The following is a 56,285-nucleotide window of genomic DNA, read 5'->3' as shown; positions in this document are numbered from 1 at the left end:
GCCGCCGGTGACCAGCGTGGCGCCCTCGTTCTTGCCGATGTCGATGTAGGAGAGGATCTTCTCGAGCTGCTCCTTCGATGCCTGGGCACCGATCATGGTCTCGGTATCCAGCGGGTCGCCCTGGCGGATCGACTTGGTGCGGATGGAGCCGAGCTCGAGGAACTCGTCGAAGATCGGCTGCTCGAGGAGCGCGCGCGACGGGCAGGTGCAGACCTCGCCCTGGTTGAGCGCGAACATGGTGAAGCCCTCGAGCGCCTTGTCCTGATAGTCGTCGTTGGCGGCCATGACGTCCTTGAAGAAGACGTTCGGGCTCTTGCCGCCGAGCTCCAGGGTGGCGGGGATCAGGTTGTCCGCGGCGTAGCTCGCGATCAGCTTGCCCGTGGTGGTCTCGCCGGTGAAGGCGATCTTGCGGATCCGCTTCGACGATGCCAGCGGCTTACCGGCCTCCAGGCCGAAGCCGTTGACGATGTTCACCACGCCCGGGGGCAGCAGGTCGCCGATCAGCGAGAACAGGTACATCACCGAGACCGGGGTCTGTTCGGCCGGCTTGAGCACGATCGCGTTGCCCGCGGCCAGTGCCGGGGCGAGCTTCCACACGGCCATCAGGATCGGGAAGTTCCAGGGGATGATCTGGCCGACGACGCCGAGCGGCTCGTGGAAGTGGTACGCGACGGTGTTCTCGTCGATCTCGGAGATGCTGCCCTCCTGGGCGCGCAGCACCGAGGCGAAGTAGCGGAAGTGGTCGATCGCGAGCGGGATGTCGGCGTTGAGGGTCTCGCGGACCGGCTTGCCGTTCTCCCACGACTCGGCGACCGCGATGGCCTCGAGGTTCGCCTCCATCCGGTCGGCGATCTTGTTGAGGATGTTCGCGCGGGCGGTCGCCGAGGTCTTCCCCCAGGCCGGGGCCGCGGCATGCGCGGCGTCGAGCGCGAGCTCGATGTCCTCGGCGGTCGAGCGGGCGACCTCGCAGAACACCTGGCCGGTGACGGGCGACGGGTTCTCGAAGTACTGGCCCTTCACCGGCGCGACCCACTCGCCACCGATCAGGTTGTCGTAGCGCGACTGGTAGTTCATGAGCGAGCCAGCAGCTCCGGGACGTGCGTAAACGGTCATGGCGTGCCTCCAGGTGAGTGGCGTGATGTCAGTCACAATCCACCGTACGCAGTGACCGTTGCAACACCGTTGCAGCCGTTCCGGCGGAGACCTGCACCGCGGTCCTGCCGGGCGTCAGGCCAGGTCGAGCGCGATCGCCGCGAGTCGGCCGTCGGCCTCGGCACGTTCCCGGACGTCGCCGTGCGCGCGCAGGACGCGCCACCCCTGCTCGTCGTCGCGCGCGTCGGGCAGGTCCAGCCAGCGTCGCAGCAGCCCCAGGTCGCGGCTCGCGAGCACCGCCGACCTTAGGTTCCCGGCGAGCTCGGCGCGCAGCCGCGCGACGCCCGGCGCCGCCGAATTCGGGAGCAGCGGCCCCCGGTACACGGCGAGCGCGTCGGTGATCCGGCCTGCGCGCAGCGCGCTCGCGGCGTCGTCCGCATCGGAGGCGAGCGGCCGCAGCAACCGGTACGGCCGCGAGCCCAGGAACTCCGCGCCGATGGTCTTGCGCAGTCGCGACACCTCCGCGCGCACGGTGACGACGTCCAGGTCGCGCTCGTCCAGCAGTAGCGCCAGGTGGTCGGCGGTCAGGCCCTCGGGATGGCGCGCGAGCAGTGCGAGGATGTCCGCGTGCCGGCCGGTGAGCGGTACCTCGCGGCCGTCGCGTTCGAGGACCGGCCGGGGGCCCAACAGTCGCAGGCGCGTCCGCGCGGGCTCGGTGGCGGGGACGGGCCCCGTCAGGCGGAGCACCGCGAGCTGCCCCTCCACGGCGAGAGCGGCGGCGCGCACCAGGGCCATGGCCTGCGGCGTCGCGACCTCAGGGCCGCCCGTCACGTCGAGGACGCCGATCGCGGCGCGGGTCACCGGATCGTGGATCGGTACGGCCGTGCAGTTCCACCGGTGTGCGACGCGCGCGAAGTGCTCTGAGCCCGCGATCTGGACCTCCGTGTCCAGCGCCAGGGCGGTCCCGGGGGCGTTGGTGCCCGCGGACGCCTCGCTCCAGTCCGCGCCCGGCGCGAAGTTCATCGCGGCGGCGCGCCGCACGGCGGCACCGTCGCCCTCGACCCACAGCAGCGTGCCGTCGCGGTCGGCCACCGCCACCATCGCGCCCGCGGAACCGTCGAGCAGGAGCTTGCGGACCACCGGCATCACGCCGGAGAGCGGGTTGCGGGCGCGGAGCGCGTCGAGCGCCCCGGGCCCGACGGTGCCTCCCCGTCCGGGTTCACGCCGCGCGCGCGGCTGCGCTGCCAGCTCTCCGCGATCAGGCGCCGCAGCGGGGATGTGCGCAGCACCGTCTCGTCGACCGCACCGTCGACGAACTCGCTGTGCAGCCGCGCGGCCGCACCAGCGGACGCGACGGCGGGGGACCCGGCAACCATCGTGCCCTCGACGATAACCCGGGAAGGCGGGTCACCAGCCCGGATCGCCCACGATCTGCACGCTCACGTACGTCGGCCGGTCCGGGCTCAGCAGCACCGTCTGCCGGCCGAACCGGGTCTTCAGCAGGTCCGGCACGGTGACCAGGTAGCGCGGCACGCTGCCGGCGTACACGTCGACCCGCAGGCGGTGCCCCTCGTCGAGCAGCGCGTCGGTGGCGACCACGTCGATGTCGAGCTCGATCGTCTCGCCCGGCACCACCTTCTGCTTCGCCGACCAGGTGAGCGGGTGATGGGCGCCGAGCAGCTCGCCGTCGACGTCGTACGCGCAGCGCGTGTCGTCCAGTGCCCGGTTCGACGCCATGAGGGCGCCGCCCGAGAGCACCGTCGACGTGCCGTCGGGAGCGACGTCGTTGACGGTCACGGTCCAGATGGCCTCGTCGCCCTCGCACCGCGTCACCAGGTGCACGTTGATCGCGCCGCTGAGCTGGACCGGCACCCCCGTGGGTGGGGAGGTGAACGAGATCGCCCCGCGTTCCTGCACGCCCGCGTGCGCGAGCGCGGGCACGGACTTCGTCAGGCCGGCCAGCACCTGCGTCAGGTCGGGCGAGGCGAGGCCGCGCAGGTCGATCCGCGTCGACGCCGACTCCCGGCGGCGCGCCGGGAAGGAGCCAGGGCACCGTCGTACTTGGTGTGCGCGGCCGTGCCCGACGGTGCCGGGGTCGCGTAGAGACGCATCGTGCGTGCGCCGGGGCGGGGGAAGCACTCGCCGGCGGACCAGCCGCCGCCCTGCTGCTTGATGGTGACGGGACCGTACCGTTCGACGCCGTTCTCGATGCCCTTGAGCCAGCGGTCGTACCAGGCCCGCTCGAGGACGTCGATGCGCGGCGGCGCCTGCGTGCCGCCGAAGCCGGCGCCCATGTCGAAGTGGAAGCCGTCGGTGACCACCATCTGCTTCTGTCCGGCGGGCAGGTTCAAGTGCGAGAACATCCGGGGCGTGCTGCGGCCGAACAGGTCGTGCCAGCCGCCGAACAGGAACGTGGGCGCGGTGATCGACTCGATCTTCGGATTGCGCTCGGTGAAGTACGGGTTGTCGTTCACCCGCGGGTCGCGGCCGGTGAGGACGCCGGACACGACCGAGGAGATCTCGGTGGCCGGCGAGGAGATCCGGCTGTGCAGCCACCGGAAGACGTTGCCGTTCACCGTGTCGCGCAGCAGGGTGCGCGGGTTGTAGAGCCACTTGAGGGCGTTCACGGCGCCGAGCCACAGCGGGATGAACACCGAGGGCAGGCCGCCGGTGATGTAGATGTCGCGGACGATGTCCTCGCTGCCCTCGATCGCGAACACCGCGCCGAGGCCCTCCGGCGCGTGCCCCGCGGCCTGCAGCGAGTTGATCGCCGAGTACGACCAGCCGCCCATGCCGAGATTGCCGTCGCACCAGGGCTGCTCGCGTGCCCAGGCCAGCACTTCGACCGAATCCTGTTGCTCGCGCGGCCCGAGGATCTGCCAGACGCCGTGCGAGGTGCCGGTGCCGCGGACGTCCACGATCACCTGGACGTAGCCGCTGCGCACCAGCCGGCGGTTGATGCCGAAGCCCTGCAGCAGGCCGCCCGAGAAGTCGACGGTGCCGCCCGTGAGCGCCTTCGAGGCGTTCGTCAGCGCCGGCCCGACGAAGGCGGCGTGCGTGGTCTCGTCGATGGCGTCGACGACCATCCGGTTGTACGGGTTGAGGTTGAGGATCGCGGGGTAGGGGCGCTCGACGGGCACCCCGTCGAGCTCGGCGGGCCGCACGACGGTGGCGCGCAGGACCACCCCGTCGGACATGCGGATGTCGACGTTGCGGTCGATGTGGACCCGCGGGTAGGTGAGCCGGCCGTCGACGGCCTCGCGCCAGGCGAGCGCGTCGGCGCCGCCGGTGGGATCGCCGAGGGGGAGGGCGTGGTCGACGCGGGGGTGGTGCGTGCCGCCCGCCGGGGCGGGCAGAGGAGCGCGGCGATCCCACAGGGGAAAGCGGACGCCGGACAGTCGTGCGTTCGCTCTACCGGATCGGCTGGTCACCATTGCAACCCTTTCCTTCAACCGTCAACCTAGAGCACGGGTGACCAATCTCACAAACCGCGTCCGCTGTTGTTGCGGATCTGATGCAGAACAGTTGCATAGTCGGCGGCACCGGATCACGCTGAATTCAGCACCCCGAACACGACCGGGGCGCCGGATAAGCTCGACCCGCACTCGTTACGAGCAATCGAATCCCCTCGGAGGTTTCCCCATGTCGCTGACCACCACGCTCCTCGATCCCGCGCGCCAGCCGGCCGTCGTCGCCGACTTCGCGTCGGTGGTGGAAGCCGAGGTCAAGGACAAGAGCGGCGTCTCGGGCACCGTCATCAAGGGCGCGTACGCGGCCGTGAAGAAGGTCTCGCCGTCGGTCATCGAGTCGGCGCTGACCAAGCTGCTGCCGGACTTCGCCGCCGCGCTCGACCCGTTCTGGACCGAGTTCTCGGCCCAGGGCCCCGGCGACTTCGGCCAGTTCCTCGCGGCCCGCGGCGACGCGGTCGGTGACGCGCTGCTGGCGGTGACCGATCGTCGCGCCGAGTCGACCAGCCAGCCGACGCTGCGCAAGGCGTACCAGGGCCTGCGCGGCAAGGCCAAGGAGAACGTCGTGGCAGCGCTTCCCGCGTCGGCGCGGCCGTCCAGAAGAACGCGGCCTGATCATGGGACGCGTGCAGCTCAACGGGTCGGACCAGCTGACCACGGCGGTGGCGCACGCTTACAGCGCCACGGTCTCCACGGGGAGCACGCTGCACGTCGCGGGCGTCGCGCCGCTCGACGCGGGCGGCACCACCGAGGCGCCGGGCGACGTCCGGGGCAGGTCCGGGCGGCGGTCGCGAACTTGCGGGTGATCCTGGGCGAGCGCGGCGCGCAGCTGTCCGACGTCGCTCGGCTCACCGTGTTCGTCGCCGAGCACCTCCAGGTCGATCTGCAGGTGGCGGCCGACACGCTGGCCGAGATCTTCGTCGACCTGCCGCCGCTGTCGCTGGTGGGAGTCTCCCGATTGCGCTACGACGATCAGGTGGTCGAGCTCGAGGCGGTCGCGGCGCTGTAACCCGGTGTGGTCGCGAGCGCGGAAGTCGCGGGGTTTACCGTGGGTGTGTGAGTAACCCTGCAGCAGATTCCGCGGCGACCGTGATCACCGGTGGTAGTTGGCCTCGCATCCTCACCTGGCGTTCGGAGGACGGGAACCTCCTCGAGTCGGTGCGGGTACAGGTCACGGGTGACCGGATCCGGGCTTACGGCCGCATCATCGCGGCGCCGTCGGCCGAGGAGCCGGCCTTCAACGCCTCGTACGACCTGATGACCGACGATGAGGGCGTCACCAGGCGCCTCTCGGTGCACGCCCTCACCGCGGCCGGCGAGTCGCAGGTGACCATCGCCCGGGACGGCGAGAACCACTGGCTCGTGCAGGGCGCGCAGGGCTCCGAGCGGGGCTTCTTCTCGGGCGCACTGAGCGTGGACGTGCTGAAGTCGGCGTTCTTCAACGCGCTCACCATCCGCCGGTTCGACCTGCAGAGCCACTCGGAGGACGTCGACGTCCCGGTCGTGTACGTCGACCTGCCGAGCCTGTCGGTCAAGGAGACGGTGATCAATTACGGCGCGGCGTCCGACGGCATCACGGTGATCTCGCCGGTCTCCAGCTCGAAGGTCTCCGTCGACGCCGACGGCTTCGTCATCGACTACCCGGGCCTCTCGACGCGCGTCGGCTGAACCCGACCGATCAGCCCAGCGCGGCGACCACGCCCCCGGCGTGACCCGCCTCGCGCAGCGCCCGCTGCCATCCCGCTCCGTCCAGCACGGGGATGAACGGGGTGCGGCGGGCGTTGTCGTACCTGGTGCGGGCCGCGTGGCCCTGCTCGGTGATCCGCCCGACGGTGCCGTGCTCGGCCAGTTCCGCGCGCGCGGCGACCAGCTCGGCGATGGTGTCGTCCAGCGCGTCGAGCAACGCCGCCGCGTTCGCCTCGCACATCGCGTTCACCAGCGACGGTGCCGTCCCCGCGACGCGGGTGACGTCCCGGAAGCTGCTCGCTGCGAGGGATCGGGCGAGCCGCTCCGCCGCGGGGTCCAGCTCGGCCGTGACCGCCACGGCCTCGGCCACCACGTGCACCGAGTGCGAGATCCGCGCGACTGCCGCGTCGTGCTCGGCCGCGCCGGCGGGAACGATCACCGCGCCGCAGTCCAGCCCGACCGAGGCGGCGAGCCGCCACGCCTCGGCGGGGGTGTCGTCGTCGGCCGTGACGACCCAGGTGGCACCGTCGAACAGCGCGGCGTCGGTGGCTTCCCACCCCGAGAAGGCGGTTCCCGCCATCGGGTGCCCGCCCGCGTACCGCCCCGTCAGGCCGGCTGCGGCGACGCGCCGCGCGACGTCGCCCTTGACGCTCACGGCGTCCGTCAGCCAGGCGTTCGGGGCGTGCTCGGCGACGGCCGCCAGCACGCCGTCGAGCGCGGGGACCGGGACGGCCACGACGATCACGTGCCCGCCCGCGTCCGCCCGGCGCAGCGTGGCGCCGAGGTCCGCGGAGGCGTCGAAGCCCGCGGCGGAGGCGTCGTCGGCCGCGGCGGCCGAGCGGTTCCAGCCGTAGGCCGGGCGGCCGGCACGGCCGAGCGCCCGCAGGATCGAACCGCCGATCAGGCCGAGGCCGAGGACACACACGGGGACGTCGGAATGGGGGGCACGCTGCACGGACACGCTGACAGCGTTCCACAACCGGGTGGCGATGCCGCAGTAGACGTGTCGCGAACACGCGATTGCGGTTACGGTTTCTCCCATGGCCGCACAGACGTCCCCCGAGCGCTACGACGACACCGACGGCTACGCCGTCGCGGTCATCCGGGAGGACACCTCCTGGACCGTGCACCTGCTGGACCCCGGCGCCCTCGGGAGCGTCGCGAAGGCGGAGCAGGAGCTCAAGGCCCTGCGCGCCGCCGGCGCGGTGTTCGGGCTGCTCAACGTGGACGACGAGTACTTCGTCATCGTGCGCCCCGGCCCGTCCGGCACGCGGCTGCTGCTGTCCGACGCCACCGCCGCCGTGTTCGACGAGCTCGCCGAGCAGGCCCTCGACCGCCTCAACGTGGACGTCCCCGACATCGACCCCGAGGAGATCGAGGAGACCGACCCGTGGCCCGAGGGCGACCTCGGTATCCTCGGCGACCTCGGCCTCGGCGAGCAGGAGCTCGGCGTGCTGCTGGCCGATCCGGACCTGTACCCCGACGAGCAACTGCAGGTGATCGCGGAGCGGCTGCAGTTCGATTCCGAGCTGGGCGCGATCCTCGACTCGCTGGGCTGATGCACCTCGATGCCGAACGCGCGGCTATGGGCTTCGCCCTCGAGGCCGCGGCCCTCGCCGGCCCGGACGACGTGCCCGTCGGCGCTGCGGTGATCGGTCCCGACGGTGCCGTGCTCGCGCTCGCCGGGAACCGTCGGGAACAGCTGGGCGACCCGACCGCGCACGCCGAGATCCTCGCGATCCGCGAGGCCGCGACCCGGTTCGGCGACGGCTGGCGCCTCGGCGGCTGCACCCTGGCCGTCACGCTGGAGCCGTGCGCGATGTGCGCGGGCGCGTTGGTCTCGGCCCGGATCGCGCACCTGGTGTTCGGCGCCTACGAGCCGAAGACGGGCGCCGTGGGGTCGGTGTGGGACGTCGTGCGCGACCCGCGGGTCACGCACCGGGTGACGGTTCGCGCCGGCGTCCGGGAGGCCGAGTGCGCAGCCCTGCTGCACGACTTCTTCGCCCCGCACCGCATCTGACCTGCCGATTTAACGCCTGCGTCGTCTTCCGGTAAAGTTTCGCGACGGTGGCGTGTCCGAGCGGCCGAAGGTGCAGCACTCGAAATGCTGTGTGCGGTAACCCCGTACCGAGGGTTCAAATCCCTCCGCCACCGCCACGGTTCGAGCCGGGATGTCGATCACGACGTCCCGGCTCGGTTCATTCCGGGGCTCGGCGCCCTACCCGCTCACACGTCGGCCTGAGCGGCGCCCGCGCCGGAAGCTCCCAGGTCGCGCGAACGCCGCGCCGCTGGGGACGACGTTTGTGCGCGCACCCGGCGCGCCTGCCCCCGCAGGTACCACTCGCAGCAGCCGAGCGCGATCAGCCAGCTGGACCAGGCGACGATGCCCGGGCCCCACGCGTCCATCGTCGCCGCCGGTACGCCCGCGGCGTCGAGCGAGATGAACAGCACCGGCGCCAGGATCCGGTTGATGATCACGGAGTACATGAGCGCGGCGCTGCGCAGCATCCAGCGGCGGTGCGCGGTCACGTCGCGGCGCAGGATCGCGCGGACGCCGAGCGTGGTGAACAGCAGCAGCAGCGAGCCCAGTGTCACGTTCGAGGCGGCGTTCACCGGCCCGAACGGCGTGACGGTCCCGATGGCGATCGTCGCGAGCCCGATCGGCACCGCGCAGGCGACGTAGATGCGGCCGGCGACGCGGTGGTAGCGCGACAGCCACCGGCGGCCCAATTGGACCAGGCCCGCCGCCATGGCGACCGCCCCGAGCATGATGTGCCCGACCAGCAGCGCGTAGTACCAGGACGGCTGGCCGTCGAGCGGGACCCGGCTGCCGCCCGTCAGGTACGGCGGCAGCGAATATGCGAGGAACACCAGGACGACGAGCGCACCCACCAGCAGCTTCTTCATGCCGGTGAACGCTAGGTGTGCGGCGCGGCGGGCCGGATCACCCGCGAGGGTGATCCGGACTCACCGGCGCGGGGTAATCAGTGCGTCAGGAAGAAGCCGATGGCCTTGTCGCCGCTGTCGCAGCGCGCCAGCATGCCCGGTGACTTCGGGAAGGTGCAGTCCCAGCCCTCGACGGTGACGGGCTGCGCCATGGCGATCTTGGGCCCGAACGCCTCGGCGATCTTCATCGCCTCGGCGCAGTCCACTTCGGTCTCTCCGAGGGTGTGGACGTACAGGGCCCCGTCGGGCCCACGGGTCTGCCCGCACATCTCGGCCCGGTTCTCGGCCTTCGCGGCGGTCGTGGTGCCCGACGATGCCGCCGGCGCGCCGGTTTCGGTGGGGGAACCACCGCCGCAGGCGGTGAGGAGCAGCCCGCACGCTGTGGCGGCTGCGACGGTTGTGACGGACGTTGCGACGTGCTGGAATGCGATCACGAACCCGATCCTACCGGCCGGGCCGGTGATCGAACTCACAAAACTGCCGGTCAGCGACTTTATTGCACACCGAAACCATCGGTACACTCGACACCGAACCGCATCCGCGCAGCCCGTCGCGCCCCGACGACTCGGAGTACTCCATGGCACTGTTCCTGTATCGGTTGGGCAAGTTCGCCTATCTCAACCGCTTCAAAGTCATCGCCGTGTGGCTGCTGCTGCTCGTCGGGATGGGCGCGGGCGCGGCCTTCCTCAGCAAGCCCACCGTCGACAACTTCTCGCTCCCCGGTATGCCGTCCGAGAAGGCGACGAACATCATCTCCGAGCAATTCGGCGGCGAGAGCTCGGACCCGTTCACCACCGCGTCGGCGACGATCGTCTTCCATGCGAAGCAGGGCACGCTGACGGATCCGCTGAACTCCGCGGGCATCGATCGCACCATCGCCGACCTCAAGGGGCTCAAGGACGGCGACGAGTCGATCGTCAAGGACCCGGAACTGCTGCACAACCCGACGGGCGAGCTCGACCCGAACACCCTGACCGCGGAGCAGAAGGCCCGCATGGAGGCCGTCGCAGCGCAGGGCAAGGAGATCGCGTCCACCAAGTCCACGCAGGCGCAGAAGGACGCCGACGCCAAGGTCACGTCCGCGGTGAGCCCGGACGGCAAGACGGCGAAGATCACCGTCGACTTCACCAAGAAGGTCACGGACCTGCCGGACAGTCTCGCGGAGGACATCAAGAAGGCCCGCGAGGCGGGCGAGGCCTCGTCGAGCGGCACCCTGCAGGTGGAGGCCGACGGTTCCGCGGCGCGCGGCGCCGAGGACATGGGCATGACCAGCGAGCTGATCGGCATGGCCGTCGCCGCGGTCGTCCTGATCATCACGTTCGCCTCGCTCGTGGCGTGGGGGCTGCCGCTGCTCAACGCGATCATCGCGGTGCCGGTCGCGCTCGCCGGCGTCATGATCGCGACCCACTTCATCGAACTCGGCACCTTCCCGACGGTGCTGACCTCGATGATCGGCCTGGCCGTCACGATCGACTACGCGCTGTTCATCGTGTCGCGGTACCGGCACGAACTCCGGCGCCTCGGCGCCACCACGAAGGAACAGCGGGCGGAGGCCGCGGGCATCGCCGTCGGCACGGCCGGCACCGCGGTGATCTTCGCCGGGCTCACGGTGATCATCGCCCTCGCCGCGCTCGCCTTCATCGGCATGGACTTCCTCGGCCAGATGGGCGTCGCCGCCGCGTGGGGCGTCGCGATCGCCGTCATCGTGGCGCTGACGCTGCTCCCGGCCGTGCTGGGCCTGTTCGGCTCCAAGGTCTTCGCCGGCCGGGTCAAGGGCCTGCATCCGCAGGACACGGACCAGGGCGAGGGCCGCGTCGCCAACGGCCTGCGCTGGGCGCACGTGATCCGCAAGGTCCCCGTGGTCACCCTCATCGCGGGGGTCGCGGTGCTCGGCATCCTCGCGATCCCGATGAAGGACATGCAGACCGCGCTTCCCGGCTCCGGGATGAGCGAGAAGAGCACGTCGGAGCGCCAGGCCTACGACCTGATCGCCGACGGCTGGGGCAAGGGTACGAACGGCACCCTGCTGGTGGCGCTCGACGGCACGCGGGCGAACCCCGATCAGCGGCTCAAGGCGTACGGGCAGATCGTCGAGAAGATCAACAGCGACCCGACCATGTCCGGCCTCGTCGCGAACGCGCAGATCGCCGGCCTCGCACCGGACAACCGTGCTGCGCAGGTCATTGTCACACCGAAGGCCGGGCCGAACGACCAGGACACCAAGGACCTGGTCGAGAAGCTTCGCGCCCTTCCCAACGGGGACTCCGGGACGCTCCGCGCGCTGGGCGTCGACCTCGGCGTGGCTGGCAACACCGCCATCGAGATGGACATCTCCGACGAGCTGAACAACAACGCGCTGCCGAAGTACCTGGCCATCGTCGTCGGGCTGGCGTTCCTCCTGTTGCTGATCGCGTTCCGCTCGATCCTCGTGCCGCTCACCGCGGCCCTCGGGTTCCTCCTGTCGGTGGTCGCGACGTTCGGCGTGACCTCCGCGATCTTCACCGACGGTGCCCTCGGGCTCATCGACAACACGCAGCCCCTGGTCTCGTTCCTGCCGATCTTCATGATCGGCATCGTGTTCGGCCTGGCGATGGACTACCAGGTGTTCCTGGTGTCCCGGATGCGCGAGGAGTTCGTGCACACCGGCGATGCCACGCAGTCGGTGGTCACCGGCGTGCAGTACGGCGCCCGCGTGGTGACCGCGGCCGCGATCATCATGATCTCGGTGTTCGCCTCGTTCATGCTCAACGAGCAGGTGTTCATCAAGGAGATCGGCTTCGGCCTCGCCGCGGCGGTGCTGTTCGACGCGTTCGTCGTCCGCATGGTCGTGATCCCGTCGATCATGATGCTGCTCGGCAAGTGGGCCTGGTGGCTGCCGAAGTGGCTCGACAAGATCCTCCCGAACGTCGACATCGAGGGCGAGGCCCTTGTGCATCAGCTGGGCCGCGGTGGCGACGCGACGGCCGACACCGTCGCCTTCCCCGCGCCGGCGACCACCGAGATCCCCGTCCCCACGGAACAGCTCGTCGCCGCTGGCCCCACGGACGTGCACCCCGCGGCGCCGCCCGCGTGCACGTCAACGGCGCGAACGGCGCGGTCAACGGCGTCGACCGCCCGGCCGAGGCGCCGACGGGGCCCGTGCCCTGGTGCCGCTGGGGAAGGGCACCGTCGACGCCCCGGAGCCGGAGGCGGCGACGGCGCCGGACACCGGCGAGTACCCCGTGGCCAAGCCGGGCGTCCCGACGCCGGCGCAGACGACGACGGGGCCGATCCGCGAGCAGGCGCGGCCCGCGCAGCGCGACGAGATCGCCGAGCTGCGCGAGCAGAACCGCGCGATCGCGGCCGAACTCTCGGCGCTCCGTTCGGACTACCGCTCGATGGCCGGCCGAACGCGGCTGCAGAGCGAGCACGTGCAGGACCCGACGCGGTTCGAGATCGACGGTCGCCTCGACGGGCCCGACGGTCCGCTGGGCCGCGCCGGCCGGCTGCTCACGCCGCACGGCGAGATCCTGACGCCCGCGTTCATCCCCGTCGGCACGAAGGCCACCGTGAAGACGGTGCTCCCCGGTGCCGTCGCCGACCTCGGCGCGCAGGCCGTGCTCGCCAACGCCTACCACCTGTACCTGCAGCCCGGCCCGGAGATCGTGGAGCAGGCCGGCGGCCTGGGCGCGTTCATGAACTGGGACGGCCCCACGTTCACCGATTCCGGTGGCTTCCAGGTGATGTCGCTGGGCTCGGGGTTCAAGAAGGTCATCGACATGACCGGCGAGGGCGGCGGCGAGCAGCCGCTGGGCGACGACGCGATCGCCGAGGGCAAGGATCGTCTGTCCCGCGTGGACGACGACGGCGTGACCTTCCTCAGTCACCTCGACGGCACGGAGCACCGGTTCACGCCGGAGCGGTCGATGCAGATCCAGCACCAGCTGGGCGCCGACGTGATCTTCGCCTTCGACGAGCTGACCACCCTGCACAACACCCGCGACTACCAGGTCACCTCGCTGGAGCGCACCCGGCTGTGGGCGCGGCGCTGCCTGTCCGAGCACAACTGGCTCACGGCGCAGCGGCGCGACGCGATCTCGCTGTGGGGCGTGGTGCAGGGCGCGCAGTACGAGGACCTGCGGCGCAAGGCCGCCCGCGACCTGCGGGCGCTGAGCGAGGAGGACCGGATGTCCGGCGGGCTCGGCTTCGGCGGCTACGGCATCGGCGGCGCGCTGGAGAAGGCGAACCTCTCGACCATCGTGCGGTGGGTGAACCAGGAACTGGAGGAGGACAAGCCCAAGCACCTGCTGGGGATCTCCGAGCCGGACGACATCTTCGCCGCCGTGGAGCAGGGCATCGACACCTTCGACTGCGTCTCGCCGTCGCGGGTGGCGCGCAACGGGGCGATCTACTCCCTGGACGGCCGCTACAACGTGACCAACTCGCGGTTCAAGACCGACTTCCGGCCGCTGGACCCCGAGACGGAGAACTACACGTCGCAGTACACCCGCGCGTACATTCATCACCTGTTCAAGGCCAAGGAGGGGCTGGCGGCCACGCTGGCGACCATCCACAACGAGCAGTTCATCGTGTCGCTGGTCGCCAGGATCAGGCGGTCGATGCTCGACGGCACCTACTGGGAGTTCAAGGAGGAGTTCCTGGGCCGCTACTACCGCGGCACCCAGCATCACCTCGCCAAGTCGGATTAGTGCGGTCGGCCGGGTCCGGCCGTACGATTCGGACATGGCCCACGTCGTCGCGTTGCCCGTCTGTGACGGGATGACGATGCTCGAGTACGGCACGGTCCTCGAAGCGCTGGGCTTCGTGTGGAACGACCTGCCGTCTCTCGGGTACGACGTGCGCGGCTGCGGGCCCGTCGACGGTGTCCGCACGCTCGGCGGCGCGGTCCTGCACCCCGCGTACGGATTGGACCAGATCGCCGCGGCGGACACCGTGATCGTCACCGCGGTGACGGATCCGCGGTGCGATTCGAACCCCGAGTGGCACGAGCCGCTGCGCGCGGCGGCGGAGCGCGGCGCCCGCATCGTGTCGATCTGTACGGGCGCGTTCGCGCTCGCCGCGGCGGGCCTGCTCGACGGCCGGCGCGCAACGACCCACTGGCGACACGCGGGGCTGCTGCAGTACCGCTTCCCGGCGGTGCACGTGACGCCCTCGGAGCTGTACATCCAGGACGGGCCCGTGCTCACCGGTGCCGGCTCGGCCGCCGGCCTGGACCTGTGCCTGCAGCTGATCCGCGACGACCACGGTGCGTGGACCGCGAACGAGGTGGCCCGCCGACTGGTGGTGGCGCCGCACCGCGACGGCGACCAGTCGCAGTTCGTCAACATCGATACCCTGCGCCCGGACATGGACAAGAGGTTCGCCGACTTCCTCCAGGGGCTGGTGCACGGCATCGCCGGCGTCGCGGGGCTCGACGACATGGCGCGGCGGGCGGGCGTCTCCCGCCGCACGCTGCACCGCCGGTTCCGCCGCTACACCGGCGTGGCGCCGTTGGAATGGCTGATGCGGCAACGGGTGTACCGCGCGATGCGGCTGCTCGAGACCACCGACGACTCGGTCTCGGCGATCACCGCCCGGGCGGGGTTCGATGCCGAGGAGACGCTGCGCTACCACTTCAAGCGCCAGACCGGCCTCGCGCCGACGGCGTACCGCGAGCGGTTCCGCGGCAGCGACGTGGGGCGCAGCTCCGCCAGGCCCGTGGCCGGATCTTGAGGAATTCCGGCACCGGCGACCTGGGCGGCGGGCTCGCGTCCCGGATACCGTTCAGGACATGCGGATTCAGAAGTTGAGGAACGCCTTCGGCGGGGCCCGGCCGGCCGGAAGCACGAGTGGACAGCGACCGGGATGGTGGCGCGAGTTCGCGTCCGGGATCGCCGCCGGGAACATGGTGCTCCACCGCGGTGGCGTGCCGGGCGGGCACGGGGCGCGCGTGTGCCCGGAGGCGCGGTCGTTCGTCCCGGTGACGTTCGGGGCGAATGACCGCACGGCCCGCTTCAGATCGGTAGCGGCCAGGGTGCGCGCGGCAGCGCGGCGGGATCGAACCCGGCGAGCATCTCGCGTGGGGTGGTGCCGCGCAGCCCCAGGCTCGCCGCCAGCTCCCGGAGCACCACCGACGGTCCGCCGCGCTCGGCGAGGGTGACGGCACCGTCGCGCTTGGCGAGCCGGACGCCGTTGGGGCCCAGGACGAGTGGTACGTGCGCGTACGTGGGCGGCGTGCCGCCGAGCAGGCTCGTCAGGTACGCCTGGCGGGGTGCGGAGGAGAGCAGGTCGTCGCCGCGCACCACCTGGTCGATGCCCTGCGCGGCGTCGTCGACCACGACGGCGAGGTTGTAGGCGTACGTGCCGTCGCCCCGTCGGAGTACGAAATCGTCGACCGCGCCGGTGTATTCGCCGTGCAGCAGGTCGGTCACCGTGAACTCGTCGACGCTCGCGCGTAGCCGCACCGCCGCCGGCCGTTCGCGGCGCCGGACCTCCCGCTCGGCGTCGGTGAGGTCGCGGCAGGTGCCGGGATACGCGCCCTCCGGTGCGTGCGGCGCCGACGGGGCCGCGAGGATCTCCCGGCGCGTGCAGTAGCACTCGTACACGTCGAGCCGCTCGAGCGCCGCGGCGTAGAGACGGGTCCGCGAGGACTGGCGCACCACGTCGCCGTCCCAATCCAGGCCGATCGCCGCGAGGTCGGCGAGCTGGCGCGCCTCGGCACCGTCGGCCGTGCGCGCGGTGTCGAGGTCCTCGACGCGCATCAGGAACTCCCGCCCCGTCGAGCGCGCGAACAGCCACGCGAGCAGGGCTGTACGCAGGTTGCCCACGTGCAGGTCGCCCGACGGGCTCGGGGCGTACCGTCCAGCTGTCACCGCCCCAGCTTACGAGTGCACCTGCGCGAGGTTCCCGGCCCAGCGCGCGAGGTGTGCGGTCAGCTCGGTCGGTTCCACGACGGTGACCTCCGCGTCGAGCACGGCGATCGCCATCGCGGGCCAATCCAGCGTGTCGGCCTCCATCCGCACGACGGTGCCGTCGGGCGCTTCCTCCAGCCGGGCCCAGCGCCCGATGCGCGAACGCACGTGCTCGATCGGCGCGGCCGCGCGGAACTCGATCCGGTGCGTGGGCGTGCGGTGCCCGACGGAGGCGCGGACGTACGCGGCCGCGTCGTCGGCGGGCAGCTCGCGCGGCCGGAAGCGCACGCCGGTGCGCGACGGTCCGCTGATCCGGTCCAGCCGGAAGCTGCGCCAGTCGTGGCGGTGGAGGTCGTACGCCACGAGGTACCACCGCCGCCCCAGGGGGACGAGGCGGAGCGGCTCGGCGAGGCGTTCGGTCACCGCACCGTCGGCGGCGGTGTAGCCGAATTCGATCCGCTCCTCGGCGCGGCAGGCCTCGGCGAGGCCGGTGAGGATCCGCGGGTCGACGGCGGGCCCGCCGGTGAGCGCGGCGGGCTGAGTCACGGCGCCCAGGGCCTCGACGCGCTTGCGCAGCCGGGGCGGCATGACGGCGGCGACCTTGCCCAACGCGCGCACCGAGGTCTCGGCGATGCCCGCGATCCCGCCCTGCGCTGCGGTCTGCAGCCCGACGGCGATCGCCACGGCCTCCTCGTCGTCGAGGACCAGCGGCGGCAGCGCGGCGCCGGCGGCCAGCTGATAGCCGCCGTCCACGCCGCGCGTCGCGGAGACGGGGTAGCCGAGGTCGCGCAGGCGCTCGATGTCGCGCCGCAGGGTGCGCACCGACACGTCGAGCCGGTCCGCCAGCTCGGGGCCCGGCCAGTAGCGGTGCGTCTGCAGCAGGGACAGCAGGCGCAGTGTCCGTGAGCTCGTATTCGCCATGATTTCCACAGTAGATCTCATTAAGGACAGAAACTGGCATCAATGGCTTATACCGTGAGTTCATGACCGAGACACAGAGCATCACCGGAGAACGCGCCGACATTCTGAGCTACCTCGCCGAGAAGCGTCACTTCCTGCGCTTCACCGCGCAGGGCCTGACCGACGAGCAGGCGAACACCCGCAGCACCGTCAGTGAGCTGACGGTCGGCGGCCTCATCAAGCACGTCACCGAGGTGGAGAAGGGCTGGCAGCGGTTCGCGCGCGGGGAGGGCCACGTCATGATGGACATCGATTTCGAGAACATCACGCCGGAGCAGGCGGAGGAATTCGCGAACACCTTCAGGTTGACGGACGGGGAGACGCTCGAGGGCGCCCTCGCCGACTACGAGGAGGTCGCGGCCGATACCGCGGAGCTGGTGCGCACCCTCGATCTCGACGCCGCGTACGAGCTGCCCGAGGCACCGTGGCAGCCGCCGGGCGTCTTCTGGACCGTGCGCCGCGTGTTCCTGCACATCGCCGGCGAGACCGCACAGCACAGCGGCCACGCCGATATCGTCCGCGAGGCCATCGACGGCCAGAAGACGATGGGCTGAACGATCCCGGAGCGGGGTCCCGCGAGGCGGGGCCCCGCTTACGGCGTTTTCGTCGGTGCGCACGCCTAGGATTCCAGGCGTGGACCTCCCCGTGAACCCGCCGCTCGACCCGATGCTCGCCAAGGCCGCGAAGGTGGTGCCCGGCGAGGGCTACTCCCACGAACCCAAGTGGGACGGCTTCCGTGCCCTGATCTTCCGCGACGGCGAGGAGGTCTTCATCGGCTCCCGCAGCGGCAAGGACCTGGGCCGGTACTTCCCGGAGGTGGTCGCGGCTGCGCGCGCGGAGCTGCCCGAGCGGTGCGTGCTCGACGGGGAGATCGCCGTCGCCGTGCATCGCGAGGGCCGCAAGCGCCTGGACTGGGAGTCGCTGTCGGCGCGGATCCATCCCGCCGAGTCCCGGATCAACCGTCTTGCGGAGGAGACTCCCGCGATCTTCATCGGGTTCGATGCGATCGCCACGGCCGACGTGGACCTCACCGGCAAGCCTTTCAGCGCCCGGCGTGAGGTGCTGGAGGCGGCCTACGCCGGTACCGGGACGTGCAGGATCAGCCGCGTCACCACCGATGCCGACGCGGCGCAGGACTGGTTCGAGCGGTTCGAGGGCGCAGGTCTGGACGGGGTGATCTCCAAGCGGATCGACGGTCACTACCTGCCCGGCAAGCGCGAGATGATCAAGGTCAAGCACGCCCGCACGGCCGAGGCCGTGGTCATCGGGTACCGCCCGCACAAGTCGCAGCCGAACGCCGTCGGCTCGATGCTGCTCGGGCTGTACCAGGCGGACGGGGAACTGTGGCCCATCGGCGGCATCGGCGCGTTCACCGCCGCCAAGCGTGAGGAGTACCTGCAGCTGCTCGAGCCCATGCGCACCGCGGATTCCGTGCAGGGGGAACCGAACCGCTGGGCCACGCCGGAGAAGACGGGGGAGTGGGTGCCGGTGCGTCCCGAGCTGGTCGTCGAGTTCGACTACGACCAGATGGAGGGGATGCGGCTGCGGCACACCGCCAAGTTCAAGCGATGGCGCCCCGACCGCACGCCTGAGAGCTGCGGCTACGACCAGCTCGAGGTGCCCGTCAACTACGACCTGGACGATGTGCTGCAGGAGGGCCGGTAGATGGCGAATACTCCGGCAGCCGAGGTCGTCGTTCCGGGGCCCGACGGTGACCGCCCCGTCCGGGTCTCGAGTCCCGACCGGATCATCTACCCGGCGACCGACCTCACCGCCGAGGTCACCAAGTTGCAGGTGGCGCAGTACTTCGCCGCCGTGAGTGGGCCCTGCTGGCCGCGATCGGCGACCGCCCGACCGCCCTCGAGCGGTGGCCCGGCGGCGTGCATCTCGGCGGGCGGCTCGCCGTGGGGCCCAAGGACAACGACGCGGACGGCTTCTACCAGAAGCGGATGATGCGCGGCGCACCGCCGTACGCCGAGACGGTGACGATCACCTTCCCGTCGGGGCGCACCGCGGACGAGCTGTGTCCGACCGAGCCGGCGATCGCGGTGTGGTGCGCCCAGATGGGCACGATCACGTTCCACCCGTGGCCGGTGCGTCGCGGCGACGTGGACCGTCCCGACGAGCTGCGGATCGACCTCGACCCGCAGCCCGGCACCGACTTCCGCGACGTGGTGCGCGTCGCCGGCGTCGCCCGGGAGTTGGCCGAGGAGCTGGGGCTGCGCGCCTACTGTAAGACCTCCGGCAACCGCGGCGTCCACGTGTTCGTCCGGATCGCGCCGCGGTGGGACTTCGTGGAAGTGCGGCACGCCGCGATCGCCTTCGGCCGCGAACTGGAGAGGCGCGACAGCGGAGTCACCACCGCGTGGTGGAAGGAGGAGCGGGGAGCGGATCTTCGTGGACTACAACCAGAACAGTCGCGACCGCACCATGGCCTCCGCGTGGTCGCTGCGTGCCGTGCAGGGCGCCACCGTCTCCACGCCGCTCACCTGGGATCAGCTCGTGGAGCTCAACGACCCGCACGAGCTCAACCTGTTCACCGTGCCCGATCGGCTCACCGACGGCGACCCGTGGGCCGATATGGACGCCGTGGCGCACGACCTGACGCCCCTACTCGAGAAATGGGACGAGCACCCCGTCGAGCTGAACTACCCGCCCGATTACCCCAAGATGCCCGGCGAACCCCGCGCGTGCAGCCCAGCAAGAAGGTCGCCGAGCACTGGGACGCCGACGGCAACCGCATCGAGTAGCCGGCCGCGAGGCCGGCGGCGCGAGCGGCGTTCACGCGGTTCTGGTAAGCACAGGACCATGCGCTCACCCCGCCCCGTCCTCGCCGCCAGTCTCGTCGCCGTCCTCGCGGGAGGCTCGCTCGTCGCCTGCTCGTCGGACGACGCCGCAGCGCCCGCCCGGCTCGACCTCAAGACGGGGGTCAACGCGCCGCTCACCATCACCGCGAGCGAGCTGGCGGGCCTGGCCCAGGGCGGCGCCGTGGTGGACGTGAAGCCGACGGACAAGGGCACCGTCGAAGCGGCGAGGGGCGGCGCCCTGTTGTTCAAGCCCAACCCAGGCTTCACGGGATCGGTCGAGCTCAAGGCCGTCGTCTCACCGGCCGTGCGGCTCTACTCCTCCGACATCCCGCCGCTCGCGACCGTGGGCGGCGCCTCGATCGACGGCAGCGGCTACGGCTCCGCGTGGACTCCGGTTCCGGGCGCGCCGGGTGAGTTCTACGGCCTGACGGACCGCGGCCCCAACGTGGACGGCCCCGCGAAGGATCAGAAGATCGCGGCCACCCCCGACTTCACGCCGCAGATCGGCAGGTTCGTGCTCGAGGACGGTGCGGCGAAGCTGACCAGCGTCATCACGCTCAAGGGCCGCGACGGGCGGCCGCTCAACGGTCTCACCGACACTGCCGCCCCCACGGGCGAGACGATGCTCGATCTCGACGGCCGTGACATCCGGCCGACCGATCACGGCATCGACTCCGAGGGACTCGTGGCGCTGGCGGACGGATCGTTCTGGGTCTCGGACGAGTACGGCCCGTTCCTGGTTCACTTCGACGCCAACGGCCAGGAACTGGAGCGGCTCGTGCCCGGCAAGGGACTGCCGGAGGTGCTTCGCAACCGCACGCCCAACCAGGGCATGGAGGGCCTCACCGTGACGCCCGACGGTACGCGGCTGGTGGGGATCATGCAGTCCGCCTTGAACGTTCCGGGCCTCGGCGGGAACGCGAAGGAGGTGCCCGTCACGCGCATCGTCACCGTCGACCTCAAGACGAAGGCCGTGCAGCAGTTCGCCTACCTGCTCGACAACCCGAAGGACACCAAGAAGGCGGTCTCCGAGATCACCGCCATCTCGAACACCGAGTTCCTCGTCGACGAGCGTGACGGCAAGGCCGCGCCGAAGGCCAACAAGACCGTCTACCGCATCAACCTCGACGGTGCCACCCCGCTCGGCGAGCAGAATCCCGAGACGATCGTGGGCGTCAGCAGCACCGCGGAGGCCGAGGCCGCGCTCAAGGGCGCGGGGATCACCCCCGTCCGCAAGTCCGTCGCGCTGGAGCTGAGCGGTCTCGTCGACAAGCTCAACCCTGCGGGCCGGTTCTTCGGCCACGACAAGGTCGAGGGACTCGCGGTCGCGGACAACGGCAAGACGTTGTTCATCGCCAACGACAGCGACTTCGGCCTGGCCGGCATCGCCGGTCCGAAGCCCCGTTCCAGCTCAAGCCCAAGCTCCTGGCAAACGGTCTGCAGGACAGCCTCGAAGTGCTCCGCGTCGACACCACGCGCCTGCGGGAGCCGGTGTCCGAGCGGACGATCGCGGTCACCGTCGGGTAGGCGGGGCCGGCGCGGCGCGCCCGGGTGCGCGGATAATTTCGGTATTGACTTATATAAGTGGTTGATGAAATAGTGGTGTCGTGCACGCCTTCGACGTCCTCGGTGACCCGGTTCGCCGCCACCTGATCGAGCTTCTCGCCACCGGCGAGCGCGCGGCGGGTGAGCTGAGCGACGAGGTGCGCGCACAGTTCGGGATCAGTCAGCCCGCGGTCTCGCAGCACCTGAAAGTGTTGCGGGAGGCGGGATTCGTCACCGTCCGCCCCGAGGGTACGCGCCGCTTGTACGCGGTGCGGGCGGAGCCGCTGCGGCAGGTGGACGACTGGCTGGTGCCCTTCCGACACTTCTGGGAGCCGCGCTTCGCGGCTCTCGCCACCGAGATCGCGCGCGGCAAGCGCGTGCGACGAACCTCCACGGAGAAGGACGAATCATGAACTACGCCATCGATGACATCGCTGCCGCCCAGGCGGACGCGGTCACCCGCGTCGCGGAGGTCCGCGACAGCGGCGAGGGGGACGTCTACGTCTCGGGCTCGCTCAGCCAGACCTATCCCACGGACGTCGCGGATCTGTGGGACGCGGTCACGAACGGCGAGCGCCTGCCCCGCTGGTTCGCGCCCGTCCATGGCGACCTCGTGCTCGGCGGCCGCTTCCAGGTGGAGGGCAACGCGGGTGGAACCGTGCTCGAATGCGATGCGCCGCATCGCTATCTGGTCTCCTGGGAGATCATGGGCGGCACGTCACAGGTCGAGGTCACCGTCGAGCCCGACGCTGCCGGAGCTCGCCTCACGCTGACCCACTCGGGCGACAACGTGCGCGACTTCTACGAGCAGTTCGGCCCCGGCGCAACGGGTGTGGGCTGGGACCTCGGCCTGCTCGGTCTCACCGCGTACCTCACCACAGGACAGGACCGTCCGGAGAACGCCGACGAGTTCTTCGCCTCGCCGGCGGCGAAGGGATTCATCGCGGAGTCGGCCCGGCGGTGGGCCGCGGCCACCGAGGCAGCAGGTGTCCCCGCCGAGCAGGCCGCCGCACAGGGGCAACGGACCGCTGCCTTCTTCAGCGGGGAGTGATCCGCGCGACCGGTTAGAGTCGGAACCGGACACGTGACCGTCGTCACTGTGTCCGCCCATCGATCGCCGGACCGAGTAGGAGCTCCATGAGGACCACCGCACGCCGCACCGCCGCCACCGTCGCGGGCCTGGCCACCGTCGCCGTGATCGCCGCAGGCTGCGGGGCCGACCCCGGGGAAGAGGCCGCGCCCGCTGCCGCGACTGCCACGCAGGCGACCGGGACGACCGCTCCGATGAGCACGACCGCGTCCGGAAGTCCGTCCGCGAGCGTGGATTCCACACCGTCGAGCGGTGCGGCGGTTTCCGTCTCCGGTTCCGCTTCCAGTGGCGCCTCGGCGAGCTCCGCATCCGGTCGGGGCGGCACCGTCGAACTGCAGGGCGTGAACGGCAGCACCGTGACGCTCACCGGGCCCATCGGCGCCAAATACCTCGCCGCGACGCCGGCGCAGAAGAAGGGGCTCGGGGCGCCGCTCGATGGGTCCCACAACGCCGGAACCCGCGACAGCGGGCTGGTCTACCAGCAGTTCAAGGGCGGCGTCATCACCTCCCGCACCGGATCGGGGCCCGCGTACATCACGTGGGGCCGGATCCGGACGCGTGGAACATCGAGCGCGATTCCGCCGGTAAGCCGCTGACCAACGGCGAGGGCGCGAACGGGTCGGCCGGTCCGCTCGGGGCCCCGACCAGTGACGAGACCGTGTCGGGCGACCTGCGCCAGACCACCTTCGAGCACGGCAAGATCGTCTTCAACGCCAAGACCGGCGCGGTGACGGTCACCGTGAAGGGGAAGACCGTCCCCGCGGGCCTCTAGCCGACGCGTCAGGCCGCCGCGTCGGTCACCACGGGCTCGTCGCTCGTGTCGTCCGTCGTCGGCCCGGACGTCGTCTCCGGGGCGGTCGCGTCGGCAGTCGGTGCAGGCGAGGTGTTCTCGGACGTCGCCTCGGGCTGCGACGGGGCCTGCGGCTCGGTGCTGTTCGACGGTTCGACGTCGTTCGACGGCTCCGGGGAGTTCGAGGGCTCCTGTGAGGCCGAGGCCTCGGTGGTGTTCGACGGCTCGGTCGTCACAGTCTGGGTCGGGACGGCCGGGGCCTCGGATGTGCTGCCCTGCACCAGCTGCAGCACCGGTGGCGCTGTCTTCTGCGAGGTCGGGACGGCCTCCTCAGGCTTCGGGGTCGACGGTGCGTCCGTGTCCGGTATGTCCGTCGACGGTGTGTCCGTGGACGGTGTGTCCGTGGACGGCTCGGGCGCGAGGTAGCGCGACGCGTCTCCGGTGCCCGTGGCAGCAGCGCCGATGCCCTGCACGGTGGCGCCGACGAGGTCGACGCCGAGGCGCAGCGGATCGATGGAGGGGAACAGGCCGAACGGGGTGGCCTTGCCGTAATCCGTGCGGTCGTAACCGGTCTCGATGATCACCCGCGCGAGCGGCGAGGTCAGGTCGACGAACGGGCGCACCAGGGCAGTGGTGTTCGTCGCCGCGCCCAGTTCAAGCAGCGGCAGCATGATCGGCAGGATCTTGGCGGGCAGGGTCACGTACCGGGTGTCGCCGCTGATCTGGCAGTGGGTGGCCGTCGTGCAGTTATCGGTGGCGGCCTCGACGGCGGCCTGCACCTCGTCGGGTGTGTAACCGATGGGCGTCTGGGTGGCGGGGTCGTCGCCCTTGGGCGACAGCATCTTTCCGTGGACGTACCAGAAGCCGGCGATCGCGTTGGCCGTCGCGAGGAGGTTCGCGGGGTAGCGGGGGAAGTCGGTCACGCCGTCGTACTGGAACGCGACGTCGGTCGTGTTCACCGGCCGCCCTTCGGTTCCGGTGTTCGTGGGCGTGCCCGGCCCGAACGTGACGTCGAGGAACGGGACGTGTCCGAGGAAGGACGGCCGGGTGAAGAGGCCGCCGTTCGGGCGGCTCGCGTTACCGATCAGCACGAACGAGACGTTGTCCGGGACGCCGCCGTTCTCGGCCAGTTGCTTTTTGACTTCGGTCACTACGGTGCCGCCCTGCGAGTACCCGAAGATCACGATGGGATCGGACTTGTCGGCGGCGGCGTACTGCTCGTTCAGGCTGATGACGCCGCTCGCCACCGAGTCGTCCCACTTGGCGCCCTCGAGCCCGCCCCAACCCTCGAGCGGGATCGGCCAGAACTCGGCGATGTAGGGCACCGGAGTGGCCGTGCAGCCACCGTCGTCGCACGCGCCGGTGGGTGCGACGTAGTAGCCGACGACGTTCTCCTGGTAGCCCGGCACCTTCGACGGATCCTTCGTCCCCGTCCCGGGAACGACGAGCACCGTCGTGGCCGCCCAGGCGATCGCGGTTGTGAAGGTGAGGGCGATCGCACCGAACAGTGCGACCAGTGCGTATCCGAGCTTGCGGGCGGTTTCGCGCATAGCAGGGCGACCTCTCGTGTGCGGGTTGCGCTCAGTTTCGCACGGTGTGCCCGGTTTCGCTTGCGAAGGCAAGCTTCGATGCGTCGGCGGTCCCGGAGGGAAGGGGAGCCCGGGTCGTGATGACGATGTCGGGGTTCGACGCCGGTGACCGAAAGCAGATGTTCGCCCGTAACGCCGCCGAGCGCGGCTACCGCAACACGCTGGCCGATGCCGCTCTGGCGCTCAAGGACTGATCGGGTCGCCCGGCTTGGACGCGAGAACGGCCCGTAACCAACAGTGCTGGTCACGGGCCGTTCCGTGGCGGAGGATAGGGGATTTGAACCCCTGAGGGCTATTAACCCAACCCGCGTTCCAGGCGAGCGCCATAGGCCACTAGGCGAATCCTCCGTGGACCATCGTAGACGAGACGCCCCCGTCGACCCAAACTGCGGCGACCCGTATAGTGGTCCACGGACTCCGCGCGGCGTCCATCCTGTGAACTCCCCCAGGGCGGGAACGCAGCAAGGGTCAACGGGCTCTGGCGGGTGCGCGGAGTCCCCTTTATGTCCGGACCGTTTCCTGCCGGAAGGCGCACCCGATGTCCCCGTATGTCTCCCTCAGCCCGTCCGAGCTCGCCGACGTTCACGCGAAGCTCACGGAACTGTTCGAGGCGCTCAAGGCCAAGGGGCTCAAGCTCGACCTCACGCGGGGCAAGCCGGCGCCGGACCAGCTGGACCTGTCGAACGCGCTGCTCGCGCTGCCGGGCGAGGGCGATTACCGCGCCGCCGACGGCACCGACACCCGCAACTACGGCGGCCTCGCCGGGCTGCCCGAGCTCCGCGCGATCTTCGCCGAGCTGCTGGGCATCCCCGTCGCCCACCTGTACGCGCAGAACAACTCCAGCCTCGAGATCATGCATCGCCTGATCACCCTCGCGTGGATCCACGGCACCGTCGACGGCGAGCGTCCGTGGGGTGCTGAGGAGACGGTCAAGTTCCTGTGCCCCGCGCCGGGCTACGACCGGCACTTCGCCATCACGCAGGAGTTCGGCATCGAGATGATCGTGGTGCCGCTCAACCCCGACGGGCCGGACATGGCCGTCGTCAAGCAGCTGGTGGCGGAGGACCCGGCGATCAAGGGCATCTGGACCGTCCCGAAGTTCTCCAATCCCACCGGCTCGGTGTTCTCGGAGGAGGTCACCCGCGAGCTGGCCTCGATGCCCACCGCCGCGCCCGATTTCCGCATCTTCTGGGACGACGCCTACGCCGTGCACCCGCTGGTGGGGGACGCACCGTCGGATCACGACATCCTGGGCATGGCTGCCGAGGCCGGGCACCCGAACCGGCCGTACGTGCTGGCCAGCACGTCCAAGATCACCTTCGCGGGCGCCGGCGTCAGCTTCTTCGGCGCCTCGGCCGAGAACCTGGCCTGGTACGGCAAGTACACCAGCCTCACCTCCATCGGCCCCGACAAGGTGAACCAGCTGCGGCACGCCCGCTTCTTCGGCGACGCCGAGGGCGTGCGCGCTCACATGCGCAAGCACCGCGACCTGATCGCGCCGAAGTTCGCGCGCGTGCTCGAGATCCTCGAGGAGCGCCTCGGCGGCGCCAAGGTGGCGTCGTGGAGCGAGCCCGCCGGCGGCTACTTCATCAGCCTCGACGTGCTCGACGGGACGGCGAAGCGGACCGTCGACCTGGCGAAGCAGGCGGGCATCGCCCTGACCGCCGCCGGCGCGACCTTCCCCGGCGGAGTGGACCCGGACGACCGGAACATCCGGCTCGCCCCCACCTTCCCGGGCATCGAGGAGCTCGAGACCGCGATGGACGGCGTTGCGACCTGTGTACTCTTGGCATCTGCTGAGAAGTTGATGCAGCAACAATAGGTTCCTGAGCAGGAGGATCGCGCCGGTGGCGAACGACATCAGCCGGCGGTTCCCGCGCCAGTGGTGGGTCCTGGCGCTGTTCGCCGCAGCCGCGGGCGCCGCGGTGTGGCAGCAGTTCGTGCGGATCCCGTTCGCCACGCCCATGTACGGGCTGTTCCACAATCAGATCGACGCCGAGGTCTACCGCAAGGGCGGCGAGATCGTGGCCCGCGGCGGGGACGGGCTCTACGACGGTGCCCTGCTCAACGAGATCCTGCCGTTCACCTACACCCCTTCGCGGGCGTGCTGTTCGTGCCGCTGAGCTGGATGTCCACGGACGTGCTGCGGTGGACCTGGACCATCGCGGTGCTGCTGGCACTGCTGGCCTGCATCATGATCGCGTTCCGGCTGCTCGGGTTCGCGCGAGACTGGCGCGTGTGGTTCGCGGCGGTGTGCCTGACGCTGGTCTCCACCGTGCTGGAGCCGGTCCGCACCACCATCTGGTTCGGCCAGATCAACGTGTTCCTCATGCTGCTCCTGCTGTGGGACCTGGGCCGCCCCACGGGTGCCCGGTTCAAGGGCTTCAGCATCGGCGTCGCCGCCGGCATCAAGCTGACGCCGCTGTTCTTCCTCGCGTACCTCGTGGTCACCCGGCAGTGGCGGGAGGTGCGCAACGCCCTGATCGCGCTGGCGGGCACGGTGGCGATCGGGTTCGCGGTGATCCCTCGCGAATCCGTGACGTACTGGTCGGGCACGTTCCTCGACGCGAACCGCGTCGGCGAACCCAATCAGGTGGGTAATCAGTCGATCAACGGACTCATCGCGTACCTCACGCACGCGGAGAAGCCGTCGACGGTGCTGTGGCTCGCGGTCGCGGTCCCCGCGGCGCTGGCCGGGCTCGGGGTCGCGGCCTGGGCGTACCGTCGGGGCGCGGTCCTGCTGGCGATCACCGTCGTGGGCCTGACCGCGTGCGCGGTCTCGCCGTTCTCGTGGGGGCACCACTGGGTGTGGATCGTGCCGCTGCTGGTGTTGCTGCTGACGCCAGCCCTGCTCGCGACCTCGTGGCCCCGCCGGCTCGCGTACCTGATCGCGCCCGCGGCACTCGTCGCGGCCACGTTCATCTGGGTCACCTACTTCCCGAACCTCCAGCCCACGGGCGTGGATACGGTCTTCGACACGTACGCCATCGGGATCTTCCTGCGCCCCATGGACGATCCGGTCCTCAAGGCGCTTGCGGGCGGGGTGTACGTGTGGATCTTCGCGGCGACGCTGGCCGGCAGCGCCTGGTACCTCGCGCGCGCGGACCGAGCCGGCCGTGCAGCCTGACCCCACCTCCGAACACCGCCGGCTGCTCGCCTACCTGGGCGCCGCGATGATCGCCGGGGGCCAGCCCGTCCACGAGGTGGAGCGTGAACTCAAGCGGGTCGCGACCGCTCTCGGATATCCGCTCGCGCAGGTGGGCGCCACGCCCACCGGGCTCACGCTGGGGCTCGAGCCCGGCGCGCCCGCCACGTTCGAGTCGATCGACGGTCCGCTGCGGCTGGACCAGTCGGCCGTCGTCGCGGAGGTCCGACGGGGCCTCGTCGCCGGCCGGCTCTCGCCCACTGAGGCGTTCGGGAGCCTGGCTCGCTGCGCTCGCTGCCGCACCGGTACCCGCAGTGGGTGCAGGACGCCTCGTGGCCGGTGATCGCGATCGGCATCGCGATGCTGCTGCAGCCCGGCTGGGCGAACATCGCCGCTGCGGCGGTCGGCGGCGTCGCGGTGATGCTGCTGGTCAAGCTGGCGGGGCGGGTCGCGCTGGCGGCCACGCTGCTGCCGACGATCGCGGCGTTCGTCGTGGGGGCCGGGGTGTTCGCCGCGGCGCAGGCCGGATGGCTCGACGGTCCGCTGCGCACCCTGCTCGCTCCCCTCGCGGTCCTGTTGCCGGGCGCGCTGATGGTGACCGGCATGTCCGAGCTGGCGGCGGGGGCGATGGTGGCGGGGGCCGCGCGGCTGACGTTCGGCACGGTGCAGCTGCTGCTGTTCTCGCTCGGCATCCTCGCGGCGACGACAGTGCTGCGCGTCGGGGCCGAGTTGCTGGCCAATGAGCGGGTGAACCAGCTCGGCGGGTGGGGTCCACCGGTGGGGCTGGCGCTGATCTGCGTCGGGGTCTGTCTCAACGAGGGCGCGTCGATGCGGCTGCTGCCGGCGATCGGCGTGGTCGTGGCGGCCGCCTTCGGCGCGCAGCTCGCGGGACAGCACGCCTCCGGGGCGGTCCTCGGCGCCTTCCTCGGGGCGATCGCGGGGAGCCTCGGCGCCTCTGTGGTCGCGTACTTGTGGCCGCGGCTCCCGCGCCTGGTCGTCTTCCTGCCGGCGTTCTGGGTCCTCGTCCCCGGCAGCCTGGGGCTGCTCTCGGTCACGTCGGTCGGCATCGATCCGGAACAGGGCGCGCGCACCGTCGTGGAGGTGGCGGCCGTGATCTGTGCGCTCGCGCTCGGCCTGCTCTTCGGTTCGGCCCTCGCCCAGGCAGTCGTCGGGCGCCGGCGCGACGAGCACTTGTAGGTGGAGACCGTGACGGCCACCTGTGTATTCGTCGCGGTTTCCGGGTACAAGCCGGTCGGCTGCTGACGGCGGCACAGCGCTGTCGGACCGCACCGGTAGCCTGACAGCGTGGCTCTCTACCGCAAGTACCGTCCAGCGACGTTCGCCGAGGTCGTGGGGCAGGAGCACGTCACCGAACCGCTGAGTACGGCACTGGATTCGGGACGCGTCAACCACGCGTACCTGTTCTCGGGCCCGCGTGGATGCGGTAAGACATCGTCGGCCCGCATCCTGGCGCGCTCGCTGAACTGCGAGCAGGGCCCCACCAGTAGGCCGTGCGGGGTGTGCAGCTCGTGCGTCGCCCTCGCACCCGGGGCCCCGGTAACCTGGACGTCACCGAGATGGACGCCGCCAGCCACGGCGGCGTGGACGACGCGCGTGAGCTGCGCGACCGCGCCTTCTACGCGCCCGCCGAGTCGCGCTACCGCGTCTTCATCGTCGACGAGGCGCACATGGTCACGCCGCAGGGCTTCAACGCGTTACTGAAGATCGTGGAGGAGCCGCCGGAGCACCTGATCTTCATCTTCGCCACCACGGAGCCGGAGAAGGTGCTCACCACCATCCGCTCGCGCACGCACCACTACCCCTTCCGGTTGCTCGCGCCGAACGTGATGCGGCCGCTGTTGGAGCGGATCACGGGTGCCGAGCACGTCTCTGTCGAGCCGCAGGTGTACCCCCTGGTGATCCGCGCCGGCGGCGGCTCCCCGCGTGACTCGCTGTCGATCATGGATCAGCTGCTCGCCGGTGCCGGTGCGGAGGGCGTGACGTATCAGCGCGCACTCGGCCTGCTCGGTGTCACCGATACGGCGCTCATCGACGCGGCCGTCGACGCGCTCGCGAGCGCCGACGGCGCCGCCCTGTTCGGCGCCGTCGAGAAGGTGATGGAGGCGGGGCACGACCCGCGCCGCTTCGCCACGGACCTGCTCGAGCGCCTGCGTGATCTGATTCTGCTGCACACGGTCCCCGACGCGGCCGACCGCGGTCTCATCGACGTACCCGTCGACGTGCTCGAGACGATGCGCGGGGAGGCCTCGAAGCTCGGTCTCGCCACCCTGACGCGGTGCGCCGAGGTGACGCACGCCTCGCTCGCGGAGATGCGCGGCGCCACTTCGCCCCGCCTGCTCCTCGAGGTCATGTGCGCCCGGATGCTGCTCCCCGCCGCCGACGATTCCCAGGCCGCGCTCCTGCAGCGCATCGAGGCGCTCGAGCGGCGTCCCGGCGGCGCCGGCGGTGGTGCCCAGGCCCCGGCGCCGTCGTCGCAAGGCCCGTCCGGCACGCCGCCGCCCGCGCCCTCGCCCGACGGTGCGCCGTCCCGTTTCGTCCGGCCCAGCCAGCGTCAGGCGGAGCCTCCGCAGCCCGAACCGGCCGCGGCTCCGACGCCGCCGGCTGCGCCGGTCACCCCGCCGCCGGCTGCGCCGGTCACCCCGCCGCCCGTGCAGCCGACGCCGCAGGCCGAGCCTCCCGCCCCCGCGGCCCCCGCGGCCCCGCCGGCCGAAACCGTGCCGCCCGCGCCGACGGCTCCCTCCGTGGGCGCGACCGAATCGGAGCCGGTCCTGCACCGTCCCGAACCGGCCGCCGAGCCGGCGCCCGAGCCGTCCTCCGCCCCGCCCGCTCCACCCGCGCCGGGTTCCCTCGCGCAGGCGCAGACCCCGGCAGAACCCGCGCCCCGCGCGGAGCCGGCGCCCGAGCAGCCCACTGCTCAGCAGGCCTCGCCTGCTCCGTCGGCGCCCGCGGCACCGTCGGGCCCCTCGATCGAGGAGGTGCGCACGGCGTGGCCCAAGGTGCTCCGGGCCGTGGGCAGCCGCAGCAAGGTGACGGGCGCATTCATGCCGAACATGCAGGTGGCGGCCCTGGTGGGCGATACGCTGCACCTGGTCCTGCCGATCCCGGTGCTGCTGGCCCGGTTCAGCGACCCGCAGCACGTGGCCAACTTGCGCGATGCGGTGCGCGAGGTGTTCGGGACGCAGTGGAACGTCGAGGTCGGCGACGGTGCCGGCGCCGCGCAGCAGGCGGCGCCCGCGCCACCCCAGCGCCCCGAACCGCAGCGCAAGGCGCCGCCCACGTTCGAGCGGCGCAGCCGCGCGGGCGAGCAGCGCCCCGACACCCGTCCCGCCGGGCGTGAGAACCGGGCACCGTCGCACCACGACGACATCCCGCTCCCCGGAACCGGACCCCGAGCCGGCCCCGGAACAGATCGTCGAGGTCAGCGAGGACGAGATGATCGACGCCGCGCACCGCGAGGACGCGGCGTCCGGCGGAGCGCCCGCGCCGCGCCGCGATCCCGACGAGATCGCGCTGGAGCTCCTCAAGAACGAACTCGGCGCCCGCCCGATCTGAGCGACGGGCCGGTTGACCGCCGGACGTGCACCGTTGATCAACTGAGAGTTGATCAACGGTGCACACGCGGCAGGCGAATCGATCAGGCGTCCCACCACGGGCGCAGCGGTAGGTCGCCGGCGCCGCCCTTCGCGTCGAGCTTCACCGCGAGGATCTGGTGCAGCTGGACCACGTTGCGCTCGAAGCCCAGTCGCGATCCGGCCATGTAGAGGCCCCACACGCGGGCGGTGCCGAGTCCCACCTCGGCGACGGCCTCGTCCCAGTTGTCCACCAGGTTCCGGCACCAGGCGGCCAGGGTGAGCGCGTAGTGCTCGCGGAGGTCCTCCTCGTGCCGCACCTCCATGCCGCCGATGTCCTGGATCGCGGCGATCACCCGGCCGGAGCCGGTGAGTTCGCCGTCGGGGAAGACGTAGCGGTCGATGAACTGCCCGCCCTTGCCCGACAGTTTGTTGTCGTGCCGCGTGATGGTGTGGTTCAGCAGCAGCCCACCGGTTTTCAGCTTGTCGCGCAGCGAGGTGAAGTACGCGGGGTAGTTCTGCACACCGATGTGCTCGGTGAGCCCGATGGAGCTGATCGCATCGAATTCTCCCTCGGACACATCGCGGTAGTCGCTGTAGCGCACCTCGGCGAACTCGCCCAGCCCCTCCTCCTCGATCGCGGCCCGAGCCCACTGGGCCTGCTCCTTGGAGAGCGTCGCCCCGATGACGTGCACGCCCCGTCGGGCCGCGTACCGCACCATGCCGCCCCAGCCGCAGCCCACGTCGAGCAGCCGGTCGCCGGGCTTCAGGCGGAGCTTCTCGAACACCAGCCGGTACTTGTTTTCTTGTGCCGCTTCGAGATCCGTATCCGCGGTGGGGTAGCAGGCGCAGGTGTAGGTCATCGACGGGCCGAGTACCAGTTCGTAGAACCGGTTCGACACGTCGTAGTGGTGGTGGATGGCATCCGCATCACGGGACCTGCTGTGCCGCAGCCCCTCCGCGATCCGCCGCCAGCGCGGCAGCGCCTCCTGCGGCGGGGGCGGGACGGGGATCATCCGCTCCGGCCCCACGGACCGGGCGATCTGGGCCAGGAGCTTCGGCGACGGCTTCGCGAACTTCAGGTCGTCCGACAGGGCGCGCAGGGCCTCGTACGGGTCCCCGGGAGGTGCGCCGGTGAGCTCCAGGTCGCCGGCGATGTAGGCGCGTGCCAGCCCCATGTCCGACGGTGCCGTCGCCAGGTACGTCGTGCCGCGCGGGGTGAGCAGGTCCAGCCCGTACCGCGCGTCGTCCGGGCCGGCGGTGGAGCCGTCGTAGGCCTTCACCCGGATGGCGAGCTCGCCCCCGGCCACCTTCTCGATGATCTCCGCGAGGCTGAGCTTGGGCAGATGCTCAGTGGATCGGGTCAACTCACTGCCTCCTGACTGTCTTGTCGTAAAGACCCAACAGGCGCCCCGTCGGGTCGTACCGGGATTTCAATTCCGCTGAGACCGTTCCGCCGTAGAGCGCGTCGAACTCGGCGCGCGGATAGAAGGCCTCGGAGTACAGGGACTTGTGTCCCCCGAGTTCCGACACCTTCGCCTCGATGAGACGGTTCGCCCGGCCCTCGATCTGGCCGGGTTGCTCGGGGACCGCGGACCAGAAACCGACGTTCACGTAGGTCTCGTGGGGCTCCAGCGGGTACAGGGGCCACGGCCGGGCCGGATCGGCACCGGACGCCAGCGGCTCGCGGAGACGCAAGGGGCACAACCAGAGGGGCTCGATCGGGATCTCCGTCAGGAACCAGTCGAGGAACTCGACGGTGCGGTCGATCCGCACCTCGATGTCCTGCACGACCCGCTCGCCCGGCGGTTCACCCTTGCGGGCCGCAAGCCTGTCGCCGATGTCGAAGCGGCGGTCCAACGCCACCAGCTTCCAGTAGAAACTGCTGCGCAGCAGGTGCTTCGGCCACCATCGCCGGACCCGGGGGTTCTGCGCACCGAACGCGCGGGAGCACCAGAACCAGTCGGTGTCCCATCGCCACAGGTAGTCGTGGGTGGTGAGCCGGTCGCGCGTCACGCCGTCGGCGTGTTGGAGGGAGCGGTAGTAGACGTGCATTCCGGTGTAGTCGCTGAGCGGACCCTGCTCGTCGCTCTTGCGCCCCAGCGTCAGGTACGACTCGGTGCGGCTGAACACCACGCCGTCGAGGTAGTCCACGGTTTCGCCGAGGTAGGCGCGCGAATCGACGATCTCCCGCATGGCCGCCAGTAGCTCGTCCAGCGCGTGGAAGCGCACGTGCCGCATCTCCACTGACCGACCCACGGGTTCCAGGTCGATGGTGAGCCGGGTGGCGTAGCCGAGCGAGCCGTACGAGTTCGGGAAACCGAAGTAGAGATCCGAATGGGGTCCGTCCGGTGTGGCGGTGACGATCTGGCCCCCGCCGGTGAGGATGTCCATCGACCGCACCGCCTCGTGCGGCAGGCCCGCGCGGAACGAGCTCGACTCGATCCCCATCCCCGTCACGGCGCCGCCGAGCGTGATCGTCTTCAGCTGCGGCACCACGGTGGGTGCCAGCCCGAACGGGAGGGTCGCGGCCACCAGGTCCTCGTAGGTGCACATCCCGCCCACGTCGGCGGTCCGCGCGTCGGGGTCGATCGCGATCACCGCCGCGAGGCCCGAAACATCTAGGCCCGGTGTGTCGGTCGCGGCCCGGGCACGGAACAGGTTCGAGGTCTTCTTGGCCAGGCGGATCCGACCATCGGTGGGGATCGCGTCGAGGCTCGCGAGCAGTCGATCCAATCCCTCCCGGTAGGCCGCCTCCCCTGCGATGGGCACTGATGTCGAGCTCCTGTCCGGCGCTTCATTCCGAGAACTCACAATTCCGACGCTATACCTCCCGGGCGCGGAGCGCGCGTCCGATTTCCGATTGGTTAGGCTGGCATCGAACCGGTCGGCGGGTGCCGACGACCCGCTAGGCAGAGGACGAGAGAAGTTGGCCCAGGTAACCGCACAGAAGTCCATCACCGTCGCCGCCGCGCCCGAGGTCGTCCTCGCGGCGATCGCCGACTACACCCGGCGGGCCGAGATCCTGCCCCCGAACTACCGCGACTACCGGGTGGTCGAGGGCGGGCAGGGTGACGGCACCGTCGCCGAGTGGGTCCTGCAGGCCACCGAGAAGCGCTCGCGCAACGTCCGTGCCTCGGTCACCGTCTCGGGCGACGCCGTCACCGAGACCGACGCGAACAGCACGATGGTCACCGTTTACCGCGTGGCCGGGGCGGGCGAGCAGTCCACCGTCACGATCACCACGTCCTGGCAGGGCGCCGGCGGTATCGGCGGCTTCTTCGAGAAGACCTTCGCGCCCAAGGGACTCGGCCGCATCTACGACGAACTGCTGACCAACCTCAAGGTGCAGGTCGAGTCCAACGGCTAGGCGCCGCCACCGGGGCGCGCCGGTACCGCCCTACCCCTGCGCGACGGGGTCGACGCCACCCGCCTCGTCATCGCTGTCGAGGAGGCCGGACGCACGCTCGGTGAGGTCCTCGAGGCCAGGTTCCCGGGCACCGCGGAGTACGTGGCGCGCGAGAGCGCGTCGGGCTCGGTCGTCGGGTCCGACGGTGCGCCGCTGGCCCCGTCGGATCTCGTGGCCGCGCGGCAGGCGGTGTGGATGTACCGCGAGCTGCCGGACGAGATCGACGTGCCCTTCTCGATGCCTGTCCTGTACCAGGACGAGCGCATTGTCGTGGTCGACAAGCCGCACTTCCTGGCGACCATGCCGCGCGGGGCACGCGTGGTGCAGAGTGCGCTGGTGCGGTTGCGCCGCGAGCTCGACGATCCCCGGCTCGCGCCCGCGCACCGTCTGGACCGCCTGACCGCGGGGTGCTGCTGTTCACCCGCGACCCGGCGGTGCGGGGAGATATCAGCAGCTGTTCGCGGCGGGCGCCGCGCGCAAGGAGTACGCGGCGCTGGCGCCGCTGCGCCCGGACCTGGAGCTGCCGGCCACCGTTGAATCCCGGATCGAGAAGACGCCGGGCATCATGCGCGCCTACGAGGTGGAGGGACCGGTCAACGCGCGCTCGCACGTCGCGCTGGAGGCCGAGGTGTCGGACGGGCGGGGCGGCACCGTCGGGCGGTACCGGCTGCGCCCGGAGACGGGCAAGACGCACCAGCTCCGCCTGCACATGGCCGGGCTGGGCGTGCCGATCCTCGGGGATCCGCTGTACCCGGAGCCGCGCGAGGTCGTGGACGGCGATTTCAGCGATCCGCTGCGGCTGCTCGCCCGCAGGCTGGCCTTCACAGACCCGGTCGACGGCACCGAGCGCGAGTACGTCAGCGCTCGTGCGCTCACGATTCCGGGTTCTGACGGCTCGCGTGTGCGTATTGCACGCGCGCGGCAGCAGAAGCCGAATTCGTGAGCGGCTACCGCGTTGCGGGCGCGCCCAGGTAGGAGGCGATGCCGGCGGCCACGGCGTCGGCGAGCCTCTGCTGGCCCTCGGCGGACTCGAGCACCTTCGCCTCGGTCGCGTCGCGGAGGTTGCCTGCCTCGACGAGCACGGACGGCACCGTCGCAAGGTTGAGCCCGGCGAGGTCCGAGCGCGGGTACAGCCCGCCGGAACCGATGTAGGTGGCGGGGGTGAAGCCGCCGGCGACGAGCGCGTCGCGCATCTTCGCGGCGTACGCGGGGCTCGCGGTCTGCTGCGCGGCATTCAGGGGCGGCGAGGAAAGATTCACGTGAAACCCGCGGTTACCGGGGCGGAACCGTCGGCGTGGATGCTCACGGCTGCGTCGGCGCCCCACGCGTTCGCAGCCGCGGCGCGGGCGTCGATGCAGGACGCGACCGACGTGTCGTCGGTGCGGGACATCATCACCTGAGCGCCGGCAGCCGTGAGCACCTGGTAGAGCTTGTAGGCCACCGCGTAGTTGAAGGTGTGCTCGGGCACGCCGTTCACACTGGTGGTGCCGGTGGTCTGGCACGGCTTGGTGCCGCCGCGGCCGGTGGGGACCTGCTTGTTGATCGAGGCGTCGTTCGCGCCGTTGTGTCCCGGATCGACGAAGATCTTCTTCCCGGCCAACGCCCCCGCGGTCAGCGGCGCCGCGTTGTTCACGAGGGCGGGCCCGCCGAGCGATAGGCTGGGGACGGGGCCGAGTCCCGCCGCTGTCCGGCGTCACCGATGGTGCAGCCGGAGAGGACCAGGGCCGGGATCGCGGTCGCGGCCAGGAGGGCGGAACGGCGGTTCTTCACGGATCGTACTGTACCGCCACAACCGGCACAGTGGTAACACAAGCAACAAGAATCGGACATAGCGGGTCAGCTGACCGGCGTTAGGGAGTGAATCATGCAGCCCGGAGGCTCGATGGAAGACCTGATGGCCCAGGTCGGAGCGATGCAGCAGCAGCTCATGGCGGCCCAGCAGGAACTCGCGGTGACCACCGTCGAGGGGCAGGCCGGCGGCGGCCTGGTGACGGTGACCGGCACCGGCGACGGCCAGGTCAAGTCCGTGGTCATCGACCCCAAGGTGGTCGACCCGGAGGACGTCGAGACCCTGCAGGATCTGGTCCTGGGGGCACTGTCGAACCTGGCGGACAACACGGCCGCGCTCGCGCAGCAGAAGATGGGGCCGCTCGCGGGCGGCCTGCCTTTCTGACGGGCGGGACGTGTACGAAGGACCTGTTCAGGAGCTGATCGACGAGCTGGCCAAGCTCCCGGGGTGGGCCCGCGCGGCGCGCAGCGCATCGCGTTCCACCTCCTGGGGGTGCAGCCCACCGACATCGATCGGCTCACGAACGCGCTCACCCGCGTGCGCAACGACGTGCGCTACTGCGAGGTGTGCGGCAACGTCTCGGCCGAAGCGCGCTGCCGGATCTGCAGCGATTCGCGACGCGACCCGTCGAAGATCTGCGTCGTCGAGGAGGCCAAGGACGTCCAGGCCGTCGAGCGAACCCGCGAGTACCGCGGTCTCTACCACGTCCTCGGTGGTGCGCTGAATCCGATCAAGTCGATCGGGCCGGAGAAGCTGCGCATCCGCGAGCTGCTGGTGCGGCTGGGCACCTCCGTCGACGGCGTCGACGTGGACGAGGTCATCATCGCGACCGACCCGAACACCGAGGGCGAGGCCACGGCGGCGTTCCTCGTGCGGATGCTCAAGGACTTCCCCGGGCTCACCGTCACCCGCCCCGCGGCGGGCCTGCCGATGGGCGCCGAGCTGGAGTTCGCCGACGAGCTGACCCTGGGGCGCGCCATGAGCGGCCGCCGGTCGCTGTCCGAGCCGCCCCGCGTGCTCGAGGAGATCCCGCCCGCGGGCGGGTGAGGCATGGACGCCGCGCAGGTGCTGGCCCGGCTGGGCGGAGCCGAGGGCATCGTCGCCGTCGACGGGCCGTCGGGGGCGGGCAAATCGACGTACGCGCAGCGCCTCGTCGACGATCTCCGGGCCGACGGTGCCCGCGTAGCCCTCGTCCGCACGGACCACTACGCCACCTGGGACGACCCCGTGTCGTGGTGGCCGCAGCTCGTGTCCGAGGTGATCGACCCGTTGACGCGTGGCCGGCACGCCTTCTATCGGCCCATGGTCTGGCGCGAGGGAGTCCCCGCGCCCGGCGACGAAGTGCGGCTGACGTGGGCGCCGCTGATCGTGATCGAGGGCGTGTCCAGCGCGCGCCGCTCCATCGCGGACCGGCTGTCCCTGGCGCTGTGGCTCGACGGCGGAACGCCGGCCGAGCGGCTCGAGCGCGCCGTCGCCCGCGACGGCGAGGAGGCGCGAGCCGAGCTCGTGCGCTGGCAGGAGTTCGAGCGCGGCTGGTTCGCGGTCGACGGTACGCGGGAGCGCTGCGTGTCGGTCGGCGAGTCGCGGGTCGTCGGGGCGTAGAACTGCTCGCGGACCCACCATCGACTCCAAATGTCGGAGCCGTGTGGCACCGTCTGGGCATGGCGGAACCGATCGACGAGGCGGCCCTCAAGGCCGATATCCAGCACTACCTCGACCAGGCGCGGGACGCGCTGGTCTGGAAGCTCGAGGGCTTGGGCGAGTACGACCTTCGGCGGCCGCTCACACCGACGGGCACCAATCTGCTCGGCCTGGTCAAGCACTGTGCGATGGTGGACTCCGGCTACCTCGGCGGCTGTTTCGGCCGGCCGTTCACCCACCCGCACCTGCCGGATCCGGAGTCGCCGGACTACGTCGCGGACAACGATCTGTGGGTCCGCGCCGACGAGCCGACCGCGGCGATCGTCGACCTGTTCACCCGGTCCCGCGCACACGCGACCGCGACCCTCGCCGAGCTCCCTCTCTCCGCGACCGGCACCGTCCCGTGGTGGGGCGAGCGCGGCAGCTCGGTCACGCTGCACCGGCTCGCGATGCACACGTTCTTCTGCGACCTCGACCGGCACGCGGGCCAGGCCGACGTCGTTCGCGAGAGCATCGACGGTGCCGCGGGCCTGCAGTCCGGGAACAGCAACCTCCCCGACGACGACGATTGGACCGCGCACCGTGCGAAGGTCGAAGCCGCGGCCCGCGCCGCGGAATAGGATCGAGCCATGAGGCTCCGTGACAACCCGACGATCGAGGTGACCCGCACGCTGCCGTGTACGCCGGAACGTGCGTGGAGCCTCGTCACCGACATCGCTCTGCCCACGGCCGTCGCCGGGGAGTTGCAGCGCGTCGAATGGCTCGACGGTGCCACCGGCGTCGCGGTGGGTGCTCGCTTCCGCGGCCACAACGCGGACCCCGAGATCGGGGAGTGGTTCACCGAGCCGGAGATCATCGAGGTCGAGGACGGCCGGCGCTGGGTGTGGGTCGTCGGAGCGGTCGAGGATCCGTTGGCCACCTGGGGATTCGAGGTCGAACCGGCCCAGGGTGGCGCGCTGGTGCGGCAGTGGGCCCGCGCCGGAACGGGGGCGTCGCCGTTCAGCCGGTACATCGAGCAGCACCCGGACCGGGAGGCGCAGATCATCGACTACCGCCTCGGCATCTGGGAGGCCGGCATGGAGGCCAACCTCGCCGAGCTCGAGCGGCGGCGCGGCTGCCGTGACCGCCGGGTTCGCGCTCTTCGACACCGCCGTCGGGCGGTGCGGGATCGCCTGGGGCGCCGACGGTGCCGTCACCTCGGTCCGGCTGCCCGACCTGTCGGACGACGCGACCGCGGAGTCCCTCGCGCGCGGCGGCGCCGTCGAATCGGCTCCGCCGCCGGAGGTCGAGCGGATCGTCGCCGCGATCACGGACCTGGTCTCGGGCACAAACCTGGACGACGACCTGGCGTGGGTGCCGCTGGACATGCACGGGCTCACCGACTTTCAGCGCGCGGTGTACGACGCGACACGCCGGATCCCGCCCGGATCCACCCGCACGTACGGCGAGATCGCCACGGAGATAGGCCTTCCCGGCTCCGCTCGTGCCGTCGGCCGGGCACTCGGCGAGAACCCGTTCCCGCCCGTCGTCCCCTGCCACCGCGTGACCGCGGCCGGCGGGAGGGCGGGTGGCTTCTCCGCCGGCGGCGGCGTGGAGACGAAGATGCGGATGCTCGCCACCGAGCGGGCGGTGCTGGGGCTGTGGTGACGGCCCTGCCCAGCCCTCCGGGCGACGATCCTGACCTCATCCGGGATCTGCTCGCCGCGAGCGCTGCAGTCGGATCCGGCGTCTCGCCCGAGGTCGCGCTCGCCGAATTGCACGGCGCGGGTTGGGATGTTGAGTGCGACTCGCTGCTGGCGGGCTTGACCCCCACGGATGCAATGGAGTTGGCGCGGAACCTGGTGGCGGATCGGGCGCGGACTGACTTGGCGCGGCTGTCGCTAACGCGGGAGGAACGCATCTGCGCGGTGCGGCGTGCCAGCCCCGCCGACGAGCTCTACCGCGAAGCGGACGCCGCGTGATGGTCCGCGGTCTTCGAGTCGCAGGTCTCGTATCCGCACGCGTCGAACCTGATGTTCTACCCGCCGGCCGACGCGCCGGAGCCCTCGAACGTTGCGGCCGTGGTCGACTACCCGCGGCGTCACCGACCGATCGCGCTATGGCGCGTCCGGAGCGCCCGCGCCGGGCGAGACGACGGGAAGTCCCACCGCTCGCGCCGCGTCCAGCAGCCGCTTGTCGTAGCTGACGAACGCGCTGACCTGGTCGCGGATGCTCACTGCTGACGCCAGGTGGATCGCGTCGAGCGTGCGCAGTGTCAGTGGTCCGATGCTCTGGGCCCCCGCAACGATCTCCTCGGTTACGGAGGCACTGTTGATCTGGTTCGCCACGTATCCGGCGTGCTCGAAGATCTCCTCGTCGTCGCGGCGTGTCGCCGCGCGCATCAGCTCGATACGGCCGACGTCGCTGGTCGTCAACGTTTCATTCGCCTCGGCCTGCTCGGCGACCCATGTGGTGAGCGCGTCCGATTCATGCTCGGCGATGATGAGCTTGGTCAGCGCCGAGGTGTCCATGTAGATCATTCTTCCCGCATCTCCATGAGGATCTCGGTCAGCGTCTTCTCCCCCGGCTGCAAGGGTTTCCGAGCCTTCCGCATCGCTGTGATCTTCTCGAGGTCGAACGGGTGCTTGGCGGGCTTGATCTTGCCGGCCGCGACCAAATTCCGGTACTGGCGCTCCTTCTCGCTGACCGGGACCAACCGGGCGACGAGCCTGCCGTGGTTGGTCACCTCGATCTCCTCGCCCGCCTCCACGCGCGCGAGGTACTTCGAGGCGTGCTGCCGCAGTTCCCGGACGCCGATCTGCTCCATATGCTCAACAGTAGCACCGATTGTGCTACTCATGCGGCGCCGTTCCAGGGCTGCTCACAGGCGGTGGGGAACAGCACCTCGAAGACTGCGGAGGCAGCCGCGTCGCGCTGTGCAAGTAGTCGGGTCGCGACGCGGCCGTTCGCCTCGAAGACGGCCTCCTCGAGGCTTTCCCGGCGGTCCTCGAGCATGAAGTCCAGCCGCTCCAGTGCCTCGTGCGCGACGGCGGTAAACGAGTCGCCCGAGGCTGCCGCCCAGGTCTCGCACTGCCGGACCGTCGAGGTGTACATCGCCTCGGCCGCGTCCAGGTCGTACGGGCGACCGACGATCGCCGAGATGCCGAGGCCGACGAACGATGCGGTGCGGACGGCATTGTGTTCGCAGATCACCCGCAGCAAATCGGCCTTCGTCTCCGCATCGGGACCGTCGAGGAGGACGCGCCGGGAACGCACCTGCGCGGTCAGCGGGGCGCACTTCGCGTCGGCGATGGCGGCGTGGAACGCCCGCTCCGCCATCACGGTGTGTGCGGTGACGGTCGCTTCCCAGGCCTCGCGTGGGTCGGATCCCTTCTCCGCCTCTGCCAGCGCAGCCGTCAGCTCTGTGAGATCGGAGAAATGCGGATGCGGGTCGACGGCGACGTCCTCGCTCCACTCGCAGGGGAGTGGGAGGAGGGCGGGCACCTCGTCCAAACCGCCGAGGAGACCCACGAGTTGTGTGGCGGGCCGCCACGCCGCGGCCGTCGACAGCCCCGCCTGTGCGCGCCACCCCGCAGCCCATTCCTGGACGGCCTCCCGTGAGTCCTTCTGTGGAACAGCCAGATCGTGCAGCTGTGCCAACCATTCAGCCGGCGCGAGGTCTCGATGCGAGGCGCACGTGGCGTGCATCGCGATGCCCGTCATGAGGAAGCTCTCCTCGTGTCGCCCCAGGCGGTGGCGGGCGATGTGTGCGAGCTCCCTGGGCTGCCAGCCTCTGTCGTACATCTGGACGATCTGAGTGAAGAGCACACCGCCGAGGATCTCGTCGACCAGGTCGTCAGACAGCTCCGGGGTCATTGCCTCCAGCGCCGACACCGCTCGGTCGAAGAACTCCGCGATGCCCTTGATCCCGCCGTGCCGGATCGCAGCGATCAGGACCGGCCGCACTCGATCGAAATAGGGATCCGGTCCGTCCAGACCAGTGCCGTACTTGCTGCGTTCTCCGCTGTTCGACGAGGTGTCCTGTTGACCTGCCCTCTTTCGCTGGGAGCTCCGCGACTTCTGCGCATCCCGACGCTTGTTCATACTCATCATGTCCCCCCGAACATGTCGATGATGGACGGCACGGTACCGCACCAGCTGGGCTCGCGATGTGAGACCGCACAATTCAATCGGTTCTCGTCAGGCGCTCCGCTCCTGCAGGCGGGTTCGACCGCCGGTGAGGTCGGCGAAGTCGGCTGCGGTTCGGCCCGCCGCCCACCCTGCGCGATTGGACACGGCCGGAGCAGATTTGGCGTAGCTCTCGGGGAAGGTCTCCGCGAACACCGCGCCGACCGCCTCGGCCCGCGGGTCGAGTACGGGTACCAATTCCCGGCCGTACTGCGCGGAGAGATCCGCGGTCGCCTCGTCACGCGCCGTCTCGAGCCGCTCGCGGATGCGTTGCGCGTAGGAGAGGAGGAAGCTGCGACGAAAGCTGGGTGTACGCTGCCCTGCGTTCCGGCCCGCCTCGCGCACGGCGTTCGTCGCCTGGACGAGCAGCGACGTGTAGAGGAGCTCGACGAGGTCGAGATCGACGGGCATGCCGACGATCGACATGAGGCCGAGATCGCCGTGTGAGATCGCCTTGACGGCGTTGGTCGCGGCCACGCAGTTCAGGAGTGACTCCTTCGCCTCTGGATACGGGCTCGCGATCAGGACCCGGCGTTGCTCGACCTGCTCGGTCAGGTGCACGTTCTCGTCGGCATCGAGGAGCGCGGTCTCGATCGCATGGCGCGTCATCAGATGCTGCGCTTTCGCGGTGAGGGCCTCCGCCTCCTCGGCGAACTCGGACGACTCGGCCTTGGCAAGCAGTCCGCGGATCCGCCCGAGGATCTTCGAGTCCTTCCGCCGAGCCCCGGTGGATGTCGTGCCATGCGAACCCCAGTCGCAAGGCAGAGGACCGATCACGGGCAGTCGCCCCAAACCTCCGATCGCGCAGATCATTAGGAACGCGGGACGCCAGGCCGCTGCGAGCGAGATGCGTTCGGTCTCGCGCCACCCGCGGATGGCCGCAGGGCGGCCCCGAGAAGAGTTCTGCGGAACGTCCAGGTCCGTCAGCTGGTCGATCCAGCTCTGCGGGGCCGTGGTGAACGCCCGGTGCTCCGCGGTGTGAACGCCGATGCAGATCATGAGCAGACGAGCCCCTGCGGCGTCGGACTTCCTGGCGACGACGTGTACGAGTTCCGCCGGCTGCCAACCGTTGTCGAACAGGAGGGACACCTGGCGGATCGCGGCGCTTCCCACCAGATCGTCGAAGTACCCGTTCGGAAGGCGCGGCGTCAATGCCTCGAGCCGATCGACGGTGCGGTCGAACCGCCACGCGTCACGTCTGAGCCCTGAACCCGCGTCGAGAGCGATGCGGAAGAGATCCGCAACCGCCCCGGGGTCGTCGTTCGACGCCTGCTCGGCCCAGGATGCGTGGCCCGCGTTCTCGGCCTCGTGCGGTTCGAATCCGTCGTGGTGCGGAGCGCCGTCCGACGGGGCGAACGGATCCTGATCGAAGCGGTGTGTGGTGGACCGTGATCCGGTTCCGCCGCGCGCGGCGCCCCTGCCCGCGCCGGCCTTCTTCTTCCGCGCGTCCCGCCGCTGCTTGCTGTTCCTGCTCATGATGTCCCCCCGAACTCTCGATGATGAGACCGAGGGTAGAACGGGCCACTGACATGTCTTCTTCGTCGGCGCGGACGTCACGGGATTCGGGTGCGACGGTGCCGGACGCCATGCGTCGGACGCATGGCCTGCCCGGCAAAAATGTCCTCTGAACAGGAAAACGAGGCCATGCGTCACACGCATGGCTTTCGAGGAGACATCCGTACCTCGTCGCCCGGCGCTTCTACTTCCGCAGCCGCTCGCGCCGCAGCAACTCCACGTCCGGCAGGTCCAGCGGCTCGAGCGAACGCCCGGTCGCGCGGGCGAGCAGGTAGTCCGCCAGCTCCGGATTCCGGGCCAGCGCGGGCCCGTGCATGTAGGTGCCGAGCACGCTGCCCTGCACCACCCCGTCGACCGCGGTACCGGCGCCGTTGCCGACCCCCCGCACCACGCGCTGCAGCGGCGCCGCGTCGGGGCCGAGCGCTGAGCCGCCCCGGTGGTTCTCGAAACCGCTGAGCGGTGCGCTCAGTCCGTCGATGAGCGGTACGCCCTCGATCTCGCCGATCGACCGCTCCGCCTGCGGCGTTGTGGTCAGGTCGAACAGCGAGATGCCTTCCACCCGTTCGCCTTCGGAAGTCTCGTACCAGTGGCCCAGCACCTGGATCGCGGCGCAGATCGCGAGCACCGGCGCGCCGCGGCCGGCGGCCTCCTGCATGCCCGGGTACTGCGTGAGGTGCCGGGTCGCGAGCCGCTGCGCGTAGTCCTCGGCGCCGCCCAGGGTGTAGATGTCGCACGACGCGGGCACCGGATCGGACAGGGTGATGGGCAGGACCTCGGCCTCGATGCCGCGCAGCCGCGCCCGCTGCCGCAGCACCAGCGCGTTGCCGCCGTCGCCGTAGGTGCCCATCACGTCGGGCAGCACCAGGCCGATCACCAGGGTGGATTCGGTGATCCGGGCCTCGGATCCGGAGAAGTCGATCACGCGTGCCGCCCTTCCAGTGCCGTGTTCAGGTCGCGGAACGCCGTGTAGTTGGCCAGCACCTCGACGCGCCCGGGCGGGCACGAGGCGATCGCCGCCACCGGGTCGGCGACGAGCGTGTGCTCGGCGCCGGCGTACGTCAGCCGCACCGCGAGGTCGGCGCCGCGCTCGCCGGAGGCGACCACCTTGCCGTTCTCGAACCGCTCGAACTGGACGTCCCACAGCCAGGACAGGTCCTCGCCGTCGGGGACCTGCCCGTTCACGGCGATCACCAGGCCCTCGGCGGTGCCGTCGATCATCGCCATGGCCTCCTGCCATCCCGCGGGGTTCTTGGCCAGCAGCATCCGGACGGTGTGCTCGCCCACCTGCACGGTGGCGTACCGTCCGGCCACCTCCTCGACGGTGCCCACGGCGCGCACCGCGGCGGCCGGGTCGGCGCCCATCGCGACGGCCGCGGCCACGGCCTGCGCGGCGTTGCCGCGATTCGCGCGGCCGGGCAGTTGCAGCGTGAGTGGCGCGACGAAACCGTCGGGCCCGTGGATGTGCGTCTCGTCCACCCACCAGTCCGGTTCGGGGCGGGCGAAGTCCGTCCCCGTCGAGTACCAGTGCGCCCCGTCGCGCACGATCGGCTCGCCGGAGCGCGGGCAGGAGACGGAGTCGCCGGTCCAGCCCGCCCCCGCGGCCACCCACACGACGTTCTTCGCGTCGTACGCCACCGAGGTCACCAGCACGTCGTCGCAGTTCGCGACCACGGCCACGCCGGGGTGCGCGTCGACCCCCGCCCGCAGGCGGCGCTCGATGGCGTTGATCTCGCCGACCCGGTCCAGCTGGTCCCGCGAGAGGTTGAGGAGCACGAGCGCCTCGGCGTCGGTCGCGTCGAGCACGTGCGGGACGTGCAACTCGTCGACCTCCAGCGCGGCGAGCGGAGCGCGCTGGTGCGCGGTCAGGGCCGCGACGATGCCGGCGTCCATGTTCGCCCCGTCGGCCTGCGTCGCGACCTCCCGGCCGAGCGTGGCGAGGGCGGCCGTCGTCATGCGCGTGGTGGTCGACTTGCCGTTCGTCCCGGTGACGATCACGGTGCGCTTGCCGGCGGCGAGCTTGGCCATGAGGTCCGGCTCGATCTTGAGGGCGACGAGGCCGCCGATCATGGAGCCCTTGCCGCGGCCTGCGCGCTGCGACGCCCAGGCTGCGGATCGGGCGGCGAGCAGCGCCGCGCGGGCGCGGAGGGGGAGTCCGGGCATGGGCTCCAGAATAGGGCAAGCTGGATTCATGGCTGAACTGCACGAGGACCGGCAGCGGGCGATGTCGTTCGGCGCCATCGCCGACTCCTACGACCGGCTGCGGCCGCGCTACAGCGACGTCACGATCGATGCGATCACCGCGGGCGCACGGTCCGCCGCCGACATCGGCGCGGGCACGGGGATCCTGGCCCGGCAGCTGGTCGCGCGGGGCCTCGACGTGCTGGCCGTCGAGCCCGACGGTGCCATGGCCGACGTCGCCCGGGCGTCCGGCGTGCCCGCCGAGGTCGCCACGTTCGAGGGCTGGGACGCGGCCGGCCGCACCTTCGACCTGATCACGTTCGGGCAGTCCTTCCACTGGGTGGACGCCGACGCCGCGGTGCCGCGCTTCGCCTCACTGCTCAACCCGGGCGGCCGCGTCGTGCTGTTGTGGAACAGGCTCCGTCCGACCCGGCCGGCGAACGACGATCTCCGCGCCGCGAGCGCGGACTACGTCAACGTCGAGGCCGCGGGCGCCGGCTCGGACCACGACCAGATGTTCCGGATGCGGGCGCTGCGGGACCGCTTCGCGGACGCGGGCTTCACGGTGACCGAGCGGGAGGACTCGTGGACCGAGACGCAGCCCAAGGACCGCTGGCTGGACCTCGTGTTCACCTACTCCGCGCACTCAACCCTGCCGGACGACCGCCGCGCTGCTCTGCGGGCGGCGCTCGCCGAGGTCATCGGCGACGGGGACGTCGAGATCGGGGCCGCCACCATCGCGCTCGTCGCCACTCGATAGCGCGGCCGGGCGCAGCATCCCCAGGAGGCAGCCTGCGATCACCGTTCCGGCGCCGGCCAACGCCAGCGCGGTCGGCCGCTCGCCGAGCACGGCGGCGCTCGCGGCGATGCCCACGACCGGGACGAGGAGCGTCGCCGGCGCGACGGTGGACGCGGGGTAGCGCGCCATCAGCGCGCCCCACAGCCCGTAGCCGACGACCGTGCTCATCACCGCGATGTACGCGACGCCCAGCAGCGCGAGCCGGCCGTCGGCATCGTCGAAGCTGCGGGCGAGGGCCTTCCAGCCCGTGGTGGAGCCCTCGAACGCGGCGCTCAGCGCCAGCATCGGCAGGGGCGGAATGACCGACATCCACAGCGTGAACCGGAACGGTTCCGACGGTGCCGCCAGTCGCTGTCCGATGTTGCCGAACGCCCAGCTGAGCCCGCCGAGCAGGGTGAGGACCACGCCCAGCACACCGACACCGGCGGCGGCGTCGGCGCGGTCGGCGATGATCAGCGCCATCCCGGCCACCGCGACGGCGATGCCGACGACCTGGCGGCCGCGCAGCCGCTCGTGCAGCAGGACCGCGCCCAACAGCACCGTGAACGGCGCCGAGGACTGCAGCACCAGCGAGGCCAGGCCCGTGGGCATACCGATGTGCATTGCCGTGAACAACAGGCCGAATTGGAGGGTGCCCGAACCGATCCCGTACAGCAGCAGCCATTTCACTGGCCCCTTCGGCGGCCGCACGAAGAGCAGCACCGGAACTGCCAGCACCAGGAAGCGCAGCGCGCCCAGGAACAGGGGAGGGAAGTAGTCGAGGCCGTACCGGATGGCGAGGAAGTTCACGCCCCACAGCACCACGACGGTGACGGCGACGAGGCGGTGGCGGAGGGTCATGACTCCACTGTCGTGGGCGCGGAAGCGAAGAACAATCGAATACTTCTGCACCCACGATGTAGCGTTGCTACATGGATGTCCATCGCCTGCGGATCCTGCGCGAGCTGGCCGACCGCGGCACCGTCGCCGCGACGGCGCGCGCGATGGCCATGACGCCGTCGGCCGTGTCCCAGCAACTCAAGGTGCTCGCACGCGAGGCGGGTGTCGAGCTGCTCGAACCCGACGGCCGGCGAGTGCGGCTCACCGACGCCGGACTCGCCCTGGTGGTGCGGGCGGAATCGGTTCTGGGGGAATTGGATCGGGCCCGCGCAGAGATGGACCGCTACCGCTCCACGCCGACGGGGACCGTGCGGCTGACGTTGTTCCCCTCGGCGGCGGAACTGCTACTGCCGGGCGTGCTGCTCCGGACCGCCGCGGCGGGGATCGCCGTGACGGCGTCCGATGCCGACCTGCCCGGCACCGACCTCCCCGTGATGATGGCGGATGCCGACGTCGTCGTGGCGCACCGGGACGAGCGGGCCGCGCCGCTCGGGGGCCGCGGATCGCGTCGCGGCTCCTCATGCGCGAGCCGATCGACCTCGCGGTGCCGCTCGATCACCCGCTCGCGGCGGCCGGACGCGTCGAGGCGGCTCAGCTGTCGGACCTGGACTGGATCAGCGTGAACGACGGCTTCCCCGTGGACGACGTGCTCCGGTCCCTGGCGACGATCACCGGGGTGCGGCCGCGGGTGATCCAGCGCATCAACGACTTCCACGCGATCCAGGCGATGGTCGCCGCGGGACTGGGGGTCGCGCTGGTGGCCCGGCACGCGATCACCCACCCGGGCGTGCGCGGCCTGGAGATCGTCGGCGTCCGCGCGGCCCGGATCCTCGAGGTCGCGACGCGACCGGGGGCGCACCGTCGGCCGGCGGTGGCGGCGGTCCTGCGCGCTCTCGACGAGGAGGTCGCCGCGGTCGGTTGACCTCGCGGCGCCCGACCGGGACCGCGTGCCGCGGTGGTCCGGCTGGGCGGGGCCGCGCTCAGGCGTTCAGGTCGACGCGACGGCACACCGCGTGGTCCACGGCGTTGCGCAGCGCGGTCGCCGGATCGTCGGCGGCGATGTGCGCGCGCCACCCGATGTGATGATCCGGGCGGACGAGAAGGGCGCCGTCGTCCCCGATCTCGCGGACCGCTCCCCAATCGCCGAGGACGTCGTCGTACTCGCACCGGATTCCGACCGTACGCACGTCGATCGGCAGGCCGGTCTCGGCGGACACGGTCGATGCGGCGGACCGCCACGCATCGCCGTCGGGCCCTATGAGCAATGTCATCCGCCCGTGCCCCGTGATGTCCAGCGTGGACACGCGACGTCGGTCCTTCTCCAGCCAGGCATGAGGGATGCGGGCACCGGGGTGCGTGGTCGGATGGTGGTACAGGACGCGATCGCGGCCGTCCTTCGGTTCGGGGACGCCGTCGTCGATGATCGCCGCCGAGGCGTAGCGCTGGTCGAGTTCCATTCCGTGAGCATTGAACTGGTAGTTCTGCAGCTGCACGGCATCGGCGAGGCGTGCGCGTCGGGCGGCGCCGGCGGCACCGGGTGCGAAGAGCTCGTCGAGGCTGCGCCAGCCGTCCTCGGCCGATTGTCCGGGCTCGAAACCGAGGGCCTCGGAGATCGGCAGCATGTCGCGGACGCTCTGCATCGCGCGGTCCACGACCTGCCTGCCCACCGGCTGACGCTCCTGCGTGTAGGTCTCGAGGATGCCGGGACCGGCGTGTCCGTGCAACACGTACGCGAGCTTCCAGGCGAGGTTGAAGGAGTCCTGGATCGAGGTGTTGGTGCCCAGGCCGTTCGCGGGCGGATGCCGGTGCGCCGCATCGCCGGCGAGGAACACGCGCCCCTTCTGGTACGTCTCCGCCACCACGTGGTTGATCTGCCACGTGCTGGCCGATTTGATCCGGATGTCCACGGACGGGTCGCCGATGGTGCCGCGGGCCCGCGCGATCAGCGACTCCTCGTCCATATCGGGCGTGCCGTCGGCGGGGTCGTACATGCAGAGGAGGACCCATTCGGTCCAGGGCTTCACGCAGATCCAGGTTCCGGATCCGACCCAGTAGTCGTTGCCCGGCTGCGCCATCCAGTACAGCGTGCCGGGGCGATGCGCGGTGTACTCCGTCAGATCCGCCTCCAGCCAGATGTTCATCGCGGCGCCGAGGCCCATCTCGCCGATCATGGCGATGCCGGTCCGCTCTGCGACGCGCGAGCGCCCTCCGTCGGCGCCGATCGCGTACTTGGCCCTGATCCGGTAGGTCTCGCCGGTGGTGCGCACCCGCACGAGCGCGGTCACGCCGGCGTCGTCCTGGGTGATCTCCTCGAGCTCCGTCGAGAAGCGCAGGTCCGCCCCGGCCTCCTCCGCGCCGGCCCGGATGATCGGTTCGAGGACGTGTTGCGGGATGTTGCACATCTCCGAAGGGCTGGCCGCGGCGTAATCGGCGTGGCGCGCGGTGCCCGATCCCCACGTCATCAGCCGTGCGATCTCGCGGCCCGCGAAGCTGGTGGCCCACACGTTGTTCCCCATCAGCTCGTTCGGCACGGCCGCCGCTCGTACGCGCTCCTCGAGGCCCAGGTCGCGGAAGACCTCGACGGTGCGCTGGTTGGTGATGTGCGCCCGGGGCGAATGCGCTGTGCCCGGATGCTTCGTCACGGTCACGGCGTTCACGCCGTAGCGGGCGAGGAGGGTGGCTGCGGTCAGGCCGGCGGGCCCGGCTCCGACGATCAGGACGTCGGTCTCGATGTCGTTCATGATGTTTCGACCTCTGTGAGGGCGGGCGCGGGTGCGCCCGGTGGGTGTTGGCGGCGGTTCACCGTGCGCTGTGGGCGCCGGTCATCATTGCGGCGAGATCCTCGGGCGCGAGGAATGACGGGGGTGGGGGAGGACCCCAGCGGAACAGGCCTCGAGCACCCTCGAGGTCCTCGGGCGTCCACAGCTCGTCCTCGGGGACGCAGTCCATATCGGAGTAGTACTCGGAGAAGTTGCCGGCGGGATCCTTCAGGTACCAGAAGAAATTGGATCCCGCGTAGTGCCTGCCGAGCCCCCAGACGTGACGGTCGGGATGCCCTTCGAGCATGTCGTGCGCCCCGCGCCCCACCTCGTCGATGTCGTCCACCTGCCACGACGTGTGGTGCAGGTACACCACGGGCGCGGCGAGAACCAGGATGTTGTGGTGGTCGGTGGAGCAGCGCAGGAAGCTCCCGTGCCCCACGATGTGATCGCTGATCTGAAAGCCCAGTCCGTCGACGAAGAACCGGCGGGTCGCGTCGAGATCGGTGGTGCCGACGACGGCGTGGCCCAGTTTCCGGGGCTGGACCCGCCCCTCGCGACGCATCACGTCCGCGCGGCCGGTGCGATCGACCCGTCCCGGCCCGTTGTACGGCGTTCGGGGTACCGGGGCCTGGAGGAGGCGGGGACGGATCCGGACGTGGACGCGGATGTCGCAGACCGGTTCCACGGTGGTGAGGGTGTCGGCGGTCGTGTCGACGGTGAGGCCGAGCGCGCGGAGCCGGGCGGCGATCCGGGCGATGTCGTCCGCGTCGTCGGCGGCGACGGTGAGCTCGAGAAGCCGACGGGTGGGCGCGTGCACGATCGTGAGCTGCTCGCCGCCGTCGGTGGTGCTCAACGCGCCGTTCGATCCGGGCGTGAGCCCGAAGTCCGTGTAGTACGCGATGGTCTCGGCGACGTTGGGGACGCCGATCGTGATCGAGGCGAGACTGTGCAGAGCCATGACCGCTACTCTCCACTCGGAGCGACGAAGGTCTGTTCGAGTTCGCCGATCCCGGCGATGGACGAGCGCAGGACGTCACCGTCGTTGAGATAGCGCGCGGGCGTACGGCCCAGCCCCACCCCCTCCGGCGTACCGGTGAAGATGATGTCGCCGGGGAGCAGCGGCGTGATACCCGAGAGGTACGAGACCAGCTGGGGGACCGAGAACAGCATGGCCGAGGTGCGGCTCTTCTGCATCTGCTCGCCGTTCACGGTGCAGCCGAGTTCGATGTCGTCGCGGTCGGCGAACTCGTCGGGGGTCACCAGGACGGGGCCGAGAGGGGCGAAGCCGGGGTACGACTTGCCGAGGCTGAACTGCGGCGGCTTCGCGTCGAACTGGGTGTCTCGCTCGGAGATGTCCTGTCCGGCGGTGAGCGTGCTGACGTACTCCCATCCGTCCGCCTCGGACACCTTGTGCGCGTACTTGCCGATGACGGCCACGAGTTCGACCTCCCAATCGACGGTGGGCCCGGGGAGTTCGACGGTGCCGCGGGGTCCGGCGAGCGAGGTGCGGAACTTCGTGAACGTGGGAGGAAAATCGGGGACCGCGTACTTGGACTCGGCGGCGTGCGCCGCGTAGTTGAGGCCGACCGCGAACACCTGTCGCGGCTCGGGCACGGGATTCTGCAGGGCGTGCGGGTCGAACACCGATCCCGCCGAGGCGTCGGCGCCCGCGGCCCAGGCCGCGAAGGGCTCCCAGTCGTGGAGGATCCCCGTGATCGAGGGGCCGAACCGGCCCGCGCTGGCCTCGGCCACGTCGAGGGCGTGGTCTGCGTGGACGAGGACGGCCCTGTCATTGAGAACTCCGATGCGCATCGCATTGCTCCTTGCTCGGTGAGTGTGTCGGTCATCACAGTGTCTGCCGCTAGATTCGTAAAGTCAAGAGAGTTTCGAAAGTTATCGATAGATTCGCGCATGCGCCCGCTGAGGCTTAGGCTGAGGCGGTGGCTACCTCGACTCCGAAGCGGACCCGCGTGGACGCGGTGTACGACGCGCTGCGCGCCGACGTCCTGGCGGGCCGGCGCCCCCCGGGCGAACGACTGAAGTTCCCCGACCTCAGTGCCGCCTACGGCGCCAGCGTCTCGGTCATTCGCGAGGCGCTGACCAGGCTCGCAGCGGAGGGGATGGTCACGTCGCAAGCGCACCTCGGCTTCACGGTGACCGAGCTGTCCGCGGACAGCCTCGGTGACCTCACCGATGCGCGCCTGGTGCTCGAGTCGTTGGTACTGGAGCGATCGATCGCGGAGGGCGATGTCGGGTGGGAGTCCGAGGTGGTCGCGACGCACCACAGGCTCGAGCGGACGCCGCTGCTCAGTGAAGACGAACCGGTGCGGGTGTCGGACGAGTGGGTGCAGGCGCACGCCGCCTTCCATGCCGCGATCCTGGCGGGTTGCGCCAACAAGCGGCTGGTGCAGATGACGAGGGCGCTGCGGGACGAGGCCGAGCTGTACCGCCGGTGGTCGCTTCCGCTCGGACTGGAGCGCGACCGGGACCTCGCCGGCGAGCACCGTCGGATCATGGAGTTGACCCTGGCGCGGGACGCGGCGGGCGCGGCGGCGGCGTTGAGGGACCACATCGCACACACGACCCGGCTGCTGGACGAGTACATCGCGACAGCGACGTAGCGCGGTGCGGCGTCGTCGGTGCCGGGCGACGCGGTGAGTTGACGCGCCGGGCGAATTCATCCCATGATTCTGTGGGTGACCTCGACCACCAAGGAGTCCGCACTCGCGCCGCTGCGCGCCGTCGGCGTCCTGACCTGTGCGGCCGCGCTGATCCTCATGGGCATCTGCCTGCGCCTGGTATTCGGCAGCTCGTCCGCTGTGCTCGCCGAGATCCGCGACGCCTACGGCCTGACCGGCGGCGAGTTGGCCCTGCTCACCACCGGCCCGGTGCTGTGCCTCGGCGCGTTCTCGGCCGCCGCGCCCCGGCTCGCCCGTCGGTACACGGCGGTGGTCGTGGCCACCGTCGCCGTCGCGATGATCGCGGTCGGCAGTGCGCTCCGGATACTGCCGAGCTGGCCTGTGCTGCTGGGCGGCACGATGCTCGCGGGCGCTGGGATCGCGCTGGGCAACGTGCTCGGGCCGGTGTTGGTCCGGATCTTCTTCCCGCACCGGCTCGGACTGATGACGGGTCTGTTCACCTCGATGGTGTGCGCCTCCACCGGCGTCGCGTCCGCGTTGACGGTGCCGGGCGCCACCGCTCTCGGCGGCAGCTGGCGCGGATCGCTCGCGCTCTGGGCGATCCCGGCGCTGGCCGCGGCGGCACTGCTGGCGGTGGTCACGGTGCGGTACCTCCGGTTCCGGCAGCACGCCCCCGAGCCCGACGGTGCCGCCGAGCCCGGCGCCGCCCGGACGGTGCTACGCAGCCCGATCGCCTGGGCCGTCACCGGATTCATGGGCCTGCAGTCGCTGCAGGCGTACGCGCTCATCGGCTGGATCCCCACGATCTACCGCGATCGCGGGCTCTCGGCGCAGACCGCGGGCGCGATGCTCGCGGTCGGGGGCCTGCTCAGCGTGGTCACGGCGCTCACCTTCCCACAGTGGGCAGCGCGGCGCCGCGACCAGCGGATCGTCGCGGTCGCGGCAGTGGCACTGCAGGGGATCGGGGTGTTCGGGGTGCTCGCGTTCGGCACCGGGATGGGGGCCTGGATCGCGAACATCGTCGTGGGATTCGGGCTGGGAGCGATGATCTCGCTGGCGGTCACGATGATGAACCTGCGCGCCGCGACCACTGCGGAGGCGGTGTCGCTGTCCGCGATGTCGCAGACCGTGGGCTACCTGCTCGCCGCCTGGGGACCGATGCTCATGGGTGTCCTGCACGGCGTGGAGGGGACCTGGACGCTCCCGCTGATCAGTCTCCTGCTCCTGTTGGCGCCGCTCCTGGCATGCGGCGTCGTCGCGGGTGCCGACCGCACCGTCTCGCGGTAGTCAGCCCGCGAACTCCACGTCGACGGTCGCGGCGCCGCGGAGCGGGGCGATCGACTCCGCCTCGCCGACGATCGCGGCGCGCTCCGCCTTCGTGAGCCTGCCGAATGCGGTGACCGTGAGCGTCAGGCGTTTCCCGCGCTTGCGGGGCCGCCACGTGCCGGCGATCCGGCCGTCGAGCAGGACGGTCCCGGGCTCGCCGACGGCGCGCCAGACCTCGCGCTGCCGTTCCGCCGGCACGAGGAGGAGCGGTCCGGCGCCTGGGTGTACGGGTCGCGGGGCGGCAACAGCCGGACCCCCGACGGTGCGGCGGCGTCGGCCAGGGCGGGCCGGTCTGTGGCGAGGATCCACGCCGGACCGCCGTCCGTGTCGACGCGTTCCAGCTCGGGTTCGACTGCAGTCCACCAGGGCTCGGCGTCACCGGAACGTATGCCGAGCCACGTCGCGAGGCCGGCGCGCGTGGACGGGCCGTAGCAGCGGAGGTAGCGTCTGGCGAGTTCGGCGCGCGCATCGTCGGCCGACGCCGCTGCAGTGGGCGGCCCCAGCCATTCGTCGGCGAGCACGAACGGCGCGGAGTTCCCCTCCCGCGGTGCGAAGCACACGACCCGCTGCAGGCACAGGATCCGCACGCAGAAGTGCACCACGGCCTCACCGATCGGTTGCCCGGGCGCGTGCGGTCCCTCGCTCCGCCAGACGGTGCGCTGCGCGGCGCTCAGGTCGGGCTCGACGGCGCGCGCCACCTCGGCGCCCAGCGCGTCGATCGCGAGGCGCCGCCCGGACAGCACCTCGTGGGTGCGGGCGGCGATGAGCGACACGGCACCGTCGAGTCCTATGCCGAGGGCGTCGAGCGCCGGGCCCACCCCGAGGATCAGCCGCTGTGCACCGGCCTCGGAGGGCGGCAGGACGCCGGTGGTGAACACGGGGAGATCGCCGGCGGGGACGACGAAGGGCGCGCCGCGCATACTCCAGGTGCGTACGAGCTCCCGCTGCGCCAGGGCATCGTCGACGGTGCCGGCCGTGACGCCGCGCACCCGGGCGTTCAGGGCGAGCAGAGCGGAGCCGGGCGGGCTGTCCTGGATGCCGCACCGACTCGCGGCCGCGGCGCGGCCGTCCTCGTCGAGGCGGTCCGCCAGTGCGTGCGCGCGCAGGCGGAACGCGAGGATGCGGTCGGTGGTGAACGTCGGCATCGTGACCCGCGTCAGCCCGGTGCGACGGCGACGTGCAGGCCGGCGGGAAGGAAGCGGGTCAGCAGGTCGCGGGCGGTGTCGGTATCGCCGTCGACCAGGCGCGACATCATCACGCCCTCGTAGAGGGCGATGGAGAACCGGGCGAGTATCTCCGCATCGGCCTGGGCCACGTCGAAGGCGGCGAGTGCGGCCGCGAGGCGGGCGCGGACCGCGCGATCGTGCTCGGCGAGCCGCTGGGCGGCGGAGGCGTCGCGCGCCGCGTACACGGTGAATTCGGTGGAGAGCAACGACCACCGGAGTTCGGCCGGATCATCCGAGCCCGCCGCCAGTGCGGCGCGACCGATCGCCTCGTCCAGCGTCGGCGCGGACTCGATGGCCGCGGCGATGCGGCCGATCTGATGTTCGGCGTGCCGGTCGAACAGGGCGAGGAACAGCGCCT

At 70.9% G+C, this 56,285-nt stretch carries 49 protein-coding genes, 2 tRNA genes, 1 other RNA gene and 10 pseudogenes (2 of these 62 cut by a window edge); 36 read left to right on the top strand and 26 right to left on the bottom strand.

The features are described from left to right. The 3 genes and pseudogenes from MTP03_RS21325 to MTP03_RS21305 all read right to left on the bottom strand — a co-directional run. Positions 1-1,113, bottom strand: the 5' portion of a protein-coding gene (locus tag MTP03_RS21325) for an aldehyde dehydrogenase family protein (protein ID WP_248489864.1). Its footprint begins 411 nt before the window's first position; only the first 1,113 of its 1,524 coding nucleotides appear in the window; the start codon lies at positions 1,111-1,113; its stop codon lies beyond the left edge, outside the window. Between the two features lie 114 nt (positions 1,114-1,227). Next, a pseudogene (locus MTP03_RS21320) lies at positions 1,228-2,468 on the bottom strand (GAF domain-containing protein). A gap of 31 nt (positions 2,469-2,499) precedes the next feature. Then, a pseudogene (locus tag MTP03_RS21305) lies at positions 2,500-4,526 on the bottom strand (CocE/NonD family hydrolase). Between the two features lie 208 nt (positions 4,527-4,734). Between MTP03_RS21305 and MTP03_RS24115 the strand changes: the two are divergent. Further along, complete coding sequence (locus MTP03_RS24115; protein ID WP_371820821.1) at positions 4,735-5,568, top strand: RidA family protein; 834 nt, start codon at positions 4,735-4,737, stop codon at positions 5,566-5,568. 47 nt (positions 5,569-5,615) lie between these two features. Further along, complete coding sequence (locus MTP03_RS21290; protein ID WP_248489859.1) at positions 5,616-6,227, top strand: putative glycolipid-binding domain-containing protein; 612 nt, start codon at positions 5,616-5,618, stop codon at positions 6,225-6,227. A 10-nt stretch (positions 6,228-6,237) separates the two neighbouring features. On the opposite strand, the gene MTP03_RS21285 is transcribed toward MTP03_RS21290, so the two are convergent. Beyond that, entirely contained in the window at positions 6,238-7,170 is a 933-nt protein-coding gene (locus MTP03_RS21285; protein WP_248489858.1) for a prephenate dehydrogenase, read from the bottom strand. A 115-nt stretch (positions 7,171-7,285) separates the two neighbouring features. Between MTP03_RS21285 and MTP03_RS21280 the strand changes: the two genes are divergently transcribed. The 3 genes from MTP03_RS21280 to MTP03_RS21270 all read left to right on the top strand — a co-directional run bounded on the left by MTP03_RS21280 (position 7,286) and on the right by MTP03_RS21270 (position 8,402). Continuing rightward, complete coding sequence (locus MTP03_RS21280; RefSeq protein ID WP_248489857.1) at positions 7,286-7,804, top strand: tRNA adenosine deaminase-associated protein; 519 nt, start codon at positions 7,286-7,288, stop codon at positions 7,802-7,804. Next, on the top strand, positions 7,804-8,265 hold the full coding sequence (locus MTP03_RS21275) for a nucleoside deaminase (protein ID WP_248489856.1): 462 nt from the start codon (positions 7,804-7,806) through the stop codon (positions 8,263-8,265). Before MTP03_RS21280 ends, MTP03_RS21275 begins: the two co-directional genes overlap by 1 nt. Positions 8,266-8,311: 46 nt before the next feature. Beyond that, a tRNA-Ser gene (locus tag MTP03_RS21270) sits at positions 8,312-8,402 on the top strand. A 69-nt stretch (positions 8,403-8,471) separates the two neighbouring features. On the opposite strand, the gene MTP03_RS21265 is transcribed toward MTP03_RS21270, so the two are convergent. Together MTP03_RS21265 and MTP03_RS21260 are read right to left on the bottom strand one after the other, a co-directional pair. Beyond that, the gene (locus MTP03_RS21265; protein WP_248489855.1) at positions 8,472-9,152 is read right to left on the bottom strand and encodes a DUF2306 domain-containing protein; all 681 of its coding nucleotides are present in this window, start codon (positions 9,150-9,152) and stop codon (positions 8,472-8,474) included. Between the two features lie 77 nt (positions 9,153-9,229). Further along, positions 9,230-9,625 (bottom strand): hypothetical protein, encoded by a 396-nt coding sequence (locus MTP03_RS21260; RefSeq protein ID WP_248489854.1) that lies wholly within the window; start codon positions 9,623-9,625, stop codon positions 9,230-9,232. Positions 9,626-9,768: 143 nt separating this feature from the next. Here MTP03_RS21260 and MTP03_RS21255 point away from each other — a divergent pair. From MTP03_RS21255 to MTP03_RS21245, 3 genes and pseudogenes are all read left to right on the top strand, one after another. After that, positions 9,769-12,009: pseudogene (locus MTP03_RS21255) on the top strand (MMPL family transporter); the annotation flags it as partial. A 559-nt stretch (positions 12,010-12,568) separates the two neighbouring features. Next, complete coding sequence (gene tgt, locus MTP03_RS21250; RefSeq protein WP_371821003.1) at positions 12,569-13,879, top strand: tRNA guanosine(34) transglycosylase Tgt; 1,311 nt, start codon at positions 12,569-12,571, stop codon at positions 13,877-13,879. A gap of 34 nt (positions 13,880-13,913) precedes the next feature. Further along, positions 13,914-14,903, top strand: a complete 990-nt coding sequence (locus tag MTP03_RS21245) for a GlxA family transcriptional regulator (protein WP_248489852.1) — start codon at positions 13,914-13,916, stop codon at positions 14,901-14,903. A gap of 281 nt (positions 14,904-15,184) precedes the next feature. On the opposite strand, the gene gluQRS is transcribed toward MTP03_RS21245, so the two are convergent. Both gluQRS and MTP03_RS21235 read right to left on the bottom strand, forming a co-directional pair. Beyond that, a complete protein-coding gene (gluQRS, locus tag MTP03_RS21240; protein WP_248489851.1) occupies positions 15,185-16,042 on the bottom strand; it encodes a tRNA glutamyl-Q(34) synthetase GluQRS in 858 nt (285 codons plus the stop codon). A 9-nt stretch (positions 16,043-16,051) separates the two neighbouring features. Beyond that, the gene (locus MTP03_RS21235; protein ID WP_248489850.1) at positions 16,052-17,002 is read right to left on the bottom strand and encodes a YafY family protein; all 951 of its coding nucleotides are present in this window, start codon (positions 17,000-17,002) and stop codon (positions 16,052-16,054) included. 62 nt (positions 17,003-17,064) lie between these two features. Here MTP03_RS21235 and MTP03_RS21230 point away from each other — a divergent pair, with 62 nt between their 5' ends. From MTP03_RS21230 to MTP03_RS21200, 7 genes and pseudogenes are all read left to right on the top strand, one after another. After that, the gene (locus tag MTP03_RS21230) at positions 17,065-17,595 is read left to right on the top strand and encodes a DinB family protein (protein WP_248489849.1); all 531 of its coding nucleotides are present in this window, start codon (positions 17,065-17,067) and stop codon (positions 17,593-17,595) included. 79 nt (positions 17,596-17,674) lie between these two features. After that, positions 17,675-18,706: an ATP-dependent DNA ligase gene (locus MTP03_RS21225; protein ID WP_248489848.1), complete on the top strand. Its 1,032-nt coding sequence runs from the start codon at positions 17,675-17,677 to the stop codon at positions 18,704-18,706. Next, a pseudogene (locus tag MTP03_RS21220) lies at positions 18,707-19,791 on the top strand (DNA polymerase domain-containing protein). It begins immediately after the preceding gene. Positions 19,792-19,849: 58 nt separating this feature from the next. Beyond that, on the top strand, positions 19,850-21,448 hold the full coding sequence (locus tag MTP03_RS21215) for an esterase-like activity of phytase family protein (RefSeq protein ID WP_248489847.1): 1,599 nt from the start codon (positions 19,850-19,852) through the stop codon (positions 21,446-21,448). A gap of 7 nt (positions 21,449-21,455) precedes the next feature. Further along, positions 21,456-21,806 (top strand): helix-turn-helix transcriptional regulator, encoded by a 351-nt coding sequence (locus MTP03_RS21210; protein ID WP_248489846.1) that lies wholly within the window; start codon positions 21,456-21,458, stop codon positions 21,804-21,806. Continuing rightward, on the top strand, positions 21,803-22,444 hold the full coding sequence (locus MTP03_RS21205; RefSeq protein ID WP_248489845.1) for an SRPBCC family protein: 642 nt from the start codon (positions 21,803-21,805) through the stop codon (positions 22,442-22,444). Before MTP03_RS21210 ends, MTP03_RS21205 begins: the two co-directional genes overlap by 4 nt. A 233-nt stretch (positions 22,445-22,677) precedes the next feature. Further along, positions 22,678-23,255 (top strand): annotated as a pseudogene (locus MTP03_RS21200) (LGFP repeat-containing protein). Between the two features lie 8 nt (positions 23,256-23,263). On the opposite strand, the gene MTP03_RS21195 reads toward MTP03_RS21200, so the two are convergent. Both MTP03_RS21195 and MTP03_RS21190 read right to left on the bottom strand, forming a co-directional pair. Next, on the bottom strand, positions 23,264-24,823 hold the full coding sequence (locus MTP03_RS21195; RefSeq protein WP_248489844.1) for a PE-PPE domain-containing protein: 1,560 nt from the start codon (positions 24,821-24,823) through the stop codon (positions 23,264-23,266). 298 nt (positions 24,824-25,121) lie between these two features. Further along, positions 25,122-25,210: transfer RNA gene (locus MTP03_RS21190), tRNA-Ser, on the bottom strand. A 61-nt stretch (positions 25,211-25,271) separates the two neighbouring features. Between MTP03_RS21190 and ffs the strand changes: the two genes are divergently transcribed. The 7 genes and pseudogenes from ffs to MTP03_RS21160 all read left to right on the top strand — a co-directional run. Further along, positions 25,272-25,366, top strand: an RNA gene (gene ffs, locus MTP03_RS21185) — signal recognition particle sRNA small type. 34 nt (positions 25,367-25,400) lie between these two features. Further along, on the top strand, positions 25,401-26,684 hold the full coding sequence (locus MTP03_RS21180; protein WP_248489843.1) for an aminotransferase class I/II-fold pyridoxal phosphate-dependent enzyme: 1,284 nt from the start codon (positions 25,401-25,403) through the stop codon (positions 26,682-26,684). A 25-nt stretch (positions 26,685-26,709) separates the two neighbouring features. Next, on the top strand, positions 26,710-26,985 hold the full coding sequence (locus MTP03_RS21175) for a hypothetical protein (protein ID WP_248489842.1): 276 nt from the start codon (positions 26,710-26,712) through the stop codon (positions 26,983-26,985). After that, positions 26,967-27,989 carry a glycosyltransferase 87 family protein gene (locus MTP03_RS21170; RefSeq protein WP_248489841.1) on the top strand — a complete coding sequence of 341 codons (1,023 nt, stop codon included), beginning with the start codon at positions 26,967-26,969 and terminating at the stop codon, positions 27,987-27,989. Before MTP03_RS21175 ends, MTP03_RS21170 begins: the two co-directional genes overlap by 19 nt. Next, the gene (locus MTP03_RS22985) at positions 27,979-28,350 is read left to right on the top strand and encodes a threonine/serine exporter family protein (RefSeq protein WP_256465186.1); all 372 of its coding nucleotides are present in this window, start codon (positions 27,979-27,981) and stop codon (positions 28,348-28,350) included. Before MTP03_RS21170 ends, MTP03_RS22985 begins: the two co-directional genes overlap by 11 nt. Further along, entirely contained in the window at positions 28,326-29,204 is an 879-nt protein-coding gene (locus tag MTP03_RS21165; protein ID WP_256465185.1) for a threonine/serine exporter family protein, read from the top strand. The genes MTP03_RS22985 and MTP03_RS21165 overlap by 25 nt, the downstream gene beginning before the upstream one ends. 108 nt (positions 29,205-29,312) lie before the next feature. Next, a pseudogene (locus tag MTP03_RS21160) lies at positions 29,313-31,204 on the top strand (DNA polymerase III subunit gamma and tau); the annotation flags it as partial. Between the two features lie 458 nt (positions 31,205-31,662). On the opposite strand, the gene MTP03_RS21155 reads toward MTP03_RS21160, so the two are convergent. Beyond that, positions 31,663-32,964, bottom strand: coding sequence for a class I SAM-dependent methyltransferase (locus tag MTP03_RS21155; protein WP_248489840.1), 1,302 nt, complete (start codon positions 32,962-32,964; stop codon positions 31,663-31,665). 1 nt (position 32,965) lies between these two features. Next, positions 32,966-34,369 carry an FAD-binding oxidoreductase gene (locus tag MTP03_RS21150; protein WP_248489839.1) on the bottom strand — a complete coding sequence of 468 codons (1,404 nt, stop codon included), beginning with the start codon at positions 34,367-34,369 and terminating at the stop codon, positions 32,966-32,968. Positions 34,370-34,526: 157 nt separating this feature from the next. On the opposite strand from MTP03_RS21150, the gene MTP03_RS21145 reads away from it, so the two are divergent. From MTP03_RS21145 to MTP03_RS21135, 3 genes are all read left to right on the top strand, one after another. After that, positions 34,527-34,967, top strand: coding sequence for an SRPBCC family protein (locus tag MTP03_RS21145; protein ID WP_248489838.1), 441 nt, complete (start codon positions 34,527-34,529; stop codon positions 34,965-34,967). Positions 34,968-35,108: 141 nt separating this feature from the next. Beyond that, positions 35,109-35,543, top strand: a complete 435-nt coding sequence (locus MTP03_RS21140) for a hypothetical protein (RefSeq protein ID WP_248489837.1) — start codon at positions 35,109-35,111, stop codon at positions 35,541-35,543. After that, entirely contained in the window at positions 35,461-35,949 is a 489-nt protein-coding gene (locus tag MTP03_RS21135) for a hypothetical protein (RefSeq protein ID WP_371821002.1), read from the top strand. The genes MTP03_RS21140 and MTP03_RS21135 overlap by 83 nt, the downstream gene beginning before the upstream one ends. Positions 35,950-35,953: 4 nt before the next feature. On the opposite strand, the pseudogene MTP03_RS24110 reads toward MTP03_RS21135, so the two are convergent. After that, positions 35,954-36,639 (bottom strand): annotated as a pseudogene (locus tag MTP03_RS24110) (Rv3717 family N-acetylmuramoyl-L-alanine amidase). 249 nt (positions 36,640-36,888) lie between these two features. Here MTP03_RS24110 and MTP03_RS21125 point away from each other — a divergent pair. From MTP03_RS21125 to MTP03_RS21095, 7 genes and pseudogenes are all read left to right on the top strand, one after another. Next, entirely contained in the window at positions 36,889-37,179 is a 291-nt protein-coding gene (locus tag MTP03_RS21125; protein ID WP_248492322.1) for a YbaB/EbfC family nucleoid-associated protein, read from the top strand. Positions 37,180-37,189: 10 nt separating this feature from the next. After that, positions 37,190-37,842: pseudogene (gene recR / locus MTP03_RS21120) on the top strand (recombination mediator RecR). Positions 37,843-37,845: 3 nt separating this feature from the next. After that, positions 37,846-38,397 (top strand): uridine kinase, encoded by a 552-nt coding sequence (locus tag MTP03_RS21115; RefSeq protein WP_248489835.1) that lies wholly within the window; start codon positions 37,846-37,848, stop codon positions 38,395-38,397. 59 nt (positions 38,398-38,456) lie between these two features. Continuing rightward, entirely contained in the window at positions 38,457-39,056 is a 600-nt protein-coding gene (locus tag MTP03_RS21110) for a DinB family protein (RefSeq protein ID WP_248489834.1), read from the top strand. A 9-nt stretch (positions 39,057-39,065) separates the two neighbouring features. Further along, a pseudogene (locus tag MTP03_RS21105) lies at positions 39,066-39,356 on the top strand (SRPBCC family protein); the annotation flags it as partial. Positions 39,357-39,555: 199 nt separating this feature from the next. Next, entirely contained in the window at positions 39,556-40,083 is a 528-nt protein-coding gene (locus tag MTP03_RS23170) for a methylated-DNA--[protein]-cysteine S-methyltransferase (RefSeq protein WP_305852773.1), read from the top strand. After that, positions 40,080-40,397, top strand: a complete 318-nt coding sequence (locus tag MTP03_RS21095; RefSeq protein ID WP_248492368.1) for a hypothetical protein — start codon at positions 40,080-40,082, stop codon at positions 40,395-40,397. Before MTP03_RS23170 ends, MTP03_RS21095 begins: the two co-directional genes overlap by 4 nt. A 135-nt stretch (positions 40,398-40,532) precedes the next feature. Here MTP03_RS21095 and MTP03_RS21090 read toward each other — a convergent pair whose 3' ends face one another. The 6 genes from MTP03_RS21090 to MTP03_RS21065 form a co-directional block, all read right to left on the bottom strand. Beyond that, positions 40,533-40,955: a type II toxin-antitoxin system VapC family toxin gene (locus MTP03_RS21090; RefSeq protein WP_248489833.1), complete on the bottom strand. Its 423-nt coding sequence runs from the start codon at positions 40,953-40,955 to the stop codon at positions 40,533-40,535. Continuing rightward, the gene (locus tag MTP03_RS21085) at positions 40,952-41,242 is read right to left on the bottom strand and encodes a type II toxin-antitoxin system Phd/YefM family antitoxin (protein WP_248489832.1); all 291 of its coding nucleotides are present in this window, start codon (positions 41,240-41,242) and stop codon (positions 40,952-40,954) included. Before MTP03_RS21085 ends, MTP03_RS21090 begins: the two co-directional genes overlap by 4 nt. A gap of 29 nt (positions 41,243-41,271) precedes the next feature. Continuing rightward, entirely contained in the window at positions 41,272-42,381 is a 1,110-nt protein-coding gene (locus MTP03_RS21080; protein ID WP_248489831.1) for a hypothetical protein, read from the bottom strand. Positions 42,382-42,615: 234 nt separating this feature from the next. Further along, the gene (locus MTP03_RS21075; RefSeq protein WP_248489830.1) at positions 42,616-44,079 is read right to left on the bottom strand and encodes a DUF2786 domain-containing protein; all 1,464 of its coding nucleotides are present in this window, start codon (positions 44,077-44,079) and stop codon (positions 42,616-42,618) included. A 223-nt stretch (positions 44,080-44,302) separates the two neighbouring features. After that, positions 44,303-45,010, bottom strand: a complete 708-nt coding sequence (locus MTP03_RS21070) for a type 1 glutamine amidotransferase (RefSeq protein WP_248492320.1) — start codon at positions 45,008-45,010, stop codon at positions 44,303-44,305. A 26-nt stretch (positions 45,011-45,036) separates the two neighbouring features. Further along, complete coding sequence (locus MTP03_RS21065; protein WP_248489829.1) at positions 45,037-46,278, bottom strand: Mur ligase family protein; 1,242 nt, start codon at positions 46,276-46,278, stop codon at positions 45,037-45,039. Positions 46,279-46,306: 28 nt separating this feature from the next. On the opposite strand from MTP03_RS21065, the gene MTP03_RS21060 reads away from it, so the two are divergent. Next, complete coding sequence (locus MTP03_RS21060; protein ID WP_248489828.1) at positions 46,307-47,056, top strand: bifunctional 2-polyprenyl-6-hydroxyphenol methylase/3-demethylubiquinol 3-O-methyltransferase UbiG; 750 nt, start codon at positions 46,307-46,309, stop codon at positions 47,054-47,056. On the opposite strand, the gene MTP03_RS21055 is transcribed toward MTP03_RS21060, so the two are convergent. After that, on the bottom strand, positions 46,943-47,935 hold the full coding sequence (locus tag MTP03_RS21055) for an EamA family transporter (protein WP_248489827.1): 993 nt from the start codon (positions 47,933-47,935) through the stop codon (positions 46,943-46,945). The two genes, MTP03_RS21060 and MTP03_RS21055, sit on opposite strands and share 114 nt — an antisense overlap. Before the next feature lie 71 nt (positions 47,936-48,006). Here MTP03_RS21055 and MTP03_RS21050 point away from each other — a divergent pair. Next, positions 48,007-48,896, top strand: a pseudogene (locus MTP03_RS21050) (LysR family transcriptional regulator). A gap of 58 nt (positions 48,897-48,954) precedes the next feature. On the opposite strand, the gene MTP03_RS21045 reads toward MTP03_RS21050, so the two are convergent. From MTP03_RS21045 to MTP03_RS21035, 3 genes are read right to left on the bottom strand one after another with little or no spacing between them, the layout of a single operon-like run. Further along, positions 48,955-50,715: an FAD-dependent monooxygenase gene (locus MTP03_RS21045; RefSeq protein ID WP_248489826.1), complete on the bottom strand. Its 1,761-nt coding sequence runs from the start codon at positions 50,713-50,715 to the stop codon at positions 48,955-48,957. A gap of 58 nt (positions 50,716-50,773) precedes the next feature. Beyond that, entirely contained in the window at positions 50,774-51,694 is a 921-nt protein-coding gene (locus MTP03_RS21040) for a VOC family protein (protein WP_248489825.1), read from the bottom strand. A gap of 5 nt (positions 51,695-51,699) precedes the next feature. Next, a complete protein-coding gene (locus tag MTP03_RS21035; RefSeq protein ID WP_248489824.1) occupies positions 51,700-52,548 on the bottom strand; it encodes a fumarylacetoacetate hydrolase family protein in 849 nt (282 codons plus the stop codon). Positions 52,549-52,676: 128 nt separating this feature from the next. On the opposite strand from MTP03_RS21035, the gene MTP03_RS21030 reads away from it, so the two are divergent. Together MTP03_RS21030 and MTP03_RS21025 are read left to right on the top strand one after the other, a co-directional pair. Further along, positions 52,677-53,357, top strand: a complete 681-nt coding sequence (locus tag MTP03_RS21030) for a GntR family transcriptional regulator (protein ID WP_248489823.1) — start codon at positions 52,677-52,679, stop codon at positions 53,355-53,357. A 75-nt stretch (positions 53,358-53,432) separates the two neighbouring features. Next, entirely contained in the window at positions 53,433-54,662 is a 1,230-nt protein-coding gene (locus MTP03_RS21025; protein WP_248489822.1) for an MFS transporter, read from the top strand. On the opposite strand, the gene MTP03_RS22970 is transcribed toward MTP03_RS21025, so the two are convergent. The 3 genes in view from MTP03_RS22970 to MTP03_RS21015 are tightly spaced (at most 11 nt apart) and all read right to left on the bottom strand, a layout consistent with a single transcriptional unit that may run on beyond the window. Further along, entirely contained in the window at positions 54,663-54,899 is a 237-nt protein-coding gene (locus tag MTP03_RS22970; RefSeq protein ID WP_256465182.1) for a DNA glycosylase AlkZ-like family protein, read from the bottom strand. Continuing rightward, positions 54,785-55,846, bottom strand: a complete 1,062-nt coding sequence (locus tag MTP03_RS21020; RefSeq protein ID WP_256465181.1) for a DNA glycosylase AlkZ-like family protein — start codon at positions 55,844-55,846, stop codon at positions 54,785-54,787. Before MTP03_RS21020 ends, MTP03_RS22970 begins: the two co-directional genes overlap by 115 nt. Positions 55,847-55,857: 11 nt before the next feature. Further along, on the bottom strand, positions 55,858-56,285 hold the 3' portion of the coding sequence (locus tag MTP03_RS21015; RefSeq protein ID WP_248489821.1) for a TetR/AcrR family transcriptional regulator. Its footprint extends 205 nt past the window's final position; the window shows 428 of its 633 coding nt (coding positions 206-633); the start codon falls outside the window, past its right edge; it ends in the stop codon at positions 55,858-55,860.

This window comes from Tsukamurella sp. PLM1, from assembly GCF_023168325.1.
In the GTDB taxonomy this organism is placed as follows: Bacteria; Actinomycetota; Actinomycetes; order Mycobacteriales; family Mycobacteriaceae; genus Tsukamurella.
This window is presented reverse-complemented; position numbering and strand designations above follow the sequence as displayed.

What these genes read in the sequence shown, in the direction of transcription:
- MTP03_RS24115 (WP_371820821.1), top strand. Translation starts at nt 4,735, where the DNA reads ATGTCGCTGACCACCACGCTCCTCGATCCCGCGCGCCAGCCGGCCGTC.
- MTP03_RS21280 (WP_248489857.1), top strand. Translation starts at nt 7,286, where the DNA reads ATGGCCGCACAGACGTCCCCCGAGCGCTACGACGACACCGACGGCTAC.
- MTP03_RS21275 (WP_248489856.1), top strand. Translation starts at nt 7,804, where the DNA reads ATGCACCTCGATGCCGAACGCGCGGCTATGGGCTTCGCCCTCGAGGCC.
- MTP03_RS21265 (WP_248489855.1), bottom strand. Translation starts at nt 9,152, where the DNA reads ATGAAGAAGCTGCTGGTGGGTGCGCTCGTCGTCCTGGTGTTCCTCGCA.
- tgt (WP_371821003.1), top strand. Translation starts at nt 12,569, where the DNA reads ATGGCCGGCCGAACGCGGCTGCAGAGCGAGCACGTGCAGGACCCGACG.
- MTP03_RS21245 (WP_248489852.1), top strand. Translation starts at nt 13,914, where the DNA reads ATGGCCCACGTCGTCGCGTTGCCCGTCTGTGACGGGATGACGATGCTC.
- MTP03_RS21235 (WP_248489850.1), bottom strand. Translation starts at nt 17,002, where the DNA reads ATGGCGAATACGAGCTCACGGACACTGCGCCTGCTGTCCCTGCTGCAG.
- MTP03_RS21230 (WP_248489849.1), top strand. Translation starts at nt 17,065, where the DNA reads ATGACCGAGACACAGAGCATCACCGGAGAACGCGCCGACATTCTGAGC.
- MTP03_RS21215 (WP_248489847.1), top strand. Translation starts at nt 19,850, where the DNA reads ATGCGCTCACCCCGCCCCGTCCTCGCCGCCAGTCTCGTCGCCGTCCTC.
- MTP03_RS21205 (WP_248489845.1), top strand. Translation starts at nt 21,803, where the DNA reads ATGAACTACGCCATCGATGACATCGCTGCCGCCCAGGCGGACGCGGTC.
- MTP03_RS21195 (WP_248489844.1), bottom strand. Translation starts at nt 24,823, where the DNA reads ATGCGCGAAACCGCCCGCAAGCTCGGATACGCACTGGTCGCACTGTTC.
- MTP03_RS21180 (WP_248489843.1), top strand. Translation starts at nt 25,401, where the DNA reads ATGTCCCCGTATGTCTCCCTCAGCCCGTCCGAGCTCGCCGACGTTCAC.
- MTP03_RS21125 (WP_248492322.1), top strand. Translation starts at nt 36,889, where the DNA reads ATGGAAGACCTGATGGCCCAGGTCGGAGCGATGCAGCAGCAGCTCATG.
- MTP03_RS21115 (WP_248489835.1), top strand. Translation starts at nt 37,846, where the DNA reads ATGGACGCCGCGCAGGTGCTGGCCCGGCTGGGCGGAGCCGAGGGCATC.
- MTP03_RS21110 (WP_248489834.1), top strand. Translation starts at nt 38,457, where the DNA reads ATGGCGGAACCGATCGACGAGGCGGCCCTCAAGGCCGATATCCAGCAC.
- MTP03_RS21090 (WP_248489833.1), bottom strand. Translation starts at nt 40,955, where the DNA reads ATGATCTACATGGACACCTCGGCGCTGACCAAGCTCATCATCGCCGAG.
- MTP03_RS21085 (WP_248489832.1), bottom strand. Translation starts at nt 41,242, where the DNA reads ATGGAGCAGATCGGCGTCCGGGAACTGCGGCAGCACGCCTCGAAGTAC.
- MTP03_RS21075 (WP_248489830.1), bottom strand. Translation starts at nt 44,079, where the DNA reads ATGAGCAGGAACAGCAAGCAGCGGCGGGACGCGCGGAAGAAGAAGGCC.
- MTP03_RS21065 (WP_248489829.1), bottom strand. Translation starts at nt 46,278, where the DNA reads ATGCCCGGACTCCCCCTCCGCGCCCGCGCGGCGCTGCTCGCCGCCCGA.
- MTP03_RS21060 (WP_248489828.1), top strand. Translation starts at nt 46,307, where the DNA reads ATGGCTGAACTGCACGAGGACCGGCAGCGGGCGATGTCGTTCGGCGCC.
- MTP03_RS21055 (WP_248489827.1), bottom strand. Translation starts at nt 47,935, where the DNA reads ATGACCCTCCGCCACCGCCTCGTCGCCGTCACCGTCGTGGTGCTGTGG.
- MTP03_RS21045 (WP_248489826.1), bottom strand. Translation starts at nt 50,715, where the DNA reads ATGAACGACATCGAGACCGACGTCCTGATCGTCGGAGCCGGGCCCGCC.
- MTP03_RS21040 (WP_248489825.1), bottom strand. Translation starts at nt 51,694, where the DNA reads ATGGCTCTGCACAGTCTCGCCTCGATCACGATCGGCGTCCCCAACGTC.
- MTP03_RS21035 (WP_248489824.1), bottom strand. Translation starts at nt 52,548, where the DNA reads ATGCGCATCGGAGTTCTCAATGACAGGGCCGTCCTCGTCCACGCAGAC.
- MTP03_RS21020 (WP_256465181.1), bottom strand. Translation starts at nt 55,846, where the DNA reads ATGCCGACGTTCACCACCGACCGCATCCTCGCGTTCCGCCTGCGCGCG.